Raw genomic sequence first — 56903 nt, forward strand, 5'->3', positions numbered from 1 at the left:
CCCCCCCCCCCCCCCCCCCCCCCCCCCCCCCCCCCCCCCCCCCCCCCCCCCGCTCCCACAGGGGAATTGTGATTACCGTTGTTTGAGGCGGTCGATGACCACCGCCAACAGCAGAATCGAACCGCGAATCACATACTGATAAAACGTATCGATGTTCTTCAGGTTCATCGCATTCTCGATGATCGCCAGGATCAGCACCCCGGCAATCACATGGCGGATCATGCCGATCCCGCCGCTCAGCGACACCCCGCCGAGCACGCATGCCGAGATCACCGTCAACTCGAAACCCTGGCCAATCATCGGCTGCCCGGAGGTCATGCGCGACGCCAGAATCACCCCGGCCAGCGCACCGATCACGCCGTGCACGGCGAAGATGATGATTTTGGTCCGGTCGACATTCACCCCGGCGAGCAACGCCGCTTCCTGGTTGCCACCGATGGCCATGGTGTTGCGCCCATAGGTGGTGTAGTTCAGCAGCCAGCCGAAAAACACGAAGCAGACGATGGTGATCAGGATCGGCACCGGCACGCCGAACAACTGGCCGTTGCCGAACACGAAGAACGATTCCTGCGACACGCCCACCGCTTTGCCGTTGGCAAAAATGTAGGCCAGGCCACGGACGATCTGCATCGTCGCCAGTGTGGTGATCAGCGCATTGACCCGCAGCTTGGCAATCACGATGCCGTTGATCAGCCCGACAATCAGGCCCATCACCAGCGCCGCACTGACGCCGAGGAACACGCTGTTGGTGTCGCGCATCACCACCGCCGCAACCACCCCGGCGCAGGCGATCACCGAGCCCACCGACAGGTCGAAATGCCCCGACGCCAGGCAATACAGCATGGTGCACGCGGCAATGCCGGTGGTGGAAATCGCCAGCCCCAGCCCGCGCATGTTCAGCGGCGAAAGGAAGTTGTCGATCAGCAAGGTGCAAGCGAGGAAGATGCCGATGGCCGCCAGCAGCATGACCCAGTCATCGAGGAAGCGCCGCAGGTCCAGCGGTTTGCGGGGGGTCGGCAAAGCCTTGTTTTGGATGGTCATCATGTTCACCTCTCAGTTCGCCACGCCGTCAGCGCGATGGCGCGGCAAAGCCAGTTGCAGCAGGTTGGATTCATTGGCCTGGTCGCGGCTGACTTCGCCGCGCAGCGCGCCTTCGCAGAGCACCAGAATGCGGTCGGAAATGCCCATGACTTCCATCAGGTCGCTGGACACCACGATCACCGAAATGCCATCGGCGGCCAGGTTATGGATGATCTGGTAGATCTCGGCCTTGGCCCCGATGTCGATGCCGCGAGTCGGCTCATCGAGCAGCAGCACCTTCATCGGCATCGACAGCCAGCGACCGAGAATCGCCTTCTGCTGATTGCCGCCGGACAGGAATTTGATCTGCTGCCCGGCGTGCGGGGTTTTGACTTTCAGCGCCTTGATCTGCTTGTCGGCGTTGCCCTTCTCCCACAGTCCGCGCAGCAGGCAGCCGAGGCTGGCATTGGCGCCGCGCGCGCTGATGTTGATGTTCTCGGCGACGCTGGCCAGCGGGATGATCCCCTCCTTTTTGCGGTCCTCGGGGCACAGCAGGATCCCGGCGGCAATCGCGTCGCGCGGTGAGCGCAATTTCAATTCATGACCGCGCAATTCGAGGCGTCCGGCGGTGTTGCGCTCCAGCCCGCTGAGCAAGCGGAACAGCTCGGTGCGCCCGGCCCCGACCAGGCCGAACAGCCCGAGAATCTCGCCCTTGTGCGCCTCGAAACTCACCGGCTCACGCAGGCCCGGGCCGAGCAGACCGTCGACCTTCAACGCCACCGCGCCGCGTGGACGGCTGCGGTAATCGTAGATGTCCTGAATGTCGCGGCCGACCATGCAGGTCACCAGTTGATCGTGGGTCAACTGGCTCATGTCATCGAAGGTGCGCACGTAACGGCCGTCCTTGAACACCGTCACCGCGTCGCAAATGCGGAACACTTCTTCCATGCGATGCGAGACGTAGAGCACCACTTTGCCCTCATCGCGCAGGCGACTGATGATCGCCATCAAACGGTCGATTTCGCGCGCCGAGAGGCTGCTGGTCGGCTCATCGAAGGCGATCACATGCGCGCCACGGGACAGCGCCTTGGCAATTTCCACCAATTGCCGCTGACCGAGCGACAGGCGCCCGACCTTGGTTTGCGGATCGATTTCATCGGCCAGGCCCTTGAGACAGGCCAGGGCATTCTGGCGCAGGACGCCACGATTGATCAGGCCGAAACTGGCCGGCAGATGACCGAGAAACAGGTTCTCGGCCACGCTCATTTCCGGCACCAGGTGCAGCTCTTGGTGAATCACCGCGACGCCGCTGCCAATGCTGTCGGCCGTCGACTTGAACGCCATGCTCTGCTCGCCAATCTGCAACTCGCCACTGCTGGGGATGTAGGCGCCGCCGAGGATTTTCAGCAGAGTCGATTTGCCGGCACCGTTCTCGCCCATCAAGGCGTGCACCTGCCCCGGGTGAGCGACGAAACTGATGGCGTCCAGCGCCTTGACCCCAGGGAAGGTCTTGCCGATTCCGTTGAAGCGCAGGCTGCCGCCGGCGCTGCTTGCATGTGTCTGTACTTGCGCGTGCATCTGAGTCACCTCTTCACACCGATCGAGCAGCCATCAATTCCACAGGCCGATTTTTTCCAGCTCTTGCTTGAAGTTCTCGCGGGTGATCAGGGTGACGTCGTCCATCGCCGTGTACTTCGGCGGCTCTTTGCCGGTGGTGACCCACTCGTACATCATCTCGGCGGTCTTGTAGCCTTCGATGTGCGGGCTAGGCAGCATCGAACCGAAGAAACCGCTGTTGGGCTTTTTCAGCTCGCCGATGGCGTCGGTGCCATTGATGCCGATGCCAATCACGTTGGCCGCAGCGAACCCGGCGGCTTCGGTAGCGCGTACGCCGCCAAGCACGGTGTTGTCGTTCATGCCGCCGATGATCAGGTTCTTCGCCGCACTGGGCAGCTTGACCAGCGCCGAGTTGGTGGCGTCCATGCTGCCCGGCACGTCGAGAGTTTTCAGCGCGGCGGTCAGGATGTGCTCTTTCGGCAGGCCGGCATCTTCGAGCGCCTTCATCGAACCGTCGGTGCGCTTCTTGCCGGTGTCGAGTTCGTTGTAGGTATTGACCACCGCGTAGGTGTCTTTCCAGTCCCAGTTGCGCTTCTTCGCCTCGGCGACCATCGCGTTGCCCTGCTTCTGGCCGACTTCGAACGCCGCCATGCCGAGGTACGGCACGTCTTCCATGAACTTGCCGTTGGCGTCGACGAAACGGTCGTCCACGGCGATCACTTTGAGGTCATTGAGCTTGGCTTTGGCCATGATCGCCGGGCCGAGCGAGACGTCCGGTGGGCAGATCACGAAGCCTTTCGCGCCATTGGCCGCAAGGCTGTCGATGGCCGAGAGGGTTTTCTCGCCGTCCGGCACGGCGATCTTGATCAGTTCGAAGCCCTTGTCCTTGGCGGCTTTTTCGGCGAAAGCCCACTCGGTCTGGAACCACGGCTCTTCTGCCTGCTTGACCAGAAAACCGATTTTCACGGTGTCGGCAGCCAGCAGCGAGCTGCTCAGGCTGAACGCGGTGACCGCCAGCGCGGCACTGCACAGGGTACGAATCCCGAAACGACGTTTCATAAGCTGACTCCTTGTTATTTTTTTTGAGCAAATTAAACAGCTTGTGGCGAGGGAGCTTGCTCCCGCTGGGCTGCGAAGCGGCCCTAAAACCGGTTACCTCGGTCAATCAAACACACCGCGCAGCCCGAATTTACGATCGCTGCGCAGCCGAGCGGGAGCGAGCTCCCTCGCCACAGGTGTGGTGGCGTGACACGTACTGCTGCAAAGCCTGTTGAAAATAGTCATATCGTATGATGATTGGATTTAAGACGGAGCTCATCGCCTGAAACCTGATCCATTCAGTCGTGGTACATCACCGAGCGCCCACCATCGATGGTGATGCACGAGGCGTTGATGAACGGCGCTTCATCACTGGCCAGGAACACGGCGGTCATCGCCACTTCCATCGGCTGGCCGATGCGTTTCGGCGGGTGCAGATCAAACGCGCGCTGACGCTCGGCGTGCGGATCGGCAAAGCCGTTCCAGTAATCAACGTTGAGCTGTGTCTCGATGTAGCCCGGGGCAATAGCGTTGACCCGAACCCCCTTCGATGCGTACTCGATGCCCAGCGCCCGGGTCAGTCCGAGCAGGCCGTGCTTGGCCACCGGGTACGGGAAGCAGCCGGGAATGATGTGGCTGGAATGGGTCGAGGCAATATTGATGATGCTGCCGACGCCCTGCTCGATCATCTGCGGCAGCACGGCTTTGCAACCGTACCAGGCGCCGTCCAGGTCGATGGCGAAGCAGCAATGCCAGTCTTCTTCGGTCATTTGCAGCGGATCGCGGAACACGTTGACCCCGGCGCAGTTGACCAGCACGTCGATGCGTCCGTGCAGCTCAACCGCCAGTTTGGCCATGGCATGCAGGTCTTGCTGACGCGAAACGTCGGCCTTGATCGCCTGCACGTCGTAGCCCTTGTCGCGCCAGTGGGCGGCAACCTTCTCGACCTTCTCTGCCTGAATATCGCTGATCACCAGTCTGGCCTGCTGCGAGGCGAAGGTGGCGACGATGGCTTCGCCGATGCCTTGAGCGGCGCCGGTCAGCAGCACAACTTTGTTTTTCAGGCGCTCACCCTTCGGCGGCGCGGGCACCGGCGGCAAGGAAAGAGGTTCAGCCATGGATCATGACTCCTGTTCGTCAGCACAAAAAAACCGGGCATCTGCCGATGTCCGGTCTGGAAGATTGTGAAAACAAAACAGGCAGGCGCGGCGAACGACGCTGGGCCGTTGCGAGACGCTGACTCCGCTGAGGAGTGCGATAGAGATTCGCTGCATCACTTCACCTGTTTTGTTCTTTTTAAGTGTGAGTGCGTGTTACTGCTGGAACCGACTATAAACCCGACCGCCGAATAATCTCAATATATAATTTTGCATCCCACATTATGAGATTTAACCCGCGAACCGCGTGCAGAGTTTGCCCGGCACGTCGACCCGCATCGCCAGCAACGCGCCATCCAGTGGATGGTTGTGCGGACTCTGGGCGCTGGTGATGTACAGGGTTTTCAGGTCTTCACCGCCGAATACACAACTGGTCGGTCGGCTGACGGGCAGGTCGAATTTGCGATCAACCTTGCCGTCCGGCGTCAGACGCAACAGGCAGCTGCCGTCCCAACGCGCGTTCCACACATACCCTTCGGCGTCGACTGCCGAACCATCCGGGCCGCCGTTCTCGTCGGGGCCGTACCAGACTTCGCCGTTGCCGAGATTGCCGTCGGTGTGAATGAAATAGCGATTGAGCGCCCCGTCGAGGCTGTCGCCGAACAGCAGTCTGGTGCCGTCGTCGCTCCACAACAGCGTGTTGGGAATGCCGAGACCGAGCAGCAATGGCGTGACACGCTGGTCGGGATCAATGCGAAACAAGCCGCCGGAACGACGCTCGATCGGCAGGTCTTCGCCGTTGTTACCGATGTTGTTCTGCATGGTGCCGAGCCACAGTCGGCCTTGGGCGTCGCAGCGTGCTTCGTTGGGTCGATTGCCGGGTTGCGGGTCGGCGATGCAGAACAGCGTGAGGCGTGGTTCCAGGCCCGGGGAATCGAGATCCAGTCGATACACGCCGCTGCTCAATGTCACCAACGCGTCGCCACTGGCACAGGGGATGAACGCGGAAACGTGCTCGGGCATCTGCCAGATCTGCACGTTGTTGCCGATCAGCCGCAGCGCCTGCTTGCCGGCGATATCGACCCAGTACAGCGCCTGGGTCGGGGCGTCCCAGAATGGCCCTTCACCGAGCCTGGCGCGGTGTTGAGTTACGGCGGTCCAGCTCATGGCAACTCCTTGTGTCTTGGTGTTCTAGATGTGGGAGCGGGCTTGCTCGCGAAAGCGGAGTGTCAGTCGAAGGCGGCGTATTTGATTCGCCGCCTTCGCGAGCAAGCTCGCTCCCACAGGGGAATTCAGGCTTTGTCAGCTGGCTTTTTTGTCGGCCATCACCTGTGGGTAAAAGCGTTTGATTGCCAGGTCGGCATTGTCAATCAGGGTCATGCAGGCCCACACGCCGCGCGCGGAGTCACGGGCGGCGATGGCGTCGGCCATGTCCTTGTGGATCGGTAATGTGCGACGCAGTTCATCGGGGTCGGCAGCGGAAACTTCAAATGACACGGCGAGCAAGGCGCCGAGGGCCGGGACCATTTGCTCGATGAACTGGTTGTGGCTGGCCGCCAGAATGCATTCGTGGAAGGACTGGTCGGCGCGGTTGTAATCGATGCCGCTGTCGACAGCCCGCTCCAGCGCGTTGTAGGCCAGTTGCACGGCCTGAATCTGCTCAAGCGTGGCGCGCTCGCAGGCCCAGCGCACGGCCATTGGTTCGATGGTGCGGCGCAGGTCGAGCAGGTCATCGACGAAGTTTTCCGGCAGGCCGTTGCGCGACAGCCAGCCGACGACTTGCGGATCGAACAGATTCCAGCGCCGCACCGGCAACACGCGGGTACCGACTTTCGGCCCGACTTCGAGCATGCCTTTGGCGACGAGGGTCTTGATCGCTTCGCGGATCACCGTGCGGCTGACACCGAGCTGCTGGCCCAGATCTGCCTCGACCTTGATCGCCTGCCCCGGCTTGACCTGGCCGGCGGCAATCCAGCTGCCCAGCCAATCGACCGTTGATGCATGAAAGCTGCTGGACATGGAGACCTCAAAGCGGGTGGCGATGGGTGTCCACGCTAATGATCATATGATTGGGAGTCAAATCAGATTTTGCGGATGTACATAGATCAATGTGGGAGGGGGCTTGCTCCCGAAGGCAATGCATCAGTCACTGCATAGGGTGACTGTCACACCGCCTTCGGGAGCAAGCCCCCTCCCACATTCGATTCATTGTCAGGGTTCGAGGCCGATGCGGAAGAACTCGCCGCCGCTCCACACACCCAGCCAACGTTGCCCGTCGATTTCGCGACTGACCGCCAGCTCCACCAGTTGGTAAAACACATTGCGGTGAATCAGCGCTTCGAGGTTGCTGCGCACATGCACATAAGGCGCAGGCTCTTGAGTCGCCGGATCGATCTCGACGCGGATCGGATGTTCCGGCCCGGCCTCGGCGGTCTCCTCGACGTTGGTGGTGAAGCGCAGTACCTGCGCTTCGCCCTCGCCTTCGACTTCCACGGCAATCGCCACGAACGGCGCATCGTCGACTTTGATCCCGACCTTTTCGACCGGGGTAATCAGGAAGTAATCATCGCCGTCGCGGCGGATGATGGTGGAGAACAGCTTGACCATCGGCTTGCGCCCGATCGGCGTGCCCAGGTAATACCAGGTGCCGTCGCGGGCGATGCGCATGTCGATGTCGCCGCAGAAGTCCGGGTTCCACAAGTGCACCGGCGGCAAGCCTTTGGTTTTGGGGATCTGTCCCAACAGGTCATTGGCTTTTTGCGGGCCACTCATGGCGTACTCCTTGGTTTTATTGGTCGCTGATCCCCAGCAGGCTGCGCGCGTATTGCGCCAGCGGCGGGCCGATCAGGTCTTCCGGTTTGTTGTCGTGGAACGTCAGTAAACCGCCACGACTCTTGATCCGTGCAGTATCAATCAAATACTGGGTGCTGGTCTCGATCAACATGATCTGAATCACGCCGCCGTCGATGCCCAGGCGATCCACGGCTTCCTGATCGAGCCACTCATCGGAGTTGCCGATCCGGTCGTCAGCCTTGGCGAAACGCGTGTACAGCAGGTAGTGGGCGCCAGCATCGCGAGCTTCGCCCAACGCCTGATCGAGGCCTTCCGGTGCACGGGCACGGCGAACCATCGGGAAGTATTCGACAAACCCCTTGAAGGCCTCTTCGGCCACTACGTTCGGTCGCGGGTAGGAACCACCCGGCGGCGCGAATGCACCTTGGGCGATGTAGATGAATGAGTCCGGCTGAATGCGGAAGTTGTTCACCCGCCGGCTGTCGCTGTGATCCAGCAGCCCCGCGTCGCTCATCTGATAGCGAGTGCCTTCGGCCATATCGCTGACAGTCATACAGCCGCCAAGCGCCAAAACGGCCAGCAGCAAAACCAGGCTACGCATCCTCATCCTCCAGAAGCCGGTGACGGAAAACCGGCGAATGGCCGTTGGATGCAGCTTTTGCGCCAGCTCAGGAAATTCGTTGATTGTAAGATCGTATTCGCGAGCAAGCTCGCTCCCACAGGAGAATGCATTCGAAATGTGGGAGCGAGCTTGCTCGCGAAAGCGGTTGTTCAGCCGCCGATGATCTTCATGATTGTCGCGCCACCGGAGAACGCCACTTCCTGCTTGTCGCCCAACGCCTTGACCAACAGACGCTGCAACGCCGGCAACGCCTGATGACGTGGCTTGTCGAGCAGATCGCCGACATAGTGGCGGTTGCTCGATGACAGGCAGCCATGCAGCCAACCGGTCGAGGACAGACGCAGACGCGAACAGGTGCGGCAGAACGGCACGCTTTCGTTGGCAATCACACCGAAATGGCCCAGCCCCGGGATCGCGTAGCGCACAGCCGTGGCATCCACCGGCGCATCGGCCTGGGCGTACTCGTAGCGCTCGCCAATCAGGCTCAGCAGTTGCTGCAGGCTGACGAACTGTTGCAGGAAGGCATTGGAGTCGGTGGCGAGGTGGCCCATGCGCATCAACTCGATGAAGCGCAACTCGTAGCCGCGCTCCAGGCAGTAATCGAGCAGCGGCATCACCTGATCCAGGTTCTGCCCGCGCAACGGCACCATGTTGACCTTGATCTTCAGTCCGGCGGCTTTTGCCTGGTCCATGCCATCGAGCACGGTCGGCAGATCGCCGCCACGGGCGATGCTGCGGAAGGCGCCGGCATCCAGGGTATCGAGGGACACGTTGATCCGGCGCAGACCGGCATCCACCAGCAGCGGCAGCTTTTTCGCGAGGAGTTGACCGTTGGTGGTCAGGCTGATGTCTTCCAGGCCCATCTTGCCGACGGCGCTCATGAAAGATTCGAGTTTGGGGCTGACCAGCGGCTCGCCACCGGTGATGCGCAAGCGTTCGATGCCGGCGGCTTCGATCAGATAAGCCACGCCACGGGCCATGGCCTCGGCCGACAGTTCATCCTGCGCAGCCACCAACCGCTTGCCGTTAGGCACGCAGTAGGTACAGGCGTAATTGCAGGCTGAGGTCAGGCTGATGCGCAAATTGCGAAAACGCCTGCCTTGACGGTCAACGATCATGATCACTCCGGCGATAGAAAATCGAGCGACTAAAACTTGACTCACAAATCAAGTTTTAGCAAGCCCTATGCCTGAGTATATTCCTGCGCTACTGCGCCATGTAGCGAAATCATGGCGCAATAAGGCAGCTGAATGGCTCAGCTGCTTGGGATTTCCGGATCGCGCTTGCGCTTGTTGCCCATGCGCACGCCGATGTCCATCAGGAACTGGAAGAAACCTTCCTGATCTTCCAGCACATTGCTCCAGAACGGCGAGTGATACAGCGCCACCGCGCCGTGCACCAGCGCCCAGGATGCGCAGTAGTGGAAGTACGGCGGCACGTCTTCGAGCTTGCCTTCGCTGATCCGGCCCTTGATCAACAGGGTCAGGCGTTCGAAATTCGAGGCACGGATCTTGTGCAGCTCCTCGACCATTTCCGGCACCTGATTGCCTTTTACGACCTTCTCTTCGAGGCGGTCGAACAGGCGATAGCGCTGCGGGTCACGCATGCGGAATTCGAAGTAAGCACGGGACAGCGCTTCCTTGTCCTTGTCGACATCGGCCGAATGCAGCAGCTCGTTCAAATCGCGCTCGTAATCGAGCATCAGGCGCAGGTAGATCTCGGCCTTGGACTTGAAGTGCTTGTAGATCGTGCCTTTGCCGATACCCACGGCATCAGCAATCATCTCGACGGTGACACTGTCTTCACCTTGATCGAGGAACAGCTTGAGCGCGGTATCGAGAATTTCTTGCTCGCGGCGACGAAACTCACGGACCTTACGAGGTTCTTTGTGCATAAGAAAAGGTCTGTAGGGGTCAAAATTCGAAGCCGCGTATTATGCCTAACTTGCGCAAAAATGCACGGATCATCCGACCATATCTGTGTTTGTTGTTCATTTCGGGAACGTTTGTGGCGCAATGAGAACTCATCTGAAGCGCATGTATTCCAAATTTGTTTAAAAACCCCGACCGGCCAACTGGACTGCACGCCAGACTGATCAATACTTGAACTGTCGGACGGCATCTCCCCCAAGTGCCGTGCCGATAAAGGTACCAAGGGACCGCGTGCCTTTGTTTTACTCCTAATGGTCTTAACCCGGATTCACCCCCCAGAACCCGGGTTTTTTTTGCCTGCGATTCAGGCTTTTACATGAGCCAACGGGAACAGCCGCTTGAAGTTCTCGGTGGTCTGCTCGGCAAACCGCTCATAGTTTTCTCCGCGCAGCATCGCCAGAAACTCTGCCACTTCGCGCACATACTGCGGCAGGTTCGGCTTGCCGCGATAAGGGATCGGCGCCAGATACGGCGAATCGGTCTCCACCAGCAGGCGATCGGCCGGCACCTTGCTGGCCACATCACGCAGGGCGTCGGCATTGCGGAAAGTGACGATGCCCGACAGGGAAATGTAATAACCCATGTCCAGCGCAGCCTTGGCCATGTCCCAGTCTTCGGTGAAACAATGCAGCACACCGGCCTGGGGCAACGCCGCTTCACGCAGCAGTTCGAGGGTATCGGCGCGGGCGCCTCGGGTGTGGATGATCACCGGCTTACCGGTCTGCTGGGCGGCTTGCAGGTGCAGGCGGAAGGATTCCTGCTGCAGCTCGGCGGCTTCCGGCTCGTAGTGATAATCCAGACCGGTTTCGCCGATCGCCACCACTTTCGGGTGATTGAGTTCGTGCAACAGCCAGTCGAGCGCCGGCGCGGCGCCCGGTTGCACATCCAGCGGATGCACGCCGACCGAGCAATCGACGTCGTCATAACGATCGGCGAGGGCTTTGACGTCGGCAGCGTTGTCGGCACTGACGCCGATGCACAGAAAGTGCCCTACCCCGCGCTGGCGCGCAGCATCGAGTGCAGCATCCAGCGAACCGTCATGGGCGGCGAGGTCGAGGCGATCAAGGTGACAATGGGAATCTACGAGCATAAAAAAGACGGCTACTTACATCGTATGAGTGGGACGGTCGGACTTCAGTGCTCCGGCCAGATGGGTTTCGATGCGACTGCGGGCGGTGTTGTCGCCCTCGTTGAATTGCACGCCGACGCCGGCGGCGCGGTTGCCCTGGGCGCCTTTGGGGGTGATCCAGGCGACCTTGCCGGCCACCGGAATCTTCTCCGCCTCGTCCATCAGATTCAGCAGCATGAACACCTCATCGCCCAACTTGTAGCTCTTGTTGGTCGGGATGAACAGGCCACCGTTCCTGATGAACGGCATGTAGGCGGCGTAAAGCACCGATTTGTCCTTGATGGTCAGGGACAGGATGCCGTTGCGCGGCCCCGGGCTGATGGCTTCATTCATGTTGACCTCCACTGCTGATGTTCAGAGTCTAGGTACACATTCTTATCTTTGACCAGGCAATCCCGCCCATTGCACCAACAACGCTTCCAGCAGCAGTGCCGGATTGAGGTTGGCTTTGCTCAGGACTTTCTGCCGCTGGGCGAGAATCCAGTCCTGAATATCGAGGACTTTGCCTTGGGCGCTTTTCTGCGCCAGGTACTGCACGACTTTGCGCATGTCGGTCAGACCGAGGCCGGCTTCGTCCTGAGTCAGCTGATAGCGCAGGATCAGGCTCGACCAGTCGCAGAACCAGTCGAACAGGCGCAGCATCGGAATGTTTTTCCACTCTTCGGCCAATTGCGTCGGCGACTGCTGTTGCTTGAGCAGCTTCTTTACCCCTTCGACCACCTGCGCCCGCTGTTCGCGCACGCCCTGGGACTGCAGGCTGACCGCCATCAACGGCGAGCCGGCGGCCAGCGTCAGCAATTCGACGCGCTCCTCTTCAGAGCACTCCGGCAACGCCTGCGCCAGCCATTGCAGGCTCATGGCCTCACCGGGCAGCGGACACGCCTGCTGCACACAGCGACTCTTGATCGTCGGCAGCAAACGGCTCGGCTGATGACTGACCAGCAACAGCACAGTATCGCCGGAAGGCTCCTCAAGGCTCTTGAGCAGTGCGTTGGCGGCGTTGATGTTCATCGACTCCACCGGTTCGATCAGCACCACTTTGCGCCCGCCCAGTTGCGCAGTCTGCACCACGAAACTGACCAGATCGCGCACCTGATCGACCTTGATCGCCTTGTCGGCCTCCTCCGGCTCGAGGATGTAATTGTCCGGATGGCTGCCGGCCTTGAGCAACAAACAGGACTTGCACTCGCCGCACGCCTCGGGCGTCGGACGCTGACAGAGCAGGCTGGCCATCAGGCGCTCGGCCAACGCGCGCTTGCCGATCCCGGCCGGGCCGTGCAGCAGATACGCGTGGGCGTGCTGACTACGTCCGGCCAGTTGCTGCCAGAGGCTGTCCTGCCATGGATAGGCCTCAGCCACGAATCAGCTCCAGCAAGTTCGGAATCAAGGTATCCAGCGATTGCTGAACCTTGACCAATGGCTGACCGGCATCGATGCGCACATAGCGCGCCGGGTCGGCTTCGGCGCGTTCGAGAAACGCATTGCGTACCGCTTCGAAAAACGCTCGACCTTCCAGCTCAAAACGATCCAGACGGCCACGGGCACTGGCGCGGGCCAGGCCGATTTCCACCGGCAGATCAAAAATCAGCGTCAGATCCGGACGCAGGTCGCCCTGGACGAAAGTCTCCAGCGCGGCGATGCGTTCCAGCGACAAACCGCGACCGCCACCCTGATAAGCGTATGTCGAATCAGTGAAACGATCGCACAGCACCACTGCGCCGCGAGCCAGCGCCGGGCGGATCACTTCGGCCAGATGCTGGGCGCGCGCGGCGAACACCAGCAACAGCTCGGTGTCGGGGTTCATGACCTCGTCGGCCGGGGCCAGCAGCACATCGCGGATCCGCTCGGCGAGTGGCGTACCGCCGGGTTCGCGGGTCAGCAGCACTTCGATACCTTCGGCGCGCAGGCGCTCGGCGAGGTATTCGCGGTTGGTGCTCTTGCCGGCGCCTTCCGGGCCTTCCAGGGTAATAAACAAGCCAGTCACAGGCAGTCCTTAATCAAAGTCATTGCGCGTTTTGCGGAACGGCGGCATCCGGTGTCGGTGTGGGTTCCTGAGAGGGAACCTCCGGCAGCGCCTGCGGTGCAGTATCGGGCGAAGCCGCAGGAGTCGCTTCGGCGGCTGGCGCGGCAGCCGGTGTCCCCGCCGGTGCCGGGCTGGAGCGGTAATCGGCGCGGCGCTTGAGCTGGAATTCACGCACCGCGCTGTTGTGCGCGTCCAGGTCATCGGAGAACACATGGCTGCCATCGCCACGGGCGACAAAGTACAGGCTGTTGCCTTGCACCGGGTTCAGCGCAGCATGAATCGCTTCGCGTCCGACCATCGCGATCGGCGTCGGCGGCAGCCCCGGAATCACATAGGTGTTGTAGGGCGTCGGCTCTTTGAGATGCGCGCGTGTCAGCTTGCCGGTGTAGCGGTCGCCCAGACCATAGATCACGGTCGGATCGGTCTGCAACTGCATGCCCAGCGCCATGCGGCGCACGAACACGCCGGCAATCTGCCCACGCTCCTGCGGCACACCGGTCTCCTTCTCGACCAGCGAGGCCATGATCAGCGCCTGGTAAGGCTCGCTGTACGGAGCGTCGGCCGAGCGATTTTCCCACTCTTTGGCCAATACCTCGTCGAGTCGATCAAAGGCCTTCTTCAGCAATTCGACGTCGGAGACCCCGCGCACGAAGCGGTAGGTGTCCGGGAAGAAACGACCTTCGGGGAACAGACCGCGATGGCCGATTTTCTCCATCACTTCGCTGTCGCTCAAGCCCTTGAGGGTCTGCTCGATCTTTTCATCTTTTGCCAGCGCGGCGCGTACCTGATGGAAGTTCCAGCCCTCGACCAGCGTCAGGCTGTATTGCACCACTTCACCACGCTTCCACAAGTCGATCAGACCGTTGACGGTCATGCCCGGCTGCATGCGGTATTCACCGCTATGAATCGGCGTACCGGTCAGGTTGAAGCGCCAATAGATGCGTAACCAGAAGGCGTCCTTGATGACGCCATCGGTTTCGAGTTCAAGAAAGGTACGGGTCGGCGTCGAGCCTTTTGGCACATCCAGCAGTTCTTCCTGCGTGATGTTCAGCGGCTGTTCCAGCGCGGAATGAATTTTCCAGGCGCTGGCGCCCAGCAAAAGCCCTGCGAGAACCAGTCCGGTTTCCAGCAGCAGCAAGAGTTTACGTCTCACGAATCAGGCATCCAGTAGGGCGCGGGAAATGGTTTGCAGTTTACGGGTGAGTTTGCCAACCGGCCAGCTCAGTGCAGCGTAGGCGCGTACCGGCCAGACGCCATACACACTGTTGCAGACAAACACTTCATCAGCCCATTGCAGCTGTTCGAGGCTGATGTCGGTGATTTGCGTGTGAATCCCCAGGGACTCGGCCTGAAACAAAATTTCGGCACGCATTACGCCGGCCACGCCACAGCGCTTCAGATCCGAGGTGATCAGTACGCCGTCGCGCACCAGAAACAGGTTGCTGTACACGCCTTCGATGACGCGCCCGGCCTGATCGAGCATCAAGCCTTCGGCGTGTTCGCTGTCGCGCCATTCGGCACGGGCGAGCACTTGCTCCAGACGATTCAGATGTTTGAGACCAGCCAGCAAGGGCTGGTTAGACAACCGCGTGACGCAGGGAAACAGGCGCACGCCTTGCTCGCCATGCACGGCAGGATAAGCAGCGGGCGGGTTGCCTTGCAGAATGCGTCGGCCCTGCGCCGCTGGATCGGGCGCATAGCCGCGCAAGCCGTCACCTCGAGTGAGGATCAGCTTGAGGACGCCCTCGCCCATCGCCACGGCATAGGCCAGCAGCTCGGTGCGAACCAGCTCGATATCCGCCACGATGGCCAGACGCGAGCAACCCTCGGCCAAACGCGTCAGGTGACGATCCAGCAATACTGGCTGGCCGCCGTGCACAGCGATGGTCTCGAACAGACCATCGCCGTAAGCCAGGCCGCGATCTTTCAGCGACAGAGCGTCAGCCGGCTGACCGTCGACCCAGCTGTCCATCAGCCTGCGAACCGGCGGAACGCCAACGTGCCGTTGGTGCCGCCAAACCCGAAGGAGTTGGAGAGTACGACGTCGATGTCCATGTTGCGCGCAGTGTGCGGCACGAAATCGAGATCGCAGCCTTCATCCGGCTCGTCGAGGTTGATGGTCGGCGGTGCCACCTGGCTGTTGATCGCCAGCACACTGAAGATCGCCTCGACCGCGCCCGCCGCACCCAACAGGTGACCGGTCATGGACTTGGTGGAGCTGACCGCCAGGTTGTAGGCGTGATCACCGAACACGGTCTTGATCGCGTTGGCTTCGGCAAGGTCGCCGGCCGGGGTCGAAGTGCCGTGGGCGTTGATGTACTGCACCTGGTCGATGTTGATCTTCGCATCGCGCAGGGCATTGGTGATGCAGCGAGCCGCACCGGCACCGTCCGCAGGTGGCGAGGTCATGTGGAACGCATCACCGCTGGTACCGAAGCCGATCAGCTCGGCGTAGATCGTGGCGCCACGGGCCTTGGCGTGCTCGAGTTCTTCGAGCACCAGAGCACCGGCACCGTCAGACAGCACGAAGCCATCACGGCCCTTGTCCCACGGACGACTGGCGCGGGTCGGCTCGTCGTTGCGGGTCGAGAGCGCACGGGACGCACCGAAGCCGCCCATGCCCAGACCGCACGCGGCCATCTCGGCACCGCCAGCGATCATCACGTCGGCCTCGTCGTACATGATGTTGCGCGCCGCCATGCCAATGCAGTGCGTACCGGTGGTACAGGCAGTGGAAATGGCGTAGTTCGGCCCCTGTGCACCCAGGTGGATGGACAGAAAACCGGAAATCATATTGATGATCGAGCCTGGCACGAAGAATGGCGAGATTCGACGCGGGCCCGTCTCATGCAGGGTACGGCTGGTTTCTTCGATGTTGGTCAGACCGCCGATGCCCGAACCCATGGCTACGCCAATGCGCTCACGGTTGGCGTCGGTGACTTCCAGACCGGCGTTGCGAACAGCCTGAAAACCCGCGGCCAGACCGTACTGAATGAACAGGTCGAGCTTGCGTGCTTCCTTGACCGACAGGTATTCCTCGACATTGAAGCCCTTTACCGAGCCGCCAAAACGGGTGGAATAGGCAGAAAGGTCGGTGTGTTCGATCAGACCAATGCCACTGCGGCCAGCCAGAATGCCCTGCCAACTGCTCGGCACATCCGTGCCCAGTGGCGACAACATACCCATACCGGTGACTACGACGCGTCTACGCGACACAGCACTCTCCTTTTTCAAATGACGACTTTGCATCAGGCCTAAAGAAAAAACCGCACGCCATGATGGCAGTGCGGTTTTTCCATGACAGCAGACAACGATTACAAACTATTACGCCTGGTGGCTAGTAACGTAGTCGATTGCAGCTTGTACAGTAGTGATCTTCTCAGCTTCTTCATCAGGGATTTCGGTCTCGAATTCCTCTTCCAGAGCCATCACCAGCTCAACGGTGTCAAGGGAGTCGGCACCCAGGTCTTCAACGAAGGAAGCAGTGTTGACCACTTCTTCCTGTTTAACACCCAGTTGCTCGGCAACGATTTTCTTGACGCGCTCTTCGATGGTGCTCATACCTTGTTTTCACTCCTAATGGACAAATTCAGGCAGCTGGCCAGTGGGTAAGTGTATAGAAAGGCTTTTCAGCTTTTCAACTGAAAGCTTCACTCCTCAAACCCTGCGGCCCTCTGCCTATAAATAGATTGCAGCTTTATAACGGATTTTAGACAGCTCGTATGACATTTTTTTGAAGCAATCCGTCACATTTTACTTACATGTACATCCCACCGTTCACCGGGATTGTAGCCCCAGTGACGTATGCCGCACCGTCGGATGCAAGAAAAGCGACCACCGAAGCGATCTCTTGAGCTTGCCCCAGACGACCCAGCGGAATCTGCGTCTGCAAGGCTTCACGCTGTGCTTCCGGCAGTTCGCGAGTCATATCGGTGTCGATGAACCCTGGGGTTACCGAGTTGACCGTAATCGAACGCGAACCGACTTCACGCGCCATCGCACGGCTGAAACCTTCCAGACCGGCCTTGGCGGCTGCATAGTTTACTTGGCCTGCGTTGCCCATGGCACCCACCACCGAGCCAATACTGATAATTCGGCCCCAGCGCGCCTTGGTCATACCGCGCAAAACGCCCTTGGACAAGCGATACAGACTGTTAAGGTTGGTATCGATCACGTCGTACCACTCATCGTCTTTCATGCGCATCATCAGGTTATCGCGGGTGATGCCGGCATTATTGACCAGAATCGCCGGCGCACCGAACTGTTCCTGGATGCTCGCCAGAACCTTGCTGACAGATTCATCGCTAGTGACGTTGAGTTCCAGGCCAGTGCCCTGGATGCCGTGTTCTTTCAGGGTGGCAGCAATCGCCTCGGCGCCTTTGGCGGAAGTCGCAGTGCCGATGACGACGGCGCCCTGACGACCCAGTTCCAGTGCGATAGCCTGGCCGATACCGCGGCTTGCACCGGTGACCAGTGCAACTTTACCTTGCAGACTCATGCAAGTTTCTCCTGATTCAGGCCAGCGCTGCACGGGCGGCAGCGAAAGCGTCTGGGGTATTGAGGTTGGAAGTCGAAACGCCTTCGGCGCAACGTTTGTTCAGACCGGCGAGCACCTTGCCCGGGCCGCACTCGACCAGACTGGTGGCGCCTTTGGCAGCCAGGGTCTGGACCGATTCAACCCAGCGTACTGGTTTGTACAGTTGTTCGAGCAGATCACGCTTGAGGGTTTCCAGATCGGCCGGCACTTGCGCGCTGACGTTCTGGACCACCGGGATCTGCGGCGCCTGCCACTCGATGGCGGCAATGGATTCGGCAAAGCGCTCGGCCGCCGGACGCATCAGCTCGCAGTGCGAAGGCACGCTCACCGGCAACGGCATGGCGCGCTTGGCGCCACGGGCCTTGCAGCCCTCGATGGCGCGCTCAACGGCCGCCTTGGCACCGGCAATCACTACCTGGCCCGGCGAGTTGAAGTTGACTGCGCTGACCACTTCGCCTTGCGCCGCTTCGGCACAGGCTGCCAGCACGTCGGCATCTTCCAGACCGAGGATGGCAGCCATGCCGCCCTGCCCGGCCGGAACGGCTTCCTGCATCAACTGACCGCGACGCTCAACGAGCTTCACCGCGTCAGCCAGGCTCAGGCTGCCGGCGGCAACCAGCGCGCTGTATTCACCCAGGCTGTGCCCGGCGACAAATGCCGGACGCGCACCGCCTTGAGCCAGCCACAGGCGCCACAGGGCGATCGAAGCAGTCAGAATGGCCGGTTGGGTTTTGTCGGTTTGATTGAGCAGCTCTTCCGGACCCTGCTGGGTCAGCGCCCACAGGTCATAGCCCAGAGCATCGGATGCTTCTTTGAAGGTTTCGAGGATCAGCGGATGTTCCGCGCCCAGCTCGGCCAGCATGCCGAGGGACTGCGAACCCTGTCCTGGAAAGACGAATGCGAGGGAAGCAGACATGTAACAAGCCCCTAATGATCTTGTCGTCGGAAAATGACGCCCCACCGAGGGACGCAAGAAACTGACAGTTGGATGGCCCTTTGAACCGGGCGGTCACATTTAAGCATTGTCCGACGAAATCGCCTAAGACAACAAATCCTCCAGACGGCCATGGAGACGTTCGGGCAGATTCTCCTGAATCTCGATCAGTGCACGCTGAATCGCACTCTGAAACCCCTGAACCCCGGCCGAACCATGACTTTTCACTACAATGCCCTGCAAGCCGAGAAAGCTTGCGCCGTTATGTCGCGCCGGCGCCAGATCCGCCTGCAAGCGCTTCATCAATGGCAGCGCCAAAGCACCTACCACGCGGGAAGCGAAGTTTTTCTTGAACAAGGCCTCGATGCGCGCAGCGATCATCGTCGCCAGGCCCTCGCTGGACTTGAGCAGGATATTGCCGACAAACCCGTCACAGACCACCACATCCGCCTCGCCGCGATAAAGACCATCGCCCTCGACAAAACCGATGTAGTTGATGCCGCGCGCAGCCTGCAGCAAAGTCGCGGCCAGCTTGACCTGCTGATTGCCCTTGATGTCTTCGGTGCCGATATTCAGTAATGCGACACGCGGCCGGGCAATGCCCAGCGTCTGCGCCGCCACCGAGCCCATCACCGCGAACTGCAACAGATGCTCGGCGCTGCAATCGACGTTGGCGCCCAGATCGAGCAACTGGCAATAGCCCTTCTGCGTCGGAATCGCCGCCACCATCGCCGGCCGATCAATCCCCGGCAAGGTCTTGAGCACGAAACGCGACAGCGCCATCAACGCACCGGTATTACCGGCGCTGACACAGGCCTGAGCCTTGCCGTCACGCACCAGCTCCAGGGCGACACGCATCGACGAATCCGGCTTGCCACGCAAGGCCTGAGTCGGCTTTTCGTCCATGGTGATGACTTCAGACGCCGGAACAATCGTCAGGCGCGCGCGATCGGCAGCCGATTGGCCGTGGATCAGTTCTTCAAGAAGGGAGGATTGACCGACGAGGGTCAGGTGCAGCGAGGGCGTAGCAGAAAGGCAAGCAAGGCTGGCCTGAACAATGCTGCGGGGACCGAAGTCCCCGCCCATTGCGTCAATCGCGATGACTTGAGCGGACAAGTGATTACTCGTCAGCGCCCTTGTCGATCACTTTACGGCCACGGTATACGCCTTCTGGCGATACGTGGTGACGCAGGTGAACTTCACCAGTGGTTTTTTCTACAGACAGGGTGCTAGCCTCGAGAGCGTCGTGCGAACGGCGCATGTCACGGGCGGAGCGGGATTTTTTGTTCTGCTGAACAGCCATAATTGATTAACTCCTAAACGTTTGGGTCACGCTTTAACTGCGCCAATACACTGAACGGGTTGGACCGCGTTACCTCGTCCTCGCTCGGTTCGGGTTCATCTGCTCCCGCCGGCTGCTGGCATTCTTCCGGATGATGAGCAGGCACAATGGGCAAGGCGAGCAGAAGCTCCTCCTCGATCAGTGACTGCAGATCCAATGGATCTTCGCCCAGTTCCAGCACGTCATAACCTTTCGGTAACGACTGGGTATTCGCACCCTCCTTCACTACAGCGTAACTGCATTCGCTGTGGATCGGCAGGGTGACCAGCTCAAGACAACGCTGGCAGACCATTTTGACTTCGGTGTCGATAAAGCTGTGGATCACCACAGATTTACGTTCATCTCGTTCAAAAACGAATTTGGCCTGCACCTTACCGACATCGTCGGAAAGCGGGTCGCAGAGTCTCTTCAAATCGGCCAGCAGCAGTTCACCTTGAAGGGTGGTGCCACGGTCAGCCAATTTGCGCGGGTCAACGTGAGGTGGAATCGGGTCATTCAACATAGGCGCAGCATTATAGGGATGCACCCACCCATGTCAAAGGAAATTGTGCCCTGTCCGTCACTTGCGTGCCTCCGCTAGAATTCGCACCTGCCTCAGGAGACGCCAATGCTGCCTTTATTACTCGCCTCAAGCTCGACTTATCGCCGGGAATTGCTCGCCCGCCTACACCTGCCGTTCGTCTGCAGCTCGCCAGATATCGACGAAAGCCACCAGAACGGCGAATCCGCCATCGAACTGGTCAAGCGCCTCGCCGAACAGAAAGCCCGGGCACTGGCTGCCAGCCACCCTGCCCACCTGATTATCGGCTCGGACCAGGTTGCCGTGCTCGGCGAGCGGATCATCGGCAAGCCACACACCTTTGACAAGGCTCGCGAGCAACTGCTGGCGGCCAGCGGCGCCAGTGTGACCTTCCTCACCGGCCTGGCCCTGCTCAACAGCCAGACCGGCCTCTGCCAGGTCGACTGTGTGCCATTTACCGTACACATGCGCCAACTCGACGAAGCACGCATCGAACGCTACCTGCGCCTCGAGCAGCCCTACGACTGCGCCGGCAGCTTCAAGGCCGAAGGCCTGGGTGTGAGCCTGTTTCAGTCCACCGAAGGGCCTGACGCCACCAGCCTGATCGGCCTGCCACTCATCCGCCTGATTGACATGCTACTGGCCGAGGGCGTGCAAATTCCGTGACGCACAAAAAACCGGCCATCAAGGCCGGTTTGTTTATCAGACGAACTGTCAGCGCAACGAAGGCCCGTGGAAACCCATCCACATCGCCAATTGCTCAGCCACGCTGGCACCGAGCTTCTTCGAGAAGCGATCAAACGGCGATTCCTGCACGGTGAAATCCACCAACTCCTTCTCACCAATTACATCCCGCGCCACCGAACTGGTATTGCCCAGACCATCGATCAAACCCAGCGGCAGTGCCTGCTCACCTGACCAGACAAGACCGGAAAACAATTCCGGATGCTCCTTATCCTTCAGACGATCGCCACGCCCCTGCTTGACGCTATTGATGAACTGGTTGTGCGTGGTATCCAGCACCGTCTGCCAGAACGCCGTTTCATCCGGCTTCTGCGGCTGGAACGGGTCAAGGAACGACTTGTGCTCGCCAGACGTATAAGTGCGACGTTCAACGCCGAGCTTGTCCATGGTACCGACGAAACCGTAACCGGCCGCCGTTACACCAATCGAACCGACCAGACTCGCCTTGTCGGCATAGATCTGATCTGCCGCACTGGCGATGTAATAGGCACCGGACGCCCCGAGATCGGAAATCACCGCATAAACCTTGATGTCCGGATGCAGACCGCGCAGACGCTTGATTTCGTCGTACACGTAACCCGACTGCACCGGGCTGCCGCCAGGACTGTTGATCCGCAGGATTACACCTTTGACCTTCTTGTCCTCAAAGGCTGCACGCAGACTGCCAACAATGTTGTCGGCGCTGGCCGGCTCCTTGTCAGCGATCACACCAGTGACGTCGATCAGTGCGGTGTAGTTCGGGCCGCGAGTGGCGCTCTTTTCCATGTCCATCAGCGGCGTGAACGCAATCAGAGCGATAAACAGATAAACAAAAGTCAGCAGTTTGAAGAAAATCCCCCAGCGCCGCGAGCGACGCTGCTCCTGCACACCGGCGAGCAAGGTCTTTTCCAACAACTTCCAGCTTTTCGCGTCACCGTCGTCGGCACTTGCCTTGGCCGGTGCTTTCCATTCGTCGGTCATCCAGTCCACCCCAGAAAAAACTTATTTGGCCTGCTGCCCCAGCCAGGCATGCAACTCACTAAAATGGTCGATCGACAGGCGCGGCTCGAACTGCTGCAGCGAGTCAATCGACTGCGCGCCGTAGCTGACCGCCACAGAGGCCATGCCTGCATTACGCGCCATCAGCAGATCGAAGGACGAGTCCCCGACCATCAGCGCCTGCTCGGGATGCACGCCGCAGTGGTCGAGAATCTGTTCCAGCATCAACGGATGCGGCTTGCTCGCAGTCTCGTCGGCGGCGCGGGTGATATCGAAAAAATCTTCCCAGCCATTGGCTTTCAGCACCCGATCCAGTCCGCGACGATTCTTGCCAGTCGCGACCGCCAGGTGAAAACCCTGCTCACGAAAGGACGCCATCGACTCGACTACACCCTCGAACAGCGGCGAAGGCACGGCTTCTGCCGCGATGTAGTGATCGGCGTAGTACTCGCGAAACAAGGTCATCTCGGCATCGCTGATGTCCGGATACAAGGTGCGGATCGCCTCGGGCAAGCCCAGACCGATGATGCCCTTGACGGCAAAATCATCGCGCAACTCGAAACCGGAACGCCCGGACGCAGAATGCATCGCCTCGACAATCCGACCAATGGAATCGGCGAGGGTGCCGTCCCAATCGAAAATCAGCAGCTTGTAATCAGATGGGCGCACTCAATCGCTCCACGGTCTTGGCCCACATTTCATCGACCGGTGCCTGCAACTTGAGCTCACCGCCATCAGGCAGCGGCACGGTCAGCATGTAGGCGTGCAGGAACAGGCGCTTGCCGCCCAGATCACGGATTTCCTTGCTGAAACCGTCATCGCCGTACTTGGTGTCACCGGCAATGCAGTGCCCGGCGTGCAACGTGTGGACGCGGATCTGGTGCGTACGGCCGGTGATCGGCTTGGCTTCGATCAGGGTGGCAAAGTCGCCGAAGCGGCGCAGGACCTTGAACACGGTCACCGACTCCTTGCCCTCCTCCTCGTCGACCTCGACCATGCGCTCGCCGGAGCGCAGATTGCTCTTGCCGAGCGCCGCACGGACTTGCTTGATCGAAGTCGCCCAGTTACCGCGAACCAGTGCCATGTAGCGCTTGTCGACGCCGTCACCGCGCAATGCGGCGTGCAAGTGGCGCAACATGCTGCGCTTCTTGGCGATCATCAACAGACCGGAGGTATCACGGTCGAGACGGTGAACCAGCTCCAGCTCCTTGGCATCGGGGCGCAACTGACGAAAGGCTTCGATGACACCGTAATTCAAGCCGCTGCCGCCGTGAACCGCAATGCCGGCGGGCTTGTTGATCACGATCAGGGCTTTGTCTTCGTAGACAATCGAGGCTTCCAGGCGCTGCAACAGACCTTGGGCCAAAGGCACCGGCTCGTCGCGCTCAGGCACGCGAACCGGTGGCACGCGCACGATATCGCCGGCCTGCAGCTTGTATTCGGGCTTGATCCGCCCCTTGTTCACACGCACTTCGCCTTTACGCAAAATGCGGTAAATCAAGGTCTTGGGCACGCCTTTGAGCCGGGCAAGGAGGAAATTGTCGATTCGTTGGCCGGCATACTCCGGCGAGACTTCAAGCAGTTGAACGCCTGGAGTCGAAGGGGCAGTAGTTGTCATGCCGCGGATGATAACAATTTTTATGGAATTGAAGCACTTAATCATTGCTGCTATAGTCGCGAACGCCGCCAAAAGCGGCCTGGACAGCGGAACCACGGTCAAAAACCGGCCCTGACCAACGCAATTCACCAGGACGCGAGGCCGTCCTACGGGGCTTTCGCTACTTAACGGTGGAGTTTGCAGTTGTAACAAGCGCAGGTGACATGAGGCCTGAATTACACCGTCGAGCAGAGTTTTCACTCGCCTGACAGGCAAATATTCGAGGCCAGTTCACAAAGTGCAGTCAGCTGCAGATGACCCCGAGCGAAGGCTTCGGAAACATCGCCTGAATTAGCCATGATGCGTGACCTCCCCTTTCGGAGCTCACGGTAAATGCCAACCCGCTGCGGATTCTGCGCGCGGCAGCACCCGAATTATCAGGGATACGTGTAGGGTGGAGATGCACAACCGCCGGACTGTGTAGCAATAGGCTTTATCAAGACGCTTCATCTCGTCCACAGCCGCTGGTTGATTCCTCCTCCTGACTGAGTGCTTAAGTAGCCACAGCAAGCAGGACGCGTACGTCGCGATATCGGCCCAATTGGCCTGACATCGCTGGACACGGGAATGGCCAACCACTCCCGACGCACCTGACACCGACCGTGAGAAGTCGTGTGTGCCGAACGCCGTTTCCGGCAGCCCGGAAACCGACGGTACTACATGAAAAGAATGCTGATTAACGCAACTCAACCCGAAGAGTTGCGTGTTGCACTGGTAGATGGCCAACGCCTCTACGACCTGGACATCGAATCCGGTGCACGCGAGCAGAAAAAGGCCAACATCTACAAAGGCCGTATCACTCGCATCGAACCAAGCCTTGAGGCTGCCTTTGTCGATTTCGGCTCCGAGCGCCACGGCTTCCTGCCCCTCAAAGAAATCTCCCGCGAATACTTCAAGAAAGCCCCTGAAGGCCGCGTCAACATCAAGGACGTCCTGAGCGAAGGCCAGGAAGTCATCGTTCAGGTCGAAAAAGAAGAACGTGGCAACAAGGGCGCCGCCCTGACCACTTTCATCAGCCTGGCCGGTCGTTACCTCGTGCTGATGCCGAACAACCCGCGTGCCGGCGGTATCTCCCGTCGCATCGAAGGCGAAGAGCGCAACGAACTGCGTGAAGCGCTGAACGGTCTGGTTGCTCCAGCCGACATGGGTCTGATCGTGCGCACTGCCGGCCTGGGCCGCAGCAGCGAAGAAATGCAGTGGGACCTCGACTACCTGCTGCAACTGTGGACCGCCATCAAAGAAGCCTCGCTGGATCGCTCCGCGCCGTTCCTGATCTACCAGGAAAGCAACGTGATCATCCGCGCCATCCGCGATTACCTGCGCCAGGACATCGGCGAAGTGCTGATCGACAGCGTTGAAGCCCAGGACGAAGCCCTGACCTTCATCCGCCAGGTGATGCCGCAGTACGCCAGCAAGATCAAGCTGTACGAAGACAGCGTGCCGCTGTTCAACCGTTTCCAGATCGAAAGCCAGATCGAGACCGCTTTCCAGCGCGTCGTCGAACTGCCTTCCGGCGGCTCCATCGTCATCGATCCGACCGAAGCCCTGGTGTCCATCGACATCAACTCGGCGCGCGCCACCAAAGGCAGCGACATCGAAGAAACCGCGCTGCAGACCAACCTTGAAGCCGCCGAAGAAATCGCCCGTCAGTTGCGCCTGCGCGACATCGGCGGCCTGATCGTCATCGACTTCATCGACATGACCCCAGCCAAGAACCAGCGCGCCGTGGAAGAGAAAGTCCGCGAATGCCTGGAAGCCGACCGCGCTCGCGTGCAGATCGGCCGCATCTCGCGCTTCGGCCTGCTGGAAATGTCCCGTCAGCGCCTGCGTCCATCGCTGGGCGAAAGCAGCGGCATCGTCTGCCCGCGCTGCAACGGCACCGGCATCATCCGTGACGTCGAATCGCTGTCGCTGGCAATCCTGCGTCTGATCGAAGAAGAAGCCCTGAAAGACCGCACTGCCGAAGTGCGCGCTCAGGTGCCGATCCCGGTCGCCGCCTTCCTGCTTAACGAAAAACGCAACTCGATCACCAAGATCGAACTGCGCACCCGTGCCCGTATCGTCATTCTGCCGAACGATCACCTCGAAACCCCGCACTTCGAAGTTCAGCGTCTGCGTGACGACAGCCCGGAAGCAGCGACCAACCAGTCCAGCTACGAAATCGCTGCTGCCGCTGCCGAAGTCGAAGAAGTCCAGCCAGCCGCTGCGACCCGCACCCTGGTTCGCCAGGAAGCCGCGGTCAAGACTGCTCCGGCCCGCGCCAACGCTCCGGTGCCGACCGAAGTCGCCGCGCCTGTCGCCGCTGCACCCGCTCCGGTTGCCGCGCCAGAGCCAAGCCTGTTCAAAGGCCTGGTGAAATCGCTGGTCAGCCTGTTCGCGACCAAAGAAGAGCCAGCCGCTCCGGTCGTCGTTGAAAAACCGGCCACCGAGCGTCCGGCCCGCAACGAAGAGCGTCGCAACGGTCGTCAGCAGAGCCGCAACCGTAACGGTCGCCGCGATGAAGAGCGCAAGCCGCGCGAAGAACGTGCACCGCGTGAAGAGCGCGCACCACGTGAGCCGCGTGAAGAGCGTCAGCCGCGTGAAGCCCGTGAACCGCGTGAAGCCCGCACCGAAGCGCCAGCCGCTCGCGAAGAACGCGCACCCCGCGCTCCGCGTGAAGAACGTGCACCACGTGCGCCACGTGAAGACCGCAAGCCACGTGGCGAGCGTGAAGAGCGTGTCCGTGAACTGCGCGAGCCATTGGACGCCGCTCCGGCCGCACCCGTAGCTGCTGCCGCTGCCGCTGTTGTCGCAGAAGAGCGTCCGGCCCGTCAGCCACGCGAAGAACGCGCACCGCGTCCGCCGCGTGAAGAGCGTCAACCGCGTGCCGAACAGGCTGCTGCGGTAGCCGAAGAAGAAGTCATCACCGGCGAAGAGCAACTGTCGGAAGACGGTCAGGACAACGCCGAAGGCGATCGTCCACGTCGTCGCTCCCGTGGTCAGCGTCGTCGCAGCAACCGTCGCGAGCGTCAGCGTGATGCCAACGGCAACGTGATCGAAGGTTCGGAAGAGTCCGAGTCCGGCGAAAACGCTGAATCAGCACCAAGCGCTGCCGATCTGGCTGCCGGCCTGGCCGTGACCGCCGCTGTTGCCAGCAGCGTGATCAGCGCTCCAGCCGAAGCACAGGCACACGAGCAAGCTGAACGCGCCACCGCCGCCACCCTGGAAACTGCTCCAGTGGAAGCGCCGGTCGTTGAAGCCACTACCCCAGTGGAAGTGGTTGCTGCTCCGGAAGTCGAAGCGGCACCGGTTCGCGAAGCTCAGCCTCAGGCTGAAGTCGCTGCCGAGCCTGCTCCGGTTGTCGAGGCGCCAGTTGTGGTCGCAGAGCCGGTTGCTGAAACCGTCGCTGAAACCGTGACCGAAACCGTGCGTGAAGTTCGCGAAGAACAGACCGCCTTCAACTGGGTTGCCGAGCCTGCCGTCGCTGAAAAGCCAGCGCCGGTAGCAGAAGCCCCGGTGGCTGAAGAAACCAAGGCCGCCGCGCCAGTCGTTGAAGTGGCCGAACCTGCTCCAGCGCCAGTGGTTGAAGCACCGGTCGTCGAAGCGCCTGTGGTTGCTGAAGCCCCTGCTCCAGTGGTTGAAGCCGCTCCGGTCAGCGCCCTGACGCCAAACGGCCGTGCGCCAAACGACCCACGTGAAGTGCGTCGCCGCAAGCGTGAAGCCGAGCGTCTGCAGAAGGAAGCCGAACTGGCTGCCGCTGCAGCTCCAGCTGCTGACGTCGTAGAGGTTGCTGCTTCCGTGACTGAAGAAGCAGTGGTTGAGTCGGTGATCGCCGAAGCACCACGCTCCGTTCAGGACGCGGTCGAGCATCACCAAGAGGCCCAGGAAAAAGAACACGAGCCTAAACCGCTCGTCTGATTCCGAAAGCCAATAAAAAGCCCCGCCTCGGTGAAAACCTGGCGGGGCTTTTTTATTCCATTTAGAAGATCAAAAGATCGCAGCCTTCGGCAGCTCCTACAGGTGATCACATCCAAAATGTAGGAGCTGCCGAAGGCTGCGATCTTTTGATCTGGCTTTTATTTGAACACCAACGCCTCAGGCACATCGATATCCCACAACACCCCGGGATCATCCACCACCACTTCAACCACCCGCCCCTGCTTGAACAACGGTCTGGCCCCGTGATCGCCACTCAACGCCTGCAACGCCGGCCCAAAAGAACGCCCAAACCCCACCGGATGCCCAAACTCGCCCTCCTGCACCGGCACACTAACCGCGTCATCGGTCATTGCCGCCACCACCCGCTCAATACTCGACGGCAAAATAAACGGCATATCCCCCAGCACAATCAACCAGCCATCCGCCTCCGGACAAGCCGCAACGCCCGCCGCAATGCTGTCACCCATCCCGGTCGAATCAATCGAGACCACCTCACAGCCATAGGCCTGAGCCATGCGCATCGCCTGCGGCCGCGCTTCGGTGGTGACCAGCACCCGCTTGTCGAGACCGGCCGGCAGATTCAGCAATACCTGCTCGATCACCGAACGCACCGCACCATCACGCCCGGTGCAATCGGCCAACAGCTTGTCCTTGTCCGCACCCGCGACCTGACGAAAGCGACTACCCTCGCCCGCCGCCAGCACAATCACTGCGATGGATCGACTCATGACGCCTCCACAACTTTCTTCTGTTTCAACTCGACGCCGTTCTTGATCGCGACGATCTCCGCCAACAACGACAGGGCAATCTCCGCCGGTGAATGGCTGCCGATGTGCAAACCGATCGGCCCGTGCAAACGGTTGATCGCCTCGGGTGACAAGCCCAACTGAGCCAGATTGTCCCGGCGCTTCTGACTGTTGACCCGCGATCCGAGTGCACCGACATAAAAGGCCGGCGAATCGAGTGCGGTGAGCAGCGCCATATCGTCCAGGCGTGGATCGTGGGTCAGCGCCACAATCGCCGTGCGTTCGTCTGTCTGTATGTTCAACACCGCGTCATCCGGCATGCCCGGGACAAAGCGACCGTGGTGCTCTTCCCAGCCGTAGACGAACTCGGTACGCGGATCGCAGATCAGCACCTCGAATTCCAGCAGCCGCGCCATGTCCGCCACGTAACGCGACAGCTGTCCGGCGCCGATCAACAACAGACGCCAGCGCGGACCATAAATGGCGCGCAGGGTCTTGCCGTCGAATTCGAGCACATCGGATTTGCTCGCCGCCGACAGCACAACCTCACCGCTTTCGATGTTCAGCTGACGGGCGACAATCTCATGGTTTTCACAACGCGCCAGCAACTCCGCGACCCACGCCGGATCACCGACCCGCTCCTCGGTCAGACGCAGCGTGCCGCCACAGGGCAAGCCGAAACGCGCCGCCTCCTCGCGAGTGACGCCATAGGTAATCAGTTGTACCGGCGGGCCGTCGCTGGCGATGCGCCCGTCGTGCAGGCGGGCGATCAGGTCATCCTCGACACAACCGCCCGACACCGAGCCGATCACCACGCCGTCCTCGCGCAACGCGAGCATCGCGCCGGGTGCCCGGGGCGCGGTGCCCCAGGTCTGCACCACGCTGAACAGCACCACTCGCTGCCCGGCGCGGCGCCACTCGAGCACGCTGCGCAGGACGTTGAGGTCGACGCTGTCCATTACGCCTGCGCCTTCTGCCAGCCCTGCAACTGATAACGCACCGGCAAGTTGCGGATGCGCTGGCCCGTCGCGGCGAAGATCGCATTGCACAGCGCCGGCGCAATTGGCGGCACGCCCGGCTCACCGACACCGCCCAACGGCACGTCGCCCGGCGGCGTCACCAGATGCACGGCGATTTCCTTCGGCGCCAGCGACATGCGCGCCACTTCGTACATATGGAAGTTGTCCTGCTGAACCTTGCCGTCCTTGAAGCTGATTTCACCCAGCACCGCGTTGCCCAGGCCCATCACGCATGCGCCCTCGAACTGCGAGCGAATGCGTTCAGGGTTGATCTGCGGCCCGCAATCGACGGCGATGTCAGCCTTGTGCACGATCAGCGTACCGTCGTCCTTGACCTCGACTTCGATCACCGCCGCCACATAGGTGACGAAGCTGTAATGCATCGCCAGACCGAGGCCTCGGCCCTTGGGCAATTGGCGCCCCCAGCCGGCAGCCCTGGCGGCGGTTTCCAATACCGTGCGCATGCGCCCGGTGTCGATCGGATAGCGCTCGGGTGATTCGCCGTAGTTCCACTCCTCACTCAGGGTACGCGGGTCGATCTGCCGATCCGGGCCGAGCAACCTGATCTGGTATTTCAGCGGATCAACCCCGGCCTTGTGCGCCAGTTCATCGACAAAACTCTGGATCGCAAAGCCGTGGGGAATGTTCGACACCGAGCGATACCAGCCGACCCGGGTGTGCACCGTGGCTTCGGGGTTTTCCAGACGCACGTTGGGAATCGCGTAGGCCATGTTGGTAAAGCCCATGCCCAGTTCGAACGCCGCCTCATGGTTCATGCCCGGAGCGAACAGCGCCGTAATACTCGGCGCCACCGTGCGATGCAGCCAGCCGGAGGGCATGCCGTCCTTGCCAACGGCGGCCTTCAGGTACTCGGCGGACACCGTGTGGAAATACGAGTTGTGGATGTCATCCTCGCGCGTCCATTGCACCCGCACCGCTTTGCCGGGGAACTCTTTGGCGAGGATCGCCGCTTCGACGACGAAATCCGGCTTGGATTTACGGCCGAAACCGCCACCGAGCAGCGTGACATTAAAGGTGACATTGTCGAACGGCAGCCCGAGGCGCTCGGCGATGCGCTCGCGAGTTACCTGCGGCGCCTGACTCGGCGCCCACGCCTCACACACGCCGTTGTCGTAGCGGGCGATGGCGACCATCGGCTCCATCGGTGCCTGCGCCAGATGCGGCAGATAGTAGGACGCTTCGAGACTGCTGGCGGCGCCGCTCAGGGCTTTGTCGATATCGCCGGTGTTGCGCACCACTTTGCCGGGTTTGCGCGACGCCGCTTCCAGTTCCTTGCGATAAGCGATCGAGTCATAACTGGCGTTGGGGCCGTCGTCCCACTCGATTTTCAGCGCCTCACGACCCTTGATCGCTGCCCAGGTATTGCTGGCAATCACCGCTACACCGCCCAGTGGCTGGAATTCCGAAGGCAGTGGGCGGCTTTCGATCTGCATGACCTTCAGCACGCCAGGGACTTTCAGCGCTGCGCTGTCATCCAGCGACTTGACCTTGCCGCCATACACCGCCGGACGCGCGATGGTCGCGTAGAGCATGCCGTCGAAATGCACGTCGGCGCCGTACACCGCGCGCCCGTTGACGATGTCGGCGCCGTCGATGGCTTTGGTGCCTTCCTTGCCGATGTAGCGGAACTCCGACGGCTGCTTGAGGCGCAGGCTGTCACGGGCCGGCACCGCCAGCGCACTGGCTGCAGCGGCAAGTTCGCCGTAACCCAGCTCGCGACCGGAAGGTTTATGCAGGACTTTGTGCAACTGCGCCTGGCACTCGCCCACCGGCACCTGCCACTGCGCGGCAGCGGCTTGTTCGAGCATGGTCCGGGCCGCCGCGCCGCAACGACGCATCGGCTCATACCAGTGACGCATGCTGCGTGAACCGTCAGTGTCCTGGTTGCCGAAACGTACTTCGTCACCCGGCGCTTGCTGGACTTTGACTTTGGCCCAATCGGCGTCCAGTTCATCAGCGACCACCATGCTCAGACTGGTGCGCACGCCCTGGCCCATTTCCGAACGGTTGCAGACCACGGTGACCGTGCCATCCGCGGCAATGCTGACGTAGACCTTGGGATCGTCGATCCAGCCATTGGGCATGCCGTCGGCACCGAACTTCTTCGGTTTGTCTTCAGCCAACGCATCCTGCCAGCCCCAGCTCGCGGCCAGCACCAATGCGCCCGTGGCGCCGACGCCTTTGAGAAAACCGCGACGGCTGAGATTGCTCAGGGCGAAATCATTCGGCAAGCGGCTCATGCCTTGGCCTCCTTCAAGTTAGTGGAGGCCTGGCGGATCGCGGTCTTGATTCGGTTGTAAGTGCCGCACCTGCAAATGTTGCCGACCATTGCCTCTTCGATCTGCTCGTCGCTCGGATTGGGGTTGGTCTTGAGCAACGCGGTGGCGGACATGATCTGCCCACCCTGACAAAAACCACATTGCGCCACGGCGCTGTCGAGCCAGGCTTGCTGCACCACCTGCCCCACCGGATCGGCGTGCAGGTTGTCGATGGTGGTGACGTTCTGCCCGATCACCGAACCGATCGGCGTGATACAACTGCGCGCCGGCAAGCCATCGATGTGAATGGTACAGGCGCCGCACAGGCCCATGCCGCAGCCGAATTTGGTGCCGTTGTATCCGGCGACGTCACGGATTGCCCAGAGCAGCGGCATGTCTTCGGTGACGTCCAGTGGGTGATCCTGGCCATTGAGTTTCAGGGTAATCATGGGCACGCCCGCATATTCTTGGTGGTTATGGGGTCGAGCAATCTGCCGCCAGAACTGGCGGTGGTTCACGCAGATCGACTCAGGCTAATCGGCCGATACACATCAGTGAAGCTGAATACTGATCCTGTGGCGAGGGAGCTTGCTCCCGCTGGACTGCGTAGCAGGCCCTTCTTGAAAGCGGGGCCGCTACGCGCCCCAGCGGGAGCAAGCTCCCTCGCCACGGGGTCATCGCTGACTGAGATGTAGTTGGCACAGGCTCTCTTGTGCCGACGCGAACGTCTGCACCGGGCCTTTGGTGGAGCAAATGACGGTTATCGTTAGCTGGCTAAGTTAACCCACCGTTAACAAAAAAGCCCTGCACTTTTTGCTCAGTGCAGGGCTTTGGATGGCGCCTGGAAAGCGTAGCCTCAATAACGGTTCGGCTCCATTTCCAGCTCGACATTGAAACGTTCGGCAATATCTTTCTGGATGCGTTGCGCCAGATCGAGCAATTGCAGGCCGGTCGCGGAGCCGTAGTTGACCAGCACCAGCGCCTGCAATTTATGCACGCCAGCATCGGCCTCACGGAAACCCTTCCAGCCAGCGCGCTCGATCAACCAGCCGGCGGCCAGCTTCATTTGCCCGTCCGCTTGCGCATAGGCCACCAGATCCGGGTGCTGCGCCTTGATCTGCTCGACCAGCGCCGCCGACACCAGCGGATTCTTGAAGAAACTGCCGGCATTGCCGAGCACCGCCGGATCCGGCAATTTTTCGCTGCGGATACTGCAGATCGCGCGACTGACGTCGGTGGGCGTTGGTTGCTCGATGCCCTGCTCGGTCAGGCGCTGACGCACCGGGCCGTATTCCAGATGCAGGTGGGCAACTCGATCAAGTTTGAAGCGCACCCGCAGGATCAGCCAACGCCCCGGCTGCTGCTTGAACAGGCTGTCGCGGTAGGCGAAGTTGCATTCTTCCAGGCTGAAGTCGCGCAGCTCGCCGGTCTGGCGATCCAGCGCGGTCAGCCCGGCGAACACATCCTTGATCTCGACGCCGTAGGCACCGATGTTCTGCATCGGCGCCGCGCCAACGGTGCCGGGAATCAGACTGAGGTTTTCCAGACCGGAAAAACCCAGCGCCAAGGTGTGTTGCACGAACGGATGCCACGGTTCGCCGGCTTCAGCCTCGATCACCACGTGGCTGCCGTCATCGCTGATCAGCCGAATGCCACGGCTGGCCATGCGCAGCACCAGCGCCGGGATATCAGCCGTCAGCAGCAGGTTGCTGCCGCCGCCGATCACCAGCAATGGCACGTCATGGGCAGTCGCATAGGCCAAGGCTTCGCGCACGTCGGCATCGCTGTGGGCCTCGGCGAACAACTGCGCACGCACGTCCACACCAAAACTGTTGAACGGTTTCAGCGAAATCTGGGGCTGCACCTGCAAACTCATAACCGGCCCTTCACTTCGATCAACAGTTGGTCACAGGCTGCTTCGATCAGATCCAGCACCTGCTCGAAACCCTGATCGCCGTCGTAGTACGGATCCGGCACTTCATCGACCACACCGGCATAACGGCGCAGGAACAGGTCAAGCTCGGCCTTGCCGGTGGACGGTTGCAGCGCCTTGAGGTTGCGCAGGTTGCTGTTGTCCATGGCCAGAATCAGGTCATAACTGGCGAAATCGGCACGGCTGACCTGCTGCGCACGTTGCGCCGACAGGTCATAACCACGCAGCTTGGCCGCAGCCTGGCTGCGCTTGTCCGGCGGATTGCCGACGTGCCAGTCACCGGTGCCGGCGGAGGCCACTTCGACCTGATCCGCCAGCCCCGCTTCGCGCAGTTTGCGGCGCAACACGCCTTCAGCGGTGGGCGAGCGGCAAATGTTGCCCAGGCACACGAACAGAACGCGCATCAGGCCTCCAGCAGGCGACGAACGCGCTCAAGATCTTCAGCGGTGTCGACACCGGTCGGCGGCGCGATCAACGCATCGGCCACATGAATCCGCACGCCGTGCCACAGAGCACGCAGTTGTTCGAGGGATTCAGTGTTTTCCAGCCAGCACGGGCCCCAGCTCACGAAGTCCTGAAGGAACCCGGCGCGGTAGGCATAAATGCCGATGTGACGACGGTACGGCACACCTTCCGGCAACTGCTGGCGATTTTTGGCGAACGCATCGCGGGCCCAGGGCAAGGTCGCGCGACTGAAGGTCAACGCCAGACCATTGAGGTCGCTGACGACCTTGACCACGTTCGGGTTGAACAGGGTTTCGACGTCTTCGATCGGCTCGGCCAGGGTGGCCATGCGCGCTTCGGTGTGGGCGGCGAGGTTGGCGGCAACCTGATCGATCACGCTTGGCGGGATCAGCGGCTCGTCACCCTGCACGTTGACCACGATCGCGTCAGGCTCGAGGCCCAGCTTGGCGGCGACTTCAGCCAGACGATCGGTGCCGGAATTGTGATCTTCACGGGTCAGCACCACTTCAGCGCCGAACGCCTTGCAGGCTTCGACGATGCGCGCATCGTCGGTCGCGACCACCACGCGGCTGGCGCTGCTTTTGCTCGCCTGTTCCCAGACATGCTGGATCATCGGCTTGCCGGCGATATCCAGCAGCGGTTTGCCCGGCAGGCGGGTCGAGGCGTAACGCGACGGAATGACAACAGTGAAAGCAGTGGTCATTTATCCAGACGCTCGTCAGTGGTCAGGGTACGCGCTTCGCTTTCGAGCATCACCGGGATGCCGTCGCGGATCGGATAGGCCAGGCCGGCGCCCTTGCTGATCAATTCGGTCTTGTCGGCGCTGAGCTTGAGCGGGCCTTTGCAGACCGGGCACGCGAGGATGTCGAGCAATTTGGTGTCCATGAACATTCCCTGGATAAAGAGTTAAGGCAAAAGACGATCGGGCAACAGGCGCATCAACTGGGTGTCGAACCAGGCCACGAAGGCCGGTGACGGCACGGCATCGACGGCCAGATACCACCAGTCGTCTGCTGCGAAGGCACGGCACTTCACCGCGTCCTTTTCGGTCATCACCAACGGCAATGACGGTGTGAAATTCAAGGCCTGCACGCTGTATTCGGCGTGGTCGGCAAACGCATGGGGGACTGCTCGCCAGTCTAGCGCTTCGAGGGTATTGAAGAAACGTTGCGGATTGCCGATCCCGGCCACTGCGTGCACCGCTTGACCAGGCGAAAAATGATCGAGCGGCTTGCGCTCGCCACTGCGCAGATTGACCAGCGCCGTCGCTTGCAGGCGAAACGCGAAGCCATCTTCGCGGTCCGCAGTGGCACCGTTGAACAGCACGCCATCGACGCTTTGCAGGCGTTCGATCGGCTCGCGCAACGGACCGGCCGGCAGGCAGCGCTGGTTGCCCAAACCACGGGCGGCGTCGATCAGCACCAGCTCCAGATCCCGCGCCATGCGGTAATGCTGCATGCCGTCATCCGACAGGATCAGGTCCAGCGGTTCACTGGCGAGCAAGGCTTTGACCGCCGCGCTGCGATCAGGGTCGATCATCAGTGGCACGCCGGTGCGCTGCACGATCAACAGCGGCTCGTCGCCCGCGATCTCGGCGCTCTGCTCAGCGGAGACCCGCCACGGCAGTTGCGGCGGTTTGGCGCCATAACCTCGGCTGACCACACCAACCCGCAGACCGGCGCGTCGGCAATGCTCGATCAGCCACAAAATCATTGGCGTCTTGCCGGTGCCACCGACGGTGATGTTGCCGACCACGATCAACGGCACCGGTGGCTGATAGATCTGGCCTTCACCGTCGAGAAAACGCTGACGCTTGTTGACCACCACGCGGCGGTAGAGCATTTCCAGCGGCCGCAGCAGCGTCAGGGCCGGATGCCCCTGATACCACGCGGCGAGCAAACGATCGGACAGGCTCATCAGGATTTGGGCGCCGCCTCGACCGTGGTCATGCGCAGATGGCTGAAACCGAGCTTGCCGGCCGCGTCCATGGCGGTGATCACCGATTGATGTTGGGTCTTGCCGTCGGCACTGATCGACAACGGCATGTTGGTGTCACCGTTGGCTTCTTTCTGCATGGCTTCCATCAGGGTTGCCAGGTCGTTCTTCGGCAGAATCTTGTTGTTCACCGAGAACACGCCTTCGGCGCTGATCGCGACATCCAGTTGCTTGAGCTGCTGGTCTTCGGCGGGCGAACCGCTGACCGATTCCGGCAGATCGACGCGCAACTGTGTCTCGCGGGTGAAGGTGGTGGTCACGACGAAAAACAGCAACAGGATGAACACCACGTCGATCAGCGACGCGAGGTTGATGTCGATCGTTTCCCGGGGTTTGCGACGGAATTTCACGCTTTGTCCCCGGCCAGATCGACGTCACGGTCGCCCTGCACCACTTCGACCAGTTTGATCGCTTCCTGCTCCATGCCCACCACCAGCTCATCGATGCGGCGCTGCAGGAAACGGTGGAAGAACACCGAAGGAATACCGACCATCAGGCCCGCCGCCGTGGTGATCAGCGCCTTGGAGATACCACCGGCCAATACCGAGGCGTTGGTGGTCATGCCGGAGCCGGTGAAGGCGCTGAAAATGTCGATCATGCCCAGTACCGTGCCCAACAGGCCCAGCAACGGCGACATGGCGGCAATCGTGCCCAGCGCGTTGACGTAGCGTTCGAGCTCGTGAATCACCCGCGCGGCGGCTTCTTCGATGCATTCCTTCATGATCTCGCGACCATGCTTGGAGTTGGCCAGGCCCGCGGCGAGGATTTCACCCAGCGGCGAATTGGCGCGCAGTTCCTTGAGTTTTTCTTTATTGAGCTGCTTGTCCTTGATCCAGACCCAGACCTGACCCAGCAGATGCTCGGGGGTGACGCGGCTGGCGCGCAGGGTCCACAGCCGCTCGGCGACAATCGCCATGGCCGCGATGGAACTCAGAATGATCGGCAACATCATCCAGCCGCCGGATTTGACCAATTCCCACACAGTGACAGTCCCCTCGAAAAAGTGCGCCACTTTACCATACCGGTTGGCGATTAAGACCCGATGCCCCGACGACCTGATGCCACATTCGGCGATCCCGCGATCAATGGTGTTTCAACGCCAGAAACGCCGTTGTTGACGCATCAGCCACGGCGCCTGAAAGCTGCCCAGGCGCAGCTGAATGGCGCCGTGCTGCGCGCTGTCGTAGATGCGCAGCCCTTGCTGACGATAACGCGCGAGCACCAGCGGGTGCGGATGACCGAACGAATTGCCCTGCCCCCGGGAGATCAGCACCGAATGCGGCTTCAATGCCCGAAGCAGCGCCATCGAGGAGGAACTGCGACTGCCATGGTGCGGCGCCTGCAGCCAGTGCGTCGGCACGGCCAGCGGACTGTCGAGCAGAACCCGTTCGGCGGCGATGTCGATATCGCCGGTCAGCAGCAGACGCTCGCCGTTGGCCTCGATCTGCAACACACAGGAGCGCTGATTGCTGTCATTGGCGGCCGACCATTGCCACAGCTGAAAACGGACCCCGTCCCACTGCCACTGCCGCCCGGTGTCACAGGCCTCGGCCCGCAGTATGGCGGGCAGGCCCGGCGGATCGCCGCTGATCACCCGCGTCACTTTCAAGCCCCGCGATACCGCCAGCGCACCACCGGCATGGTCGGCGTCGGCATGACTGAGCAGCATCAGATCGATGCGCTCGACCCCCAGTTTGTGCAGCGTCGGGAGCACCACTCGCTCGCCCAGATCGAAATCGCCGAAGCGTGGACCGGCGTCGTAGAGCAACGTGTGATGACGCGTACGGATCAGGATCGCCAGGCCCTGACCGACATCGAGCTGCCAGACATCGGCCAGCCCCTCGGCCACCCGCTCGCGAGGCGGCGCCACCAGAATCAGCAGCAACGGCCAGCCCAGCGGTCGTAATGGCACTCCGCGCGGCAACAGCAGCAAAAAGGCGCCGAGACTGCCGAGCAACAACGCCCACCACGGTAGCGACGGCGAGATCCACGCCGGCCAGGCCCCGGCAATCATCGACAAGCCGCGAAACAGCCAGTCGATCAAGCCACCCGCCAGCCACAGCAACCCCGCACCGACATAAGGCACCGGCAACAACAGCGTGCCGAGCAGCGCCGGTGGCAGCACCAACAGGCTTACCCACGGCACCGCCAACAGATTCGCCAGTGGTCCGCTGAGGCTGATCGGCAGATTCAGCGCCAGCAGCACCGGGCACAGACCCAGCGCGATCAGCCATTGCGCCCGCGTCCAGGTCTGCCACCATTTCCACGCACCGAGTCGACCACCGAAGGTGAAAATCAAAATCCCCACAGCGGCGAACGACAACCATAGACCGGGACGCAAACTGGCCAACGGGTCGAGCAACAGCACCGCATTCAACGCCAGTAACAGCGGCCACCACGCGCCGAGATGGCGAAATCGCAGACGCCACAGCAGTACCAGCCCGACCATCACACAGGCCCGTTGCACCGGCACATCAAACCCGGCAAGCAAGCCGTAACCGAGCGCCGCGGCAAACGCCAGCCCGCAGGCCCATGGCAGCCAGGGCCAACGCAGCGGCCACCAGCCGTAGCGCGCCAACCCGGCGACCAGCAGATACATCACCGCCGCCAACATCCCGATGTGTTGGCCGGAAATCACCAGCAGATGCACGGTGCCGGTGTCCTGCAGGATCTGCCAGTCCTCGCGACTGAGCCCGGAGCCATCACCCAGCACCAGCGCCGCCAATGCACCAGCCCGCCCTTGTGCATCGACTGCCAGCAAGCGCTGGCGAATGCCGTCGCGCCACGCCCAGTTTGCCTCGGCAAGGCGCTGACCATCCTTGATCGTACCCGTCGCGCCGATGCGTTGCGCCAGCAGCCAGGCTTCGTAATCGAAGGCATCGGGATTGAGCAAACCGCCGGGGCGCTTGAGTTTCACTGCCAGACGCCAGCGCTCGCCACTTTTGACCGCTGGCCCGGCGTACCACGCCAGACGCATCAACGACGGCAGCTTGTCGTGGCGCGAGCGGGCATCGGCCAACTCGAAACGCACCACGCCCTCGCTGGTTTGCGGCAAGCCGACCACCCGCCCCTCGACCCAGCGGGTTTCACCGTCAAGTTGCGCCGGTAATCGCTCATCCAGCGCCCACTGCGCACTGACGCAAGCCCAAGTGAAACCGAACAGCAGAAATGCCAAGGGATAGCTGCGAAACGGCAGCAACATCAGCCCCACCATGGGCAACAACATCATCAACCCGACCGGCGGTAAAACCGGCAAAAAACCTGCAACCAGCAAACCGGCTGCCAGCGCCATCATCCCTGTGCGCATAAGCCTGTCCTTGAGAGTCCCCTCACTAGGCTTAGCTGGCGTGGAGCACAAGCGTCGTCAACAATTGTCACAAAGTCTGAATGGGCGCTTCGTAGAATCCAGACATACTTGCCGCCTTAACCGACCGAGAAGCCTTATGCCCCGGCGCTTATTCAAACGTTACATGCCCGACCCGACGAGCATCAGGGAACACAAATCCTTACGCTTTCTCGGCAAGTTGCTGCATGACCCGAACCTCTGGCACCTCAATCGTCACTCGGTGGCCCGGGCGATGGCCGTCGGCCTGTTCGCCGCGTTCCTGCCGATTCCGGCGCAGATGCTGGTAGCCGCCGCACTGGCGATCACCGTGCGCGGCAATATGCCGATTGCCGTCAGCCTCGTGTGGCTGACCAACCCGATCACCATGCCGGCGGTATTTTTCTGCACTTATCAGGCCGGGGCCTGGTTGATGAATGTGCCTGCCCGTACCCTGCCCGATTCGTTGACCTGGGAATGGGTCAGCGGAGAGCTCTCGACCATGTGGCAGCCGTTTTTGCTGGGGTCGGTGGTATGCGGACTGCTACTCGGCATCCTCGCCTACTTCACGGTGATGCTCTATTGGCGCTGGTGGGTGGCGCGGCAATGGGCGCGGCGCAAGAAAAACCGCATGCGCTGAATGCAAAACGGCCTCCGCAGTGGGAGGCCGTTTAGTTTTGTGTTGTCTGCATTCGCGAGCAGGCTCGCTCCCACACTGGATCAGGTCCGCATCCCGCGCCCACTCACCAGCAACCGCGCACAACCGAGATACAACACCACCGTCGCCACCAGCATGAAGGTGATCGCGATGCCGATCCGGATATCCGACACGCCAAGAATGCCGTAACGGAATGCGTTGACCATGTGCAGCACCGGGTTGGCCAGCGACACGGTCTGCCAGAACGGCGGCAGCAAGGTGATCGAGTAGAACACGCCACCGAGGTAGGTCAGCGGGGTCAGCACAAACGTCGGGATGATCGAAATGTCATCGAAGTTGCGCGCAAACACCGCGTTGATGAAGCCCAGCAGCGAGAAGATCGTCGCGGTCAGGATCACCACCAGCAAGGTCACGCCGAGGTGATGCACCTGCAGATGGGTGAAAAACAGCGACAGGATCGTCACGATGACCCCGACCATCAAGCCACGCAGCACGCCGCCAACGGTGTAGCCGATCAGGATGGTGTGCGGCGACACCGGCGAGACCATCAGTTCCTCGATGGAACGCTGGAACTTACTGCCGAAGAAGCTCGACACCACGTTGCCGTAGGAGTTGGTGATCACCGACATCATGATCAGCCCCGGCACGATGTACTCCATGTAGGTGAAGCCACCCATGTCGCCGATCTGCCGACCAATCAGGTTACCGAAGATCACGAAATACAAAACCATGGTAATCGCCGGCGGCAGCAGCGTCTGCGGCCAGATCCGGGTAAAGCGGCGGACTTCCCGATACACGATGGTATTGAGGGCGACGAGGTTGGGACGGAACTCGGAACTCATACCGCCACCTTCGACAGATTCTTCTCTACCAGAGACACGAACAGCTCCTCGAGGCGATTGGTTTTGTTACGCAGGCTCAGCACTTCGATGTTCTGCTGCGCCAACTGGGTAAACAGCGCGGTGATACCCATGGATTTGTCGACCTGGACTTCCAGGGTATGGCCATCGAGCAACCGGGCGGGATAGCCGAGCAATTGCGGCGCGGCGTTCAAGTCGTTTTTCAGATCCAGCAGGAAGGTTTCGACGTGCAACTGGCCCAGCAGCTGTTTCATGCTGGTGTTCTCGACAATGGTGCCGTGGTCGATGATGCCGATGTTGCGGCACAGCTGCTCAGCCTCTTCCAGATAGTGCGTGGTGAGGATGATGGTGATGCCTTTCTGGTTCAGCTCGGTGAGGAACGTCCACATCGAGCGACGCAGTTCGATGTCGACGCCAGCGGTCGGCTCATCGAGGATCAGCAGGCGCGGCTCATGCACCAGGGCGCGGGCGATCATCAGTCGGCGCTTCATGCCGCCGGACAGCGAGCGCGAGGGCACATCGCGCTTGTCCCACAGGCCGAGCTGGGTCAGGTACTGTTCGGCGCGCTCCTTGGCGATTTTCGCCGGAATGCCGTAGTAACCGGCCTGGGTCACGACGATGTCGAAAGTCTTTTCGAACTGGTTGAAGTTGAACTCCTGGGGCACCACGCCGATCGAGCGCTTGAGCGCGGCGGGGTTCTTGTCCAGGTCGTGACCGAAGATGTTCACCGTGCCGCTGGTCTTGTTGACCAGGGTCGAGAGAATGCCGATGGTCGTGGATTTGCCAGCGCCGTTAGGGCCGAGCAAGGCGAAAAAGTCACCTTCGGCGACGTCCAGATCGATACCACTCAAGGCCTGGAACCCGTTGCCGTAGGTTTTGGTTAGCTGCCGGATGGACAGAGCGGAACTCATATCGGATTTACGCACCAAGAAGGGAAGAAGAGGAAAGATTGGGCCGGGCGGCGGACAAAACAACCACGGCGCGTGAACGCAATGGTGCTTGCCGCCGCCACACAAGTACAGTCAAGTGTGTCGATAGTTATTATCAAGTCAACGCGGTCATGACCGCTTTCTGATACGCCGGACGCTGCTTCAACCGTGCATACCAGGCTTCCAGATGCGGCTGCGAGGCACGCTCGATGGGCATCTCGAACCAGGCATAAATGAAACTGCCCAGCGGAATATCGCCCATGCCGATATCGCTGCCGGACAGATACGGCTGGCGGGCGAGGGCCTGATCGGCCATGGACAGCAGCGCTGTGCACTCCTTGATCGCCGCGTTGATCGCCGGCCAGTCCTGCTTGTCTGCCGGTGTGCGCAATACGCCCCAGAACACCGTGCGAAACGGTCCGGCAAAACTGGAGGTGGTCCAGTCCATCCACTTGTCCGCGATGGCCCGGGCCTGCGGGTCTGCCGAGTACCACGCAGTGTCTGGCGCATGTTTGGCCAGCAGATAACGCACGATGGCGTTGGATTCCCACAGCACGAAGCCGTCGTCCTCGATCACTGGTATCCGACCGTTCGGGTTCATCGCCCGATATTCGGGCGTGTCTACCACACCGAAGGCACCACCGGCGTCAATCGCCTCGTAGGCCAGGCCAAGCTCTTCGGCGGCCCACAGTGGTTTCCTGACATTCGATGAGTTTTTCCGTCCCCAGATCTTCAGCATGACCGCCTCTTTTCCAATGCGTGGGCAAGCAGCATACGCCGGATCAGGCACGGCTCAAATCACTCTGCAGATCGCCCAGCACCGTCGCCCCGTGTTCGCCGAACAGATGCGGGTAGCACTTTTCCAGGTGTTCGAAAAAGAATCGCTCCGGCACATCGGCGAACTGGCCGTGATCGACCAGATATTCCATCAGCAGCGCGCCATCACGGTTATACGGGTGGAAAACGCTGTCGTTGATCCCGTCGAACTCCAGCGGCGCAACGTTGAACAATTCGCAGAGCTTCTGGTTGAAAGCCGGTGTGGCCTTGACCCAGCGCTCGTTGAGAAACAACTCGGTGTAGCCGTGCATGGCGAACACATCGCTGCGCAACAGCTCCAGCAAACGCGGGGTCGACAGGTGATTCCTGACGTCGGCCAGACCAATGCGCGCGGGAATGCCGCAATGCCGCGCACACCCGGCGAGCAAAGTGGCCTTGGGCACGCAATAACTTTCCCCGGCCCCCAGCGCGTAACTGCCACACAAGGTCTGCGGGTCGAGGCTGAAGGTATACGGGTTGTAGCGCACCGCTTCACGCACGGCGTAATAGAGACTGATCGCCTGCGCGAGCGGGTCGCGGCTGGCACCCCGGTGCTGTTCGGCGAACTCCACCACCGCCGGGTGGTCACTATCGATGAAGCGGCCGGGACTCAGATACTCGCGCATGACGATGTTCTCCTGGGTGAGTCCCGAGTCTAGCGACAGCTCAAGCACAGAGATAACGACGTTTCGGCCAAACATGGACGCAAAGACGCGGGAACGGCGAACGATTTCCCACGGATGTTGCCCACCGAACCTACGAAAACCATCCGGGGTTTCCCACAAGTTCAATCACCATGTTCTGACCAACCCGTTTTACAGATGCCGTCTAAGCTCTGGAGGGTCGGTTTGCCCTGGTTCACGGAGGATTACATATGCTGTTGTTGTGGATACTGGTTCTGATCGTCGGTGTGGCGTACCTCGCCCACCGTCGCATCGCCCCCCTGCCCGCGTTGGGTATCGTCGCCATTTACCTGCTGGCGATGGGCATTTTCAGCCATGCTCCGGGCTGGTTGCTGTTGGTGTTCTGGGTCGTGCTCGCAGCGGTTGCCGCGCCTTTGCTGCTGCCTGACCTGCGCCGCAAACACTTCACCGCGCCGCTGTTCAACTGGTTCCAGAAAACCCTGCCGCCGATGTCGCAGACCGAGCGCGACGCGATCGATGCCGGTACCGTCTGGTGGGACGGTGAACTGTTCAGCGGACGTCCGGACTGGGACAAACTGCTGTCCTATCCGAAAGCGCAACTGAGCGAAGAGGAACAAGCCTTCATCGACGGTCCGACCGAAGAACTCTGCGCAATGGTCACTGACTGGCAGATCGGCCAGTCGATGGATCTGCCACCCGAAGCCTGGAGCCACATCAAGGAGCACGGCTTCTTCGCCCTGATCATTCCCAAGGAGTTCGGCGGCAAGGGCTTTTCCGCCTACGCCCACTCGCAAGTGGCGATGAAACTCGCGACCCGCAGCGGCGACCTCGCCTCGACGGTGATGGTGCCCAACTCCCTCGGCCCGGCCGAACTGCTGCTGCATTACGGCACCGACGAGCAACGCAATCACTACCTGCCGCGGCTGGCCCGCGGCGACGACATTCCGTGCTTCGCCCTCACCGGCCCGCTGGCCGGCTCCGATGCCGGCGCCATGCCGGACACCGGGATCATCTGCAAAGGTGAATGGGAAGGCCAGGAAGTCATCGGCCTGCGCCTGAACTGGGAAAAACGCTACATCACCCTCGGCCCGGTCGCGACCCTGCTGGGCCTGGCCTTCAAGGCCTACGACCCGGAGCATCTGCTGGGCGACAAGGAAGACCTCGGTATCAGCCTGGCGCTGATTCCTACCGATACCGCCGGCGTGCAAATCGGTCGTCGTCACCTGCCACTGGGTGCCGCTTTCATGAACGGCCCGAACTCGGGCAAAGACGTGTTCATTCCGCTGGACTTCCTCATCGGCGGCCAGGAAATGCTCGGCAAGGGCTGGATGATGCTGATGAACTGCCTGTCCGTCGGGCGTTCGATTTCGCTGCCTGCAGTCGGCACTGGCGCGGCCAAGTTCACCAGCCTGGTGACCGGTCAGTACGCGCAGATTCGTGAACAGTTCAACGTCCCGCTGTCGGCCTTCGAAGGCATTCAGGAAGCGATGGCGCGCATCGGCGGCAACGCCTGGATGATGGACGCGGCGCGCATGCTGACTGCCAACGCGGTGGATCTGGGTGAGAAACCGTCGGTGCTGTCGGCGATCCTCAAGTACCACCTGACCGAACGCGGCCGCGAGTGCATCAGCCACGCCATGGATGTGCACGGCGGCAAGGCGATCATCATGGGGCCGAAAAATTACCTCGGTCGTAGCTGGAACGGCGCGCCGATCTTCATCACCGTGGAAGGCGCGAACATCCTCTCGCGCAACTTGATGATCTTCGGTCAGGGCGCGATCCGCTGCCATCCTTTCGTCCTCAAGGAAATGGCCCTCGCCGGCCGCGAGGACAAGGACCAGGCACTGAAAGAGTTCGATGGCCTGCTGCTCAAGCACATCGGCTTTGCCGTTGGCAACGCGGCCAGCACCCTGGTGCTGAACCTGGGCTTCGGCCACCTCGAACATGCGCCTGGGGACAAGATCAGTCAGGGCTACTTCCGCGCACTCAACCGTCAGGCCGCAGCATTTGCCATGCTCGCCGACTTCAGCATGATGTTGCTGGGCGGCGAACTGAAACGTCGCGAACGCCTGTCCGCGCGTCTGGGCGATGTATTGAGCAACCTGTATCTGGCCTCGGCCGCGCTCAAGCGTTATCACGACCTGGATTCGCCGGCGCATATGGAGCCGTTGTTCCGTTGGGCCATGGAAGAAAGCCTCGGTCAGTCGGAACGAGCGCTGGATGAACTGCTGAGCAACTTCCCGAACAAAGTGTTCGGCTATCTGTTGCGAGTAATCGTGTTCCCGTTCGGTCGTCGCCACAAAGGCCCTTCGGACAAACTGGGCGCCGAAGTGGCAGCGGTGATCGGTCGCGCCAAAGGCGATCCGACCCTCGAAGAATTGCTCGCCGGCTGCTATCGCCCGCAGTCTGCCGACGATGCCGTCGGTGCCCTGCAACACGCCAGCGATCTGCTGACTGCCGCGCAACCGCTGCACAAGAAACTGCACACGGCACTGAAAAGCGGTCAGGTCAAACCGGTGGCTGGCGAACACGCCATCGACGCTGCGCTGGAGGCCGGGGTGTTGCAAGCGGCGGAAGCGCAGACCCTGCGCGATGCCGAAGCGGCACGGCGCAAGGTGATCGACGTCGATGATTTCGACAAGGAAGAGCTGAAGCTGGCTGAGGGTAAAGTCCGCTGATACTGACGACCGTGTAGCTGTTTATTTATGAAAAACGGGCGCGAGAGCTTTATACTCCCGCGCCCGTTTTGCTCTTGAGGACTTATCTCGTGTCCAACGTCGTTGCCGATCATCTTGTTTTGCTCGACCATCTGCGCAGTATCCTGGTCGCCGTAGGTGAGGCCGAACAGGTTCCCGAAGAAAGCCATGCCTTGTTCCTGGAGCGCTTCGACGAACTGCTGGCGTCCCTGCCGATCGACCCGATCGAAAGCCAGTACCTGGGCCAGGACATCCTGACCCAAGTGATTACCCGTTATCCGCAAATTGCCCACCTGATTCCACGGGATCTGCTCTGGTTCTTCGCCGGCGACTGCCTGCACTATCTGTCTGATGAAGAAATCGATCTGTATCAGGCACTGGAAGAACGTCGCTACGAAGCCGAACAGAACGACGAACCGTTCGACTGGAATCAGGAAAAACAGCTGATGGCGATGTCTGCTCAGGACAGCAAGCACTGATTTAATGGTTTGAAGATCAAAAGATCGCAGCCTGCGGCAGCTCCTACACAGATCTCGTGTACGCACGTTCAATGTAGGAGCTGCCGCAGGCTGCGATCTTTTGCTTTTAAAGCAGCCCCTCGCTCTCCGGTAATTCATACGCCATCGCCAGATTATTCGGCGCCCCCGCCTTCCCCGGCTTGCTCAACGTCGGCTCCTTCTCCAGGCACTCCACCAGATAATCGATGAATACCCGCAGCTTCGGCGGCAGGTAACGCGTCGGCGAATGCAGCAACCACAGCCCACCGTGATACGAAGCCAGGAACGTCCATTCCGGCAGCACCTGCACAATCAACTTCTGCTCCAGCGCATAACGCGCGGTGAAGTACGGCAGGCTGCCGATACCGATGTGCTGCAACACTGCTCCCAGCCGCACGCCGGTATGGTTGGCGGCATAGCGGCCACGCACGCCGACGGTCACCGCTTTACTGCCCTTCTTGAATTTCCAGCGTGCATCGCTCGGGGTTTCCCCCAGATAGATGCAACTGTGATCAAGCAGGTCATGCGGATGGGTCGGCGTGCCGTGTTCGGCCAGGTATTGCGGAGTGGCGCAGAGCAAATGGTCGATGGTCAGCAACTGCCGCCCGACCAGCCCGGCCGGTGGTCGATCAGTGATGCGAATCGCCAGATCGACATGATCGTCAATCAAATCAACCTGCCGGTCTTCCAGCAGCAACTCGACATCGACCTTGGGATAACGCCGCAGAAACTCGGGCATGTGCGGATGAATCACGAAACGCCCGACCGCTTTCGGCACACTGACCCGCACCAGCCCTTCTGCCTCATGGGTGAACTGCCCGCTGATCTCCATCACCGATTTGGCGGCGCTGACCATCTCCTGACAGCGCTTGAACACTTCCTCGCCACCGTCACTCAAGCGCAATTTGCGGGTGGTGCGCTGCAGCAAACGCGTGGCCAGGGCCTTTTCCAGCCGGGAAATGCTGCGACTGATCGCCGACGGCGACGAACCGAGTTGGCGGGCAGCCTCGGAGAAACTGCCGGTCTCTACGACCTTGACGAAGATCGCCATTTCACCGAGCAGTGGCAGCGGTAGATTGATGCTCACAGCGCACAAGTCCTTTGATGTTTGAACGGATTATCACGTTATTGCACGATTCATATAATAAAAATAGAAACTTTAATAAGGGCATGGAATATGACGCTTCGCCTCTTTTTCCATAGTGATGACCTCAAGGCCAATGTGGAAGTCCTCGACTGCACGCCCCATGAGAACGAATTTGCCGTGGTGCTGCGCGCCACCCTGTTTCACCCGCAAGGCGGTGGTCAGCCTTGTGATACCGGCATGATCGGCGAAAGCCAGGTGCTGCGCGTGGTGCAGGAACCCGACCGGATCGTGCATTACGTCGATCGTCCGGTGAAACTGGGCATGACCTGTATTCACGTCGATGAACAACGTCGCCGCTACAACACCCGCATGCATTCTGCCGGGCATTTGATCGGGCATTTCGTCCAGGCCATGGGCTGGACACCAATCAAGGCGCACCACTGGCCAGACGAAGGCCGGGTGCAGTTCAAACCGGGCGATGCCGCTCAGGAACTCGACGCACCAACCGTTCAACACGGAATAAGTCAGTGGATCGAGCACGATCTGCCGCGCCTGACCTCGCTGCGCGAGGGCGCGCGGGAAATTGGTTTTGGCGAACTGCCGGCCTACGGTTGCGGTGGCACCCATGTACGCAGCCTGAAGGATTTGGGCACAGTCACGATCGCCTCCCTTTCGCAGAAGAAAGGCACGTTATCCGTCCACTACAGCGTGGATTAAGCATCTCGGGCGTTGCGCCACGCAGCGTCCGACGCCGGGGGAACCGCATTCGCTGGTTCCGTTGACTATCGATAGATGGACCTAAAAACAATGATGCTAGACGTCGAGCGTCTCGATGAGACGTGCATAAAAAAACTGGCCAACGAAGAAGTCCTCGCCATCCGCGTCAAAGGCTTTTTGCCCGAGCCGCTGGCGATCCAGATTGGCGACAAGATTCTGGCTCCGGGCTTCGAGGGCTACATCAACGCGCCGAGCATCGGCCGGATCGGCATGGCGTTTTACGAGGCGGAAAACCAGCCGTTGCTGATCGAGGACTACTTCGAACGCGCCGCCAGTAACATCGCCGAACTGCGCGAGCGTTGTGCGCCCTACTCCTCGCCGGTCGACACCCTGCGCTGCATGCTCGATGAGTCATGGCCGGCCGGTGCCCATCTGGAAAACCTCTACGGCCGCAAGATGTACGTCGGCCTGTCACGGGTGGTTAAACCCGGCGTGTGCTTTCTTGCCCATCACGACATTTTCGCCAAAGACGCCCCGGACAGCTTTCAGGCCCGCAGCCTGGAGGCGCAGTTCGCCTGCAACGTCTACCTGAACATGCCGACCGAAGGCGGCGCGCTGCAGATGTGGGACGCCGACATCACCCCGGATCAGTTCGACGAGATGCGCGGTGACAGTTACGGCATCGACCCGGCGCTGCTCGGCCCACCGACCCTTGAAGTGCGGCCGCAACCGGGAGATTTCATCATGTTCAATTCGCGCTGCATGCACTCGGTCACCCCGGGCGTGGCGGATCCGCGACTGAGCCTTTCGTTCTTTGTCGGCTATCGCGGCAATGCTTCACCCCTGACCTTCTGGAGCTGAGATGTTATCGAACTACCTGGGCGAGTTTCTGGCGCTGGCCACCATTCACTTTCTGGCCGTGGTCGCTCCCGGCCCGGACTTCGCTGTCACCATCCGCCAGAGCGTACGCTTCGGCCGACTGGTGGGGATCTGCACCGCACTGGGGATCGGCGCCGGAATTTCCGTGCACGTTCTCTACACGTTGCTCGGCGTTGGCGCTCTGATGCACACCACACCGTGGTTGCTGACGGTGGCCAAGGTGATCGGTGGGGCGTACATCTTTTACCTCGGCATCAGCCTGATTCGCAGTAAACCGAAAACCACGCTTGAGGGCGAGAAAAGCACGGACGAACCACTGGTCGAGCAGTCGCTGTTCAAGGCGTTCAGCACCGGTTTTCTGACCAATGCCACCAACCCCAAGGCCACGCTGTTTTTCCTGGCGATCTTCACCACCATCATCAGCGCCAGCACCCCGCTGGAAATCCAGGCGCTGTACGGGGTGTGGATGTGCTTCGTGAATGCGCTGTGGTTTGTGATCGTCGCGCTGTTTTTTTCCAGCAGCCGGGTACGGACCCTGTTCATGCGCATGGGCCATTGGTTCGAACGCAGCATGGGCGTGATCCTGATTCTGTTCGCCGGCAGGCTGGTGCTGTCGATGTAAAAGCCGCGTTCAAAGCAAAGGCCCGATCGGTTGAACGCCGATCGGGCCTTTTTCGTTTGTGCGCCGCTTTTGCATTTCTGTGCGACGAATCCCACTTCAGGGGCTCCCCTTCAACACCTTCGCGGTGTTAGTTTGGAAAAGATTTGTTTCATCTTTCAAACACTTCCCACTCAACTGCCTGCAAAGGAATGCCCATCGCAATGCATTTTTCCCTCAAGCGTCTGGCTGCTGCCAGCCTGGTTCTGGCCAGTCTTTCGTCGTTCACCCTGCCTGCTCAGGCCAACATCACCCCCGAGCAAAGCGCTGCGATCCTCAAGACCTTCAGCGATACGACGGTCAGCGATTTTCGTCAGTTTCTCGGTGCCGTAGCCAAGAGCGATCTGAGCAAGACCGACAACCTCGCCCCGGCGATCAATGGTTTTCTCGACAACAAGACCCTGAGCGCCGAACAGCAGAACGAGATCTATCGCCTGCTGGGCATCTACACCCGCGTGAAGTACGGCAAAGCCGCCCTCGAAACCCTGCGCGAGCTGGTGGAAATCCCGACCTTCCAGAAAGAAGGCGTGGCCCAGCACGACAATCCGGAGTTCATCAAGATCGCCGAAAAGATCAAGAACCTGGCCGAATCGTTCAACCTGAAGTTCCGCAACGTCGACAACCGCGTCTATGAAATTTCCCTCGACGGCAGCGGCGACGAAGTTGTGGGCATTCACGCCCATGCCGACGTGGTGCCGGTCACCCCGGAAAACTGGGTACTGAAAGACGGCACCAAACTCGATCCGTTCAAAGTCACACTGATCGGCGACCGCATGTATGGCCGCGGCACCGAGGACGACAAGAACGGCATCGTCGTCGCGATGTACGCGATGAAAGTGATCAAGGAAGAAAAGCTGCCGCTGGCACGCAACTTCAAACTGCTGGTGGACACCACCGAAGAAACCTCCGGCGACGCGATCCCGTATTACTTCGAACACAACCCGACGCCGAACTACAACATGGCGCTGGACGGCGGCTATCCGGTGGTCATCGCAGAGAAAGGCTACGGCACGGTCATGGCCAACTTCCCGCTGCGCAAGGCTGAAGGCAGCGGCGCAGAAATCATCTCGATGACTGGCGGCCTGGCAACCAACCAGATTCCATCGGTTTCGGTTGCGACCCTCGTCACCGACAAGCCTGAGCAACTGGCGGCGAGCCTGCAAAAGGCCGGCAACGAGTACGCGAAAAAACACGGCGGCAACTTCGAAGTCGCGGCCAAGGTTGACGGCAAAGACGTCAAACTGACGATTACCGGCGTATCCGCGCACTCCTCCGAGCCCGAGTCCGGCGTCAATCCGGTCGCGCGGATGCTCGACTTCATCAACAGCCTCGACGGCAAGGTGGCGCTCAAGCACAACCAGATCACCGACGCTGCACGCTATGCGTCCAACAATTGGGGCCTGGATTACCTGGGCAAGAAACTCGGCGTGGGTTTCTCCGATTCGTTCATGGGCCCGCTGACCACTTCCCTGACCTATGTGGGCGTGGACGACAAAGCCTTCAAACTGGCGGTCAACCTGCGTGTGCCGAAGGGTAAATCACCGGAGGTACTGAAGAAGGAAATCGCTGACAAACTCACGGCCTGGAGCAAGAAAACCCACGTCGCCGTGGACTTCACCTATTCGATCGCCGAACCGATGTACCGCAATCCGGAAGGCGAATGGGTGAAAGCACTGCTGGCGGTAGCCACTGAAAACCTGGGCATGAAGCACGAGTTCGGTACGTCTGCCGGCGCAACGTCGGTGCACGAATTGCCGAACGGCGTGCAATTCGGCCTGGCGCGACCTGAAGTCAAATACACCGGGCATACCGATGGCGAGTTCAAGACGGTTGACCAGTTCCTGCTGGACCTGCAGATCGTCACGGAAATGATGGGGCGTGTCGGGCAACTGCCGAAGCTCTGATAAGACACGGGCCCGTGATTCAGCGGGCCTGACGTGAAAACAAAAAAGGACCCGAAGGTCCTTTTTTGTTGCGCGACAAATACTGCACAAACAAAAACGCCGATCATCACTGATCGGCGTTTTTGTGAAATTGGAGCGGGAAACGAGACTCGAACTCGCGACCCCGACCTTGGCAAGGTCGTGCTCTACCAACTGAGCTATTCCCGCAATGGCGTCCCCTAGGGGACTCGAACCCCTGTTACCGCCGTGAAAGGGCGGTGTCCTAGGCCACTAGACGAAGGGGACAGGCTACAACTTTCACTAATAAAAACGCCGCTCACTGAGCGGCACTTTTAGAATTTGGAGCGGGAAACGAGACTCGAACTCGCGACCCCGACCTTGGCAAGGTCGTGCTCTACCAACTGAGCTATTCCCGCAAATGGCGTCCCCTAGGGGACTCGAACCCCTGTTACCGCCGTGAAAGGGCGGTGTCCTAGGCCACTAGACGAAGGGGACACGCTACCCGGAACACATGGTGTGTGTTTCGGTGTCCAGATCCGCATCCGAAGACTTGGCTCTGGTTTCACTCAGCCCCGCCCGAAAGCAGTGCCGTTTAAAATTGGAGCGGGAAACGAGACTCGAACTCGCGACCCCGACCTTGGCAAGGTCGTGCTCTACCAACTGAGCTATTCCCGCATTGGCGTCCCCTAGGGGACTCGAACCCCTGTTACCGCCGTGAAAGGGCGGTGTCCTAGGCCACTAGACGAAGGGGACACGCTACAACATTCACTCCCTGCGGCGTTTCGCTGTGTGCTTTACGCTGCAAGTGGCGCGCATTCTATGGATGGTTTGAGAGGTCGTCAACCCCCGAATATAAATTTATTTAAATCAATGACTTCGACCTGCTTTACGGGAGCATTCGGGGTTTTCCGTCGCCCGACGATTGACGCCTATATTCCGCCACTCGCCAAGACGCTATAGTCCACCGCTCAGTGATGGCAATCTGCACTTCCAGGGCCAGCATTCATATAAGCAGTGCGCAGCCGATACAGATTGAAGCTGCCGATCCAACTCGTCGAGCGGCGCTAGGCGCCTAAATGCCCAGCCACTAAAATCGCACGCGAACCCTATAAAGAGGTCTTACCGGTGACACCACTCATGATCACCCTGCTAGTCGTAGCCGGGATCGCAATTCTGATCGCCATTGGCTACATGAACCATGTGGTGGAAAACAACAAACTGGAGAAGGCCCGCACCAAGATCGAACTCAACGATCGCCTGCGCCGCTGCGGCGAACTGACCGAAACTTTCCCCGGCCAGTTCATGACCCCGGCGCTCAAGCTGTTGCTGACCCGTCTGGAACTGAACGTCTGCCAGCGCCTGCTGAACCTGGAAAAAACCAGCGCCACGACCAAAGCACGAATCACCGAACTGAGCGCACTGGTGGCCCAGGGCGAATCGATCCCGGTCAACAACCCACCATCACCGATCCTGACCGAAGCCAAAGCCAAGGACGTCCGCTTCCTGCTCGAAGCCCTGCACGGCCAGATCACCCGCGCCGCCCACGACGGCTTCCTGCCACCAAACGAAGCCAAACACTGGATCAAAGAAGTCCGCCACATCCTGGTCCTGCTGCACATCGAATTCTTCAACAACCTCGGCCAACAATCCCTCCAACAAAACCAGCCCGGCCAGGCCCGCCTCGCCTTCGAACGCGGCGTGCAATACCTGCGCAAACAGCAAGACCCGCAGATGTACTCGGAACAACTGCAATACCTGGAAAAACTGCTGGCCCGCGCCAACGCCCAGGTCATGGACAAGATTGCTCCAGTCGAAGGCGAAGTGAACCAGTTGACCGAAGGCCTCAAGGAAGTCGAAGCCGATGCGGACTGGAAAAAGAAAGTGATCTACGACTGATTGTCGAAAGTTGAAGAAAAGCCACCGAGAGGTGGCTTTTTTGTGGGTGATGGGCTGACTGCCATTGCGAACACTCAGTTAGAGATTGGTTGGCAGTAAGGCCGCCTTAGCGAGCAAGCCCGCTCCCACAGTGGGCATGAGTTTATTCAGTTGGAGATTGGTCGGCTGTAGGGCCGCTATCGCCAGCAGGCTGGCTCCTACAGTGGGATTGAGGGTATTCAGTTGGAGAGTGGTTGGCTGTCAGGCCGTCTTCGCGAGCAAGCCCGCTCCCACAGTGGGATTGAGGGTATTAAGTTGGAGATTGGTCGGCTGTCAGGCCGCCATCGCTGCCAAGCCAGCTCCCACAAGATCAAGATCAAGATCAAAAGATCGCAGCCTTCGGCAGCTCCTACACAGGATGAGCGCAAGCTCGGCTGCAGCTCTTGATCTTGCCGTGCCGGCCCCATCGGCAGGCTGAGTGGAGGGGTTTATCCGGGGGTGGGAGCGCAGCGACCGTTTGGCGCAGCCAAACACATCGAGAGGAGGTGCAGCGAAGCAAACCGGAGGCGATGCCCCCGGATGAATCCCGCAACGAAGGAACCCGAGCCTAAGCGAGGGCCGTACGCCGGGGCCAAGCCTTTTGCTTACTTTTCGCTGGGCCGGCACTCCGGCGTCTGGAAAAGTGAGCCGCTGTAAGAGCGGAACCATAAGAAGCCGTTACCGCAGCAACGGATATTCACACCCCCCAACCAAGAACCTGGTCGGCCCAGAGGCCGCCAAGTCAAAGCCGAAAATGCCCAACCATCCCCTTGAGCTCCCCCCCCAACCGCGCCAGCTCAACACTCGAAACCGCATTCCCCCGCATCGCAATCGAAGACTGATCCGCACTCGCGCGAATACTCGTCACACTGCGATTGATCTCCTCAGCCACCGAACTCTGCTCCTCCGCCGCCGCCGCAATCTGCTGATTCATCTGCTGAATCAACGAAACCGCCGCCGCAATACTGCCCAGCGCACTCTCCGTCTGCAGCGCATCACTGACCGCCAGCTTCACCAATTCACCACTGCTCTGAATCTGCTGCACCGACGAATGCGCTGCCGAGCGCAACGCACTGACCAGCCGCTCGATCTCCTCGGTCGATTGCTGGGTACGCCGCGCCAACGCACGAACCTCATCAGCGACCACTGCAAACCCCCTGCCCTGCTCCCCGGCCCGCGCCGCCTCGATCGCAGCGTTGAGGGCCAGCAGATTGGTCTGCTCGGCCACGCTTTTGATCACATCCAGCACCGTACCTATGTTCTGGATCTGCGCACTGAGGCTTTCGATGCTTGAACTGGCCGACGTCGCCGAATCCGCCAACTGCTCGATCCGCGCCATGCTCTGGCGCACCACCTGCTGCCCACTCTCGACCTTGCCATCCGCCGTTTGCGCGGCCAGCGCCGCCTCCTCGGCGTTACGCGCCACGTCATGCACGGTGGCGGTCATCTGGTTCATGGCCGTGGCCACCTGCTCGGTTTCTTCCTTCTGGCTGTTGACCTCAAGGTTGGTCTGCTCGGTCACTGCGGACAGCGATTGCGCTGAACTGGCCAACTGTTCAATTCCCGCCTGCAAACCGCTGACGATCGTGCTCAGCCCGGCGCCCATCTGCTGCATCGCCAGCATCAGCTGGCCAATTTCATCACGACGGGTGACCTCTACCCTCGCACTCAAATCCCCGGCCGCAATCTGCTGTGCGACCCGCATCACACTGCGCAACGGCGCGACGATCAACCGGGTAATGACCCACGCGGCAATCAACCCGACCAGCAACGCCAGCGCTGAAGAACCGATGATCAACACCGAGTTCTTCTTCAGTTCCGCCTGCATCGCGCCATCCTCTGCGCCATACGCCTGATCCACGCGCTCCATCACCTGCGCCGCGCGCTGGTGCAGCTGCTCGTAGACGGTTTTTTCCTGGGCCAGCAGGCCGGTGTACTCGGCGAGTTTGTCGTTGAAACCGGCGATGTGCCCGGACACTTCATTAAGGACTGTCAGGTAGCCCTCATCCTTGACCGTGGTCTTCAACTGCTCGGCCTGAGCCTGGGCCTGAGCGGCCTGCTCGATATTGCCCTTGCCGGCACTGTCGGCATCGCCCTTGCGGCTCTGGTCCAGACGAATCCGCGCCTCGTTCATCGCCTGCAGCATCAACCGCGACACCTGGCTGACCTGACTGGCCTGTTCGATGAACTGCGCACCGTCCTTGCCTTCGGTGTCCTTCAAGGTATACGCGCCATCATCGGCCAGCCCGGCTTGCAGCACATCCAGGTTGTTGGCCACGCTGGACACCGACCAACTGGCCATTTCCAGCGCCAGATCCTTGGCCTGGGTCAGCGAGACGAACTCATCGAAAGCCTTGCGATAGGCGCCCAATGCCTGCTCGACATCGCCCATCACCGCCACGTTGGCCGGGGATTGCGCCTTGAGTTGCGCCGCCTGGGCCAGCAAACCGTCGACGCCTTCGTGCAAGGCATCGACGGTTTTCGGGTTGCTGTGCAGCGCATAGTCCTGCTCCAGCAGTCGCACCTTGAGCAACGCGCTGTTGAGTGACGACATCTGCTTCAGCCCATCGAAACGATGACTGATGGTCTGCAGGGACCAAACACCGATGGCAGCCACCAGCGCAGTCAACAGCAGCACCAGCACGAACCCGATACCCAGTTTCTTCGCCATACCGAGGTTGGCAAAACGTCCTTGCACGGCGGAAATCATTGCGCTTAGTCCCCTGCCAAAGTCTGTTGCCGAAGATTCGCAACGGCCATGGAGCAGCACAAGTCTCTGGCGTCGGAATAATGGCAAAAAGCTACGCACGCGTCGTTTTCAGAACGCTTGAGGTCGATTCACACGGGTGCTGCGAAAAAACTGTCGGGCGCGCGGATCACAGGCATAGGCGACATTGATTCGCTGCCACTCACCGACTTCGCCACTCGGACTGAAAGCCCCCGGCGCACACAGGCGCACGCCACTGCACTGCGCCTGACTGTGCAAGCGGGCAAGATCGCTCAGCGGTGCGCGGGCCCAGATGAACAGCCCGCCGCACGGCTTGC

The 56903-nt window shown here is 60.6% G+C and carries 55 protein-coding genes, 6 tRNA genes and 1 pseudogene (1 of these 62 running past the window's edge); 10 read left to right on the top strand and 52 right to left on the bottom strand.

From position 1 onward, the window contains the following. Positions 1 to 72: 72 nt before the first annotated feature. From araH to NTD85_RS05190, 23 genes are all read right to left on the bottom strand, one after another. Positions 73 to 1041, bottom strand: a complete 969-nt coding sequence (araH, locus tag NTD85_RS05080; protein WP_103484755.1) for an L-arabinose ABC transporter permease AraH — start codon at positions 1039 to 1041, stop codon at positions 73 to 75. A gap of 12 nt (positions 1042 to 1053) precedes the next feature. Continuing rightward, a complete protein-coding gene (gene araG / locus NTD85_RS05085) occupies positions 1054 to 2598 on the bottom strand; it encodes an L-arabinose ABC transporter ATP-binding protein AraG (protein WP_098965010.1) in 1545 nt (514 codons plus the stop codon). A 33-nt stretch (positions 2599 to 2631) separates the two neighbouring features. Beyond that, a complete protein-coding gene (locus NTD85_RS05090) occupies positions 2632 to 3636 on the bottom strand; it encodes a substrate-binding domain-containing protein (RefSeq protein ID WP_103484723.1) in 1005 nt (334 codons plus the stop codon). A gap of 278 nt (positions 3637 to 3914) precedes the next feature. Further along, on the bottom strand, positions 3915 to 4733 hold the full coding sequence (locus NTD85_RS05095) for an SDR family oxidoreductase (protein ID WP_262141586.1): 819 nt from the start codon (positions 4731 to 4733) through the stop codon (positions 3915 to 3917). 270 nt (positions 4734 to 5003) lie between these two features. After that, positions 5004 to 5879: an SMP-30/gluconolactonase/LRE family protein gene (locus NTD85_RS05100; RefSeq protein WP_262141587.1), complete on the bottom strand. Its 876-nt coding sequence runs from the start codon at positions 5877 to 5879 to the stop codon at positions 5004 to 5006. Positions 5880 to 6014: 135 nt separating this feature from the next. Further along, positions 6015 to 6731, bottom strand: coding sequence for a FadR/GntR family transcriptional regulator (locus NTD85_RS05105; RefSeq protein ID WP_262141588.1), 717 nt, complete (start codon positions 6729 to 6731; stop codon positions 6015 to 6017). Positions 6732 to 6923: 192 nt separating this feature from the next. After that, a complete protein-coding gene (locus NTD85_RS05110; RefSeq protein WP_003227023.1) occupies positions 6924 to 7484 on the bottom strand; it encodes a DUF1285 domain-containing protein in 561 nt (186 codons plus the stop codon). A gap of 16 nt (positions 7485 to 7500) precedes the next feature. Further along, entirely contained in the window at positions 7501 to 8106 is a 606-nt protein-coding gene (locus tag NTD85_RS05115) for a DUF4823 domain-containing protein (protein WP_103520737.1), read from the bottom strand. A gap of 170 nt (positions 8107 to 8276) precedes the next feature. Then, entirely contained in the window at positions 8277 to 9245 is a 969-nt protein-coding gene (locus NTD85_RS05120; RefSeq protein WP_262141589.1) for a GTP 3',8-cyclase MoaA, read from the bottom strand. Between the two features lie 137 nt (positions 9246 to 9382). After that, complete coding sequence (locus NTD85_RS05125; protein ID WP_045122584.1) at positions 9383 to 10021, bottom strand: TetR/AcrR family transcriptional regulator; 639 nt, start codon at positions 10019 to 10021, stop codon at positions 9383 to 9385. Positions 10022 to 10362: 341 nt separating this feature from the next. Then, positions 10363 to 11148: a TatD family hydrolase gene (locus NTD85_RS05130; RefSeq protein WP_262141590.1), complete on the bottom strand. Its 786-nt coding sequence runs from the start codon at positions 11146 to 11148 to the stop codon at positions 10363 to 10365. A 15-nt stretch (positions 11149 to 11163) separates the two neighbouring features. Further along, positions 11164 to 11520 carry a PilZ domain-containing protein gene (locus NTD85_RS05135; protein WP_003227030.1) on the bottom strand — a complete coding sequence of 119 codons (357 nt, stop codon included), beginning with the start codon at positions 11518 to 11520 and terminating at the stop codon, positions 11164 to 11166. Positions 11521 to 11562: 42 nt separating this feature from the next. After that, positions 11563 to 12546 (bottom strand): DNA polymerase III subunit delta', encoded by a 984-nt coding sequence (locus NTD85_RS05140; protein ID WP_003227032.1) that lies wholly within the window; start codon positions 12544 to 12546, stop codon positions 11563 to 11565. Then, on the bottom strand, positions 12539 to 13171 hold the full coding sequence (gene tmk / locus NTD85_RS05145; protein ID WP_201136878.1) for a dTMP kinase: 633 nt from the start codon (positions 13169 to 13171) through the stop codon (positions 12539 to 12541). Before tmk ends, NTD85_RS05140 begins: the two co-directional genes overlap by 8 nt. Positions 13172 to 13190: 19 nt before the next feature. Then, positions 13191 to 14363, bottom strand: a complete 1173-nt coding sequence (mltG, locus tag NTD85_RS05150) for an endolytic transglycosylase MltG (protein WP_262141599.1) — start codon at positions 14361 to 14363, stop codon at positions 13191 to 13193. 3 nt (positions 14364 to 14366) lie between these two features. Beyond that, positions 14367 to 15182, bottom strand: a complete 816-nt coding sequence (gene pabC / locus NTD85_RS05155; protein ID WP_262141600.1) for an aminodeoxychorismate lyase — start codon at positions 15180 to 15182, stop codon at positions 14367 to 14369. Further along, positions 15182 to 16426: a beta-ketoacyl-ACP synthase II gene (gene fabF, locus NTD85_RS05160; RefSeq protein ID WP_003227039.1), complete on the bottom strand. Its 1245-nt coding sequence runs from the start codon at positions 16424 to 16426 to the stop codon at positions 15182 to 15184. The genes pabC and fabF overlap by 1 nt, the downstream gene beginning before the upstream one ends. A 108-nt stretch (positions 16427 to 16534) precedes the next feature. After that, a complete protein-coding gene (gene acpP, locus NTD85_RS05165) occupies positions 16535 to 16771 on the bottom strand; it encodes an acyl carrier protein (RefSeq protein WP_003227051.1) in 237 nt (78 codons plus the stop codon). Positions 16772 to 16967: 196 nt separating this feature from the next. Beyond that, entirely contained in the window at positions 16968 to 17708 is a 741-nt protein-coding gene (gene fabG / locus NTD85_RS05170) for a 3-oxoacyl-ACP reductase FabG (RefSeq protein ID WP_003227053.1), read from the bottom strand. A 16-nt stretch (positions 17709 to 17724) separates the two neighbouring features. Beyond that, positions 17725 to 18663, bottom strand: coding sequence for an ACP S-malonyltransferase (gene fabD, locus NTD85_RS05175; protein ID WP_262141601.1), 939 nt, complete (start codon positions 18661 to 18663; stop codon positions 17725 to 17727). 123 nt (positions 18664 to 18786) lie between these two features. Further along, positions 18787 to 19797: a phosphate acyltransferase PlsX gene (plsX, locus tag NTD85_RS05180; protein ID WP_080593259.1), complete on the bottom strand. Its 1011-nt coding sequence runs from the start codon at positions 19795 to 19797 to the stop codon at positions 18787 to 18789. Between the two features lie 4 nt (positions 19798 to 19801). After that, the gene (gene rpmF, locus NTD85_RS05185; RefSeq protein ID WP_003179396.1) at positions 19802 to 19984 is read right to left on the bottom strand and encodes a 50S ribosomal protein L32; all 183 of its coding nucleotides are present in this window, start codon (positions 19982 to 19984) and stop codon (positions 19802 to 19804) included. 13 nt (positions 19985 to 19997) lie between these two features. Beyond that, positions 19998 to 20525 carry a YceD family protein gene (locus NTD85_RS05190; protein ID WP_003227058.1) on the bottom strand — a complete coding sequence of 176 codons (528 nt, stop codon included), beginning with the start codon at positions 20523 to 20525 and terminating at the stop codon, positions 19998 to 20000. Positions 20526 to 20630: 105 nt separating this feature from the next. Here NTD85_RS05190 and NTD85_RS05195 point away from each other — a divergent pair, with 105 nt between their 5' ends. Continuing rightward, the gene (locus NTD85_RS05195; protein WP_103484735.1) at positions 20631 to 21209 is read left to right on the top strand and encodes a Maf family protein; all 579 of its coding nucleotides are present in this window, start codon (positions 20631 to 20633) and stop codon (positions 21207 to 21209) included. Between the two features lie 48 nt (positions 21210 to 21257). Here the strand turns inward: NTD85_RS05195 and sppA are convergent, their stop codons facing one another. From sppA to rluC, 3 genes are read right to left on the bottom strand one after another with little or no spacing between them, the layout of a single operon-like run. Further along, complete coding sequence (gene sppA, locus NTD85_RS05200; RefSeq protein ID WP_103520747.1) at positions 21258 to 22247, bottom strand: signal peptide peptidase SppA; 990 nt, start codon at positions 22245 to 22247, stop codon at positions 21258 to 21260. A gap of 21 nt (positions 22248 to 22268) precedes the next feature. Beyond that, positions 22269 to 22934: an HAD-IA family hydrolase gene (locus NTD85_RS05205; protein ID WP_103520748.1), complete on the bottom strand. Its 666-nt coding sequence runs from the start codon at positions 22932 to 22934 to the stop codon at positions 22269 to 22271. Then, positions 22921 to 23883, bottom strand: a complete 963-nt coding sequence (gene rluC, locus NTD85_RS05210; RefSeq protein WP_007950779.1) for a 23S rRNA pseudouridine(955/2504/2580) synthase RluC — start codon at positions 23881 to 23883, stop codon at positions 22921 to 22923. Before rluC ends, NTD85_RS05205 begins: the two co-directional genes overlap by 14 nt. Before the next feature lie 699 nt (positions 23884 to 24582). On the opposite strand from rluC, the gene rne reads away from it, so the two are divergent. Beyond that, positions 24583 to 27819 carry a ribonuclease E gene (rne, locus tag NTD85_RS05215; RefSeq protein WP_262141603.1) on the top strand — a complete coding sequence of 1079 codons (3237 nt, stop codon included), beginning with the start codon at positions 24583 to 24585 and terminating at the stop codon, positions 27817 to 27819. A gap of 158 nt (positions 27820 to 27977) precedes the next feature. On the opposite strand, the gene NTD85_RS05220 is transcribed toward rne, so the two are convergent. From NTD85_RS05220 to NTD85_RS05275, 12 genes are all read right to left on the bottom strand, one after another. Further along, positions 27978 to 28568 (bottom strand): nucleotidyltransferase family protein, encoded by a 591-nt coding sequence (locus NTD85_RS05220; protein WP_262141604.1) that lies wholly within the window; start codon positions 28566 to 28568, stop codon positions 27978 to 27980. Next, positions 28565 to 29545: an XdhC family protein gene (locus NTD85_RS05225; protein WP_262141605.1), complete on the bottom strand. Its 981-nt coding sequence runs from the start codon at positions 29543 to 29545 to the stop codon at positions 28565 to 28567. Before NTD85_RS05225 ends, NTD85_RS05220 begins: the two co-directional genes overlap by 4 nt. Further along, positions 29545 to 31866 carry a xanthine dehydrogenase family protein molybdopterin-binding subunit gene (locus NTD85_RS05230; RefSeq protein WP_262141606.1) on the bottom strand — a complete coding sequence of 774 codons (2322 nt, stop codon included), beginning with the start codon at positions 31864 to 31866 and terminating at the stop codon, positions 29545 to 29547. The genes NTD85_RS05225 and NTD85_RS05230 overlap by 1 nt, the downstream gene beginning before the upstream one ends. Continuing rightward, a complete protein-coding gene (locus NTD85_RS05235) occupies positions 31863 to 32333 on the bottom strand; it encodes a (2Fe-2S)-binding protein (RefSeq protein ID WP_262141607.1) in 471 nt (156 codons plus the stop codon). Before NTD85_RS05235 ends, NTD85_RS05230 begins: the two co-directional genes overlap by 4 nt. A gap of 407 nt (positions 32334 to 32740) precedes the next feature. Beyond that, entirely contained in the window at positions 32741 to 33760 is a 1020-nt protein-coding gene (gene murB / locus NTD85_RS05240; RefSeq protein WP_262141608.1) for a UDP-N-acetylmuramate dehydrogenase, read from the bottom strand. Beyond that, the gene (locus tag NTD85_RS05245; protein WP_103484744.1) at positions 33757 to 34221 is read right to left on the bottom strand and encodes a low molecular weight protein-tyrosine-phosphatase; all 465 of its coding nucleotides are present in this window, start codon (positions 34219 to 34221) and stop codon (positions 33757 to 33759) included. The genes murB and NTD85_RS05245 overlap by 4 nt, the downstream gene beginning before the upstream one ends. Next, positions 34221 to 34985, bottom strand: a complete 765-nt coding sequence (gene kdsB / locus NTD85_RS05250; RefSeq protein WP_103522244.1) for a 3-deoxy-manno-octulosonate cytidylyltransferase — start codon at positions 34983 to 34985, stop codon at positions 34221 to 34223. Before kdsB ends, NTD85_RS05245 begins: the two co-directional genes overlap by 1 nt. Further along, the gene (locus NTD85_RS05255; RefSeq protein WP_003179363.1) at positions 34982 to 35167 is read right to left on the bottom strand and encodes a Trm112 family protein; all 186 of its coding nucleotides are present in this window, start codon (positions 35165 to 35167) and stop codon (positions 34982 to 34984) included. The genes kdsB and NTD85_RS05255 overlap by 4 nt, the downstream gene beginning before the upstream one ends. Positions 35168 to 35188: 21 nt before the next feature. After that, positions 35189 to 36199, bottom strand: a complete 1011-nt coding sequence (gene lpxK, locus NTD85_RS05260; RefSeq protein ID WP_262141609.1) for a tetraacyldisaccharide 4'-kinase — start codon at positions 36197 to 36199, stop codon at positions 35189 to 35191. After that, complete coding sequence (locus tag NTD85_RS05265) at positions 36199 to 36627, bottom strand: ExbD/TolR family protein (protein ID WP_027612340.1); 429 nt, start codon at positions 36625 to 36627, stop codon at positions 36199 to 36201. Before NTD85_RS05265 ends, lpxK begins: the two co-directional genes overlap by 1 nt. Continuing rightward, positions 36624 to 37259, bottom strand: a complete 636-nt coding sequence (locus NTD85_RS05270) for a MotA/TolQ/ExbB proton channel family protein (protein WP_003227083.1) — start codon at positions 37257 to 37259, stop codon at positions 36624 to 36626. Before NTD85_RS05270 ends, NTD85_RS05265 begins: the two co-directional genes overlap by 4 nt. Before the next feature lie 111 nt (positions 37260 to 37370). Next, on the bottom strand, positions 37371 to 39584 hold the full coding sequence (locus tag NTD85_RS05275) for a DNA internalization-related competence protein ComEC/Rec2 (protein ID WP_262141611.1): 2214 nt from the start codon (positions 39582 to 39584) through the stop codon (positions 37371 to 37373). A gap of 136 nt (positions 39585 to 39720) precedes the next feature. Between NTD85_RS05275 and NTD85_RS05280 the strand changes: the two genes are divergently transcribed. Further along, the gene (locus NTD85_RS05280) at positions 39721 to 40239 is read left to right on the top strand and encodes a DUF2062 domain-containing protein (RefSeq protein ID WP_003227088.1); all 519 of its coding nucleotides are present in this window, start codon (positions 39721 to 39723) and stop codon (positions 40237 to 40239) included. A gap of 80 nt (positions 40240 to 40319) precedes the next feature. Here NTD85_RS05280 and NTD85_RS05285 read toward each other — a convergent pair whose 3' ends face one another. The 4 genes from NTD85_RS05285 to NTD85_RS05300 all read right to left on the bottom strand — a co-directional run bounded on the left by NTD85_RS05285 (position 40320) and on the right by NTD85_RS05300 (position 43488). After that, a complete protein-coding gene (locus NTD85_RS05285) occupies positions 40320 to 41099 on the bottom strand; it encodes an ABC transporter permease (protein ID WP_003227090.1) in 780 nt (259 codons plus the stop codon). Beyond that, the gene (locus NTD85_RS05290) at positions 41096 to 42028 is read right to left on the bottom strand and encodes an ABC transporter ATP-binding protein (RefSeq protein WP_003227092.1); all 933 of its coding nucleotides are present in this window, start codon (positions 42026 to 42028) and stop codon (positions 41096 to 41098) included. Before NTD85_RS05290 ends, NTD85_RS05285 begins: the two co-directional genes overlap by 4 nt. 133 nt (positions 42029 to 42161) lie before the next feature. Further along, a complete protein-coding gene (locus NTD85_RS05295; protein WP_262141612.1) occupies positions 42162 to 42785 on the bottom strand; it encodes a glutathione S-transferase family protein in 624 nt (207 codons plus the stop codon). A gap of 43 nt (positions 42786 to 42828) precedes the next feature. Beyond that, positions 42829 to 43488 (bottom strand): transglutaminase-like domain-containing protein, encoded by a 660-nt coding sequence (locus NTD85_RS05300; protein ID WP_262141613.1) that lies wholly within the window; start codon positions 43486 to 43488, stop codon positions 42829 to 42831. 248 nt (positions 43489 to 43736) lie between these two features. On the opposite strand from NTD85_RS05300, the gene NTD85_RS05305 reads away from it, so the two are divergent. Both NTD85_RS05305 and NTD85_RS05310 read left to right on the top strand, forming a co-directional pair. Continuing rightward, positions 43737 to 46184 (top strand): acyl-CoA dehydrogenase, encoded by a 2448-nt coding sequence (locus tag NTD85_RS05305; protein WP_262141614.1) that lies wholly within the window; start codon positions 43737 to 43739, stop codon positions 46182 to 46184. A gap of 89 nt (positions 46185 to 46273) precedes the next feature. Further along, a complete protein-coding gene (locus NTD85_RS05310; RefSeq protein ID WP_003227100.1) occupies positions 46274 to 46681 on the top strand; it encodes a PA2817 family protein in 408 nt (135 codons plus the stop codon). Positions 46682 to 46787: 106 nt separating this feature from the next. Here NTD85_RS05310 and NTD85_RS05315 read toward each other — a convergent pair whose 3' ends face one another. Then, the gene (locus tag NTD85_RS05315; protein WP_045122588.1) at positions 46788 to 47786 is read right to left on the bottom strand and encodes a LysR family transcriptional regulator; all 999 of its coding nucleotides are present in this window, start codon (positions 47784 to 47786) and stop codon (positions 46788 to 46790) included. Between the two features lie 90 nt (positions 47787 to 47876). Here NTD85_RS05315 and NTD85_RS05320 point away from each other — a divergent pair, with 90 nt between their 5' ends. The 4 genes from NTD85_RS05320 to NTD85_RS05335 all read left to right on the top strand — a co-directional run bounded on the left by NTD85_RS05320 (position 47877) and on the right by NTD85_RS05335 (position 51944). Continuing rightward, positions 47877 to 48503 (top strand): hypothetical protein, encoded by a 627-nt coding sequence (locus NTD85_RS05320; RefSeq protein WP_103521103.1) that lies wholly within the window; start codon positions 47877 to 47879, stop codon positions 48501 to 48503. A gap of 90 nt (positions 48504 to 48593) precedes the next feature. Then, positions 48594 to 49364: a 2OG-Fe(II) oxygenase gene (locus NTD85_RS05325; RefSeq protein ID WP_262141615.1), complete on the top strand. Its 771-nt coding sequence runs from the start codon at positions 48594 to 48596 to the stop codon at positions 49362 to 49364. A gap of 1 nt (position 49365) precedes the next feature. Beyond that, the gene (locus tag NTD85_RS05330; RefSeq protein WP_003227106.1) at positions 49366 to 50004 is read left to right on the top strand and encodes a LysE family translocator; all 639 of its coding nucleotides are present in this window, start codon (positions 49366 to 49368) and stop codon (positions 50002 to 50004) included. A gap of 200 nt (positions 50005 to 50204) precedes the next feature. Then, entirely contained in the window at positions 50205 to 51944 is a 1740-nt protein-coding gene (locus tag NTD85_RS05335; protein ID WP_262141616.1) for a dipeptidase, read from the top strand. Between the two features lie 131 nt (positions 51945 to 52075). Here NTD85_RS05335 and NTD85_RS05340 read toward each other — a convergent pair. The 6 genes from NTD85_RS05340 to NTD85_RS05365 form a co-directional block, all read right to left on the bottom strand. Beyond that, positions 52076 to 52151: transfer RNA gene (locus NTD85_RS05340), tRNA-Gly, on the bottom strand. A 2-nt stretch (positions 52152 to 52153) separates the two neighbouring features. Continuing rightward, a tRNA-Glu gene (locus NTD85_RS05345) sits at positions 52154 to 52229 on the bottom strand. Between the two features lie 55 nt (positions 52230 to 52284). Beyond that, positions 52285 to 52360 (bottom strand) — tRNA-Gly (locus NTD85_RS05350). A 3-nt stretch (positions 52361 to 52363) separates the two neighbouring features. Further along, positions 52364 to 52439, bottom strand: a tRNA-Glu gene (locus NTD85_RS05355). Positions 52440 to 52543: 104 nt separating this feature from the next. Beyond that, positions 52544 to 52619, bottom strand: a tRNA-Gly gene (locus tag NTD85_RS05360). Positions 52620 to 52621: 2 nt separating this feature from the next. Next, positions 52622 to 52697: transfer RNA gene (locus tag NTD85_RS05365), tRNA-Glu, on the bottom strand. Positions 52698 to 53081: 384 nt separating this feature from the next. Here NTD85_RS05365 and NTD85_RS05370 point away from each other — a divergent pair. After that, a complete protein-coding gene (locus NTD85_RS05370; protein WP_262141617.1) occupies positions 53082 to 53840 on the top strand; it encodes a hypothetical protein in 759 nt (252 codons plus the stop codon). A 760-nt stretch (positions 53841 to 54600) separates the two neighbouring features. Here NTD85_RS05370 and NTD85_RS27710 read toward each other — a convergent pair. The 3 genes and pseudogenes from NTD85_RS27710 to NTD85_RS05380 all read right to left on the bottom strand — a co-directional run. Further along, the gene (locus tag NTD85_RS27710) at positions 54601 to 55482 is read right to left on the bottom strand and encodes a methyl-accepting chemotaxis protein (RefSeq protein WP_400498071.1); all 882 of its coding nucleotides are present in this window, start codon (positions 55480 to 55482) and stop codon (positions 54601 to 54603) included. A gap of 27 nt (positions 55483 to 55509) precedes the next feature. Then, positions 55510 to 56568, bottom strand: a pseudogene (locus NTD85_RS27715) (methyl-accepting chemotaxis protein); the annotation flags it as partial. A 108-nt stretch (positions 56569 to 56676) separates the two neighbouring features. Then, a protein-coding gene (locus tag NTD85_RS05380) for a PLP-dependent aminotransferase family protein (RefSeq protein ID WP_262141618.1) crosses the window boundary here: on the bottom strand, positions 56677 to 56903 show its 3' end. Its footprint extends 1126 nt past the window's final position; the window shows 227 of its 1353 coding nt (coding positions 1127-1353); its start codon lies beyond the right edge, outside the window — the gene reads right to left on this strand; its stop codon occupies positions 56677 to 56679.

The sequence above is a fragment of the Pseudomonas sp. 13B_3.2_Bac1 genome (genome assembly GCF_025466205.1).
Classification (GTDB): Bacteria; Pseudomonadota; Gammaproteobacteria; order Pseudomonadales; family Pseudomonadaceae; genus Aquipseudomonas; species Aquipseudomonas fluorescens_H.

Bases quoted from the DNA above. Each gene is read 5' to 3' on its own strand.
- araH (WP_103484755.1), bottom strand. From the start codon at position 1,041: ATGACCATCCAAAACAAGGCTTTGCCGACCCCCCGCAAACCGCTGGAC.
- araG (WP_098965010.1), bottom strand. From the start codon at position 2,598: ATGCACGCGCAAGTACAGACACATGCAAGCAGCGCCGGCGGCAGCCTG.
- NTD85_RS05090 (WP_103484723.1), bottom strand. From the start codon at position 3,636: ATGAAACGTCGTTTCGGGATTCGTACCCTGTGCAGTGCCGCGCTGGCG.
- NTD85_RS05095 (WP_262141586.1), bottom strand. From the start codon at position 4,733: ATGGCTGAACCTCTTTCCTTGCCGCCGGTGCCCGCGCCGCCGAAGGGT.
- NTD85_RS05100 (WP_262141587.1), bottom strand. From the start codon at position 5,879: ATGAGCTGGACCGCCGTAACTCAACACCGCGCCAGGCTCGGTGAAGGG.
- NTD85_RS05105 (WP_262141588.1), bottom strand. From the start codon at position 6,731: ATGTCCAGCAGCTTTCATGCATCAACGGTCGATTGGCTGGGCAGCTGG.
- NTD85_RS05110 (WP_003227023.1), bottom strand. From the start codon at position 7,484: ATGAGTGGCCCGCAAAAAGCCAATGACCTGTTGGGACAGATCCCCAAA.
- NTD85_RS05115 (WP_103520737.1), bottom strand. From the start codon at position 8,106: ATGCGTAGCCTGGTTTTGCTGCTGGCCGTTTTGGCGCTTGGCGGCTGT.
- NTD85_RS05120 (WP_262141589.1), bottom strand. From the start codon at position 9,245: ATGATCGTTGACCGTCAAGGCAGGCGTTTTCGCAATTTGCGCATCAGC.
- NTD85_RS05125 (WP_045122584.1), bottom strand. From the start codon at position 10,021: ATGCACAAAGAACCTCGTAAGGTCCGTGAGTTTCGTCGCCGCGAGCAA.
- NTD85_RS05130 (WP_262141590.1), bottom strand. From the start codon at position 11,148: ATGCTCGTAGATTCCCATTGTCACCTTGATCGCCTCGACCTCGCCGCC.
- NTD85_RS05135 (WP_003227030.1), bottom strand. From the start codon at position 11,520: ATGAATGAAGCCATCAGCCCGGGGCCGCGCAACGGCATCCTGTCCCTG.
- pabC (WP_262141600.1), bottom strand. From the start codon at position 15,182: ATGGACAGCTGGGTCGACGGTCAGCCGGCTGACGCTCTGTCGCTGAAA.
- acpP (WP_003227051.1), bottom strand. From the start codon at position 16,771: ATGAGCACCATCGAAGAGCGCGTCAAGAAAATCGTTGCCGAGCAACTG.
- fabG (WP_003227053.1), bottom strand. From the start codon at position 17,708: ATGAGTCTGCAAGGTAAAGTTGCACTGGTCACCGGTGCAAGCCGCGGT.
- fabD (WP_262141601.1), bottom strand. From the start codon at position 18,663: ATGTCTGCTTCCCTCGCATTCGTCTTTCCAGGACAGGGTTCGCAGTCC.
- rpmF (WP_003179396.1), bottom strand. From the start codon at position 19,984: ATGGCTGTTCAGCAGAACAAAAAATCCCGCTCCGCCCGTGACATGCGC.
- NTD85_RS05190 (WP_003227058.1), bottom strand. From the start codon at position 20,525: ATGTTGAATGACCCGATTCCACCTCACGTTGACCCGCGCAAATTGGCT.
- NTD85_RS05195 (WP_103484735.1), top strand. From the start codon at position 20,631: ATGCTGCCTTTATTACTCGCCTCAAGCTCGACTTATCGCCGGGAATTG.
- sppA (WP_103520747.1), bottom strand. From the start codon at position 22,247: ATGACCGACGAATGGAAAGCACCGGCCAAGGCAAGTGCCGACGACGGT.
- rluC (WP_007950779.1), bottom strand. From the start codon at position 23,883: ATGACAACTACTGCCCCTTCGACTCCAGGCGTTCAACTGCTTGAAGTC.
- rne (WP_262141603.1), top strand. From the start codon at position 24,583: ATGAAAAGAATGCTGATTAACGCAACTCAACCCGAAGAGTTGCGTGTT.
- NTD85_RS05220 (WP_262141604.1), bottom strand. From the start codon at position 28,568: ATGAGTCGATCCATCGCAGTGATTGTGCTGGCGGCGGGCGAGGGTAGT.
- NTD85_RS05225 (WP_262141605.1), bottom strand. From the start codon at position 29,545: ATGGACAGCGTCGACCTCAACGTCCTGCGCAGCGTGCTCGAGTGGCGC.
- NTD85_RS05230 (WP_262141606.1), bottom strand. From the start codon at position 31,866: ATGAGCCGCTTGCCGAATGATTTCGCCCTGAGCAATCTCAGCCGTCGC.
- NTD85_RS05235 (WP_262141607.1), bottom strand. From the start codon at position 32,333: ATGATTACCCTGAAACTCAATGGCCAGGATCACCCACTGGACGTCACC.
- murB (WP_262141608.1), bottom strand. From the start codon at position 33,760: ATGAGTTTGCAGGTGCAGCCCCAGATTTCGCTGAAACCGTTCAACAGT.
- NTD85_RS05245 (WP_103484744.1), bottom strand. From the start codon at position 34,221: ATGCGCGTTCTGTTCGTGTGCCTGGGCAACATTTGCCGCTCGCCCACC.
- kdsB (WP_103522244.1), bottom strand. From the start codon at position 34,985: ATGACCACTGCTTTCACTGTTGTCATTCCGTCGCGTTACGCCTCGACC.
- NTD85_RS05255 (WP_003179363.1), bottom strand. From the start codon at position 35,167: ATGGACACCAAATTGCTCGACATCCTCGCGTGCCCGGTCTGCAAAGGC.
- lpxK (WP_262141609.1), bottom strand. From the start codon at position 36,199: ATGAGCCTGTCCGATCGTTTGCTCGCCGCGTGGTATCAGGGGCATCCG.
- NTD85_RS05275 (WP_262141611.1), bottom strand. From the start codon at position 39,584: ATGCGCACAGGGATGATGGCGCTGGCAGCCGGTTTGCTGGTTGCAGGT.
- NTD85_RS05280 (WP_003227088.1), top strand. From the start codon at position 39,721: ATGCCCCGGCGCTTATTCAAACGTTACATGCCCGACCCGACGAGCATC.
- NTD85_RS05285 (WP_003227090.1), bottom strand. From the start codon at position 41,099: ATGAGTTCCGAGTTCCGTCCCAACCTCGTCGCCCTCAATACCATCGTG.
- NTD85_RS05290 (WP_003227092.1), bottom strand. From the start codon at position 42,028: ATGAGTTCCGCTCTGTCCATCCGGCAGCTAACCAAAACCTACGGCAAC.
- NTD85_RS05295 (WP_262141612.1), bottom strand. From the start codon at position 42,785: ATGCTGAAGATCTGGGGACGGAAAAACTCATCGAATGTCAGGAAACCA.
- NTD85_RS05300 (WP_262141613.1), bottom strand. From the start codon at position 43,488: ATGCGCGAGTATCTGAGTCCCGGCCGCTTCATCGATAGTGACCACCCG.
- NTD85_RS05305 (WP_262141614.1), top strand. From the start codon at position 43,737: ATGCTGTTGTTGTGGATACTGGTTCTGATCGTCGGTGTGGCGTACCTC.
- NTD85_RS05320 (WP_103521103.1), top strand. From the start codon at position 47,877: ATGACGCTTCGCCTCTTTTTCCATAGTGATGACCTCAAGGCCAATGTG.
- NTD85_RS05325 (WP_262141615.1), top strand. From the start codon at position 48,594: ATGATGCTAGACGTCGAGCGTCTCGATGAGACGTGCATAAAAAAACTG.
- NTD85_RS05330 (WP_003227106.1), top strand. From the start codon at position 49,366: ATGTTATCGAACTACCTGGGCGAGTTTCTGGCGCTGGCCACCATTCAC.
- NTD85_RS05335 (WP_262141616.1), top strand. From the start codon at position 50,205: ATGCATTTTTCCCTCAAGCGTCTGGCTGCTGCCAGCCTGGTTCTGGCC.
- NTD85_RS05370 (WP_262141617.1), top strand. From the start codon at position 53,082: ATGATCACCCTGCTAGTCGTAGCCGGGATCGCAATTCTGATCGCCATT.
- NTD85_RS27710 (WP_400498071.1), bottom strand. From the start codon at position 55,482: ATGCTGGCGATGCAGCAGATGGGCGCCGGGCTGAGCACGATCGTCAGC.